Annotated in this window: 52 protein-coding genes (1 of these 52 running past the window's edge); 4 read left to right on the forward strand and 48 right to left on the reverse strand. The window is 67.2% G+C overall.

Annotated elements, in window-relative coordinates; translation table 11 throughout:
- The 48 genes from C1933_RS09320 to C1933_RS09555 all read right to left on the reverse strand — a co-directional run.
- Positions 1-106 carry the 5' portion of an RNA polymerase sigma factor FliA gene (locus C1933_RS09320; protein WP_108749547.1) on the reverse strand. Its footprint begins 638 nt before the window's first position, so only the first 106 of its 744 coding nucleotides appear in the window; its start codon is at positions 104-106; its stop codon lies beyond the left edge, outside the window.
- Positions 103-990 (reverse strand): P-loop NTPase, encoded by an 888-nt coding sequence (locus C1933_RS09325; RefSeq protein ID WP_108753023.1) that lies wholly within the window; start codon positions 988-990, stop codon positions 103-105. The genes C1933_RS09320 and C1933_RS09325 overlap by 4 nt, the downstream gene beginning before the upstream one ends.
- Positions 977-2,629: a flagellar biosynthesis protein FlhF gene (flhF, locus tag C1933_RS09330; protein WP_108753024.1), complete on the reverse strand. Its 1,653-nt coding sequence runs from the start codon at positions 2,627-2,629 to the stop codon at positions 977-979. Before flhF ends, C1933_RS09325 begins: the two co-directional genes overlap by 14 nt.
- Before the next feature lie 145 nt (positions 2,630-2,774).
- Positions 2,775-4,880, reverse strand: a complete 2,106-nt coding sequence (gene flhA / locus C1933_RS09335; protein WP_108753025.1) for a flagellar biosynthesis protein FlhA — start codon at positions 4,878-4,880, stop codon at positions 2,775-2,777.
- Positions 4,877-6,007 (reverse strand): flagellar biosynthesis protein FlhB, encoded by a 1,131-nt coding sequence (gene flhB / locus C1933_RS09340; RefSeq protein WP_108753026.1) that lies wholly within the window; start codon positions 6,005-6,007, stop codon positions 4,877-4,879. The genes flhA and flhB overlap by 4 nt, the downstream gene beginning before the upstream one ends.
- 337 nt (positions 6,008-6,344) lie before the next feature.
- On the reverse strand, positions 6,345-7,694 hold the full coding sequence (locus C1933_RS09345; RefSeq protein WP_108753027.1) for a hypothetical protein: 1,350 nt from the start codon (positions 7,692-7,694) through the stop codon (positions 6,345-6,347).
- Complete coding sequence (locus C1933_RS09350; RefSeq protein ID WP_108753028.1) at positions 7,691-14,014, reverse strand: AAA domain-containing protein; 6,324 nt, start codon at positions 14,012-14,014, stop codon at positions 7,691-7,693. The genes C1933_RS09345 and C1933_RS09350 overlap by 4 nt, the downstream gene beginning before the upstream one ends.
- A 4-nt stretch (positions 14,015-14,018) precedes the next feature.
- On the reverse strand, positions 14,019-14,672 hold the full coding sequence (locus C1933_RS09355; RefSeq protein ID WP_108753029.1) for a 4Fe-4S cluster-binding domain-containing protein: 654 nt from the start codon (positions 14,670-14,672) through the stop codon (positions 14,019-14,021).
- A 2-nt stretch (positions 14,673-14,674) separates the two neighbouring features.
- Positions 14,675-16,507, reverse strand: a complete 1,833-nt coding sequence (locus tag C1933_RS09360) for an AAA family ATPase (RefSeq protein WP_108753030.1) — start codon at positions 16,505-16,507, stop codon at positions 14,675-14,677.
- A 305-nt stretch (positions 16,508-16,812) separates the two neighbouring features.
- Positions 16,813-18,930: a bifunctional diguanylate cyclase/phosphodiesterase gene (locus C1933_RS09365; protein ID WP_108753031.1), complete on the reverse strand. Its 2,118-nt coding sequence runs from the start codon at positions 18,928-18,930 to the stop codon at positions 16,813-16,815.
- Positions 18,931-19,098: 168 nt separating this feature from the next.
- The gene (fliR, locus tag C1933_RS09370; RefSeq protein WP_108753032.1) at positions 19,099-19,890 is read right to left on the reverse strand and encodes a flagellar biosynthetic protein FliR; all 792 of its coding nucleotides are present in this window, start codon (positions 19,888-19,890) and stop codon (positions 19,099-19,101) included.
- A 13-nt stretch (positions 19,891-19,903) separates the two neighbouring features.
- Positions 19,904-20,173 carry a flagellar biosynthetic protein FliQ gene (locus C1933_RS09375; protein ID WP_005413254.1) on the reverse strand — a complete coding sequence of 90 codons (270 nt, stop codon included), beginning with the start codon at positions 20,171-20,173 and terminating at the stop codon, positions 19,904-19,906.
- Between the two features lie 69 nt (positions 20,174-20,242).
- Positions 20,243-21,019 carry a flagellar type III secretion system pore protein FliP gene (gene fliP / locus C1933_RS09380; protein ID WP_108753033.1) on the reverse strand — a complete coding sequence of 259 codons (777 nt, stop codon included), beginning with the start codon at positions 21,017-21,019 and terminating at the stop codon, positions 20,243-20,245.
- A gap of 1 nt (position 21,020) precedes the next feature.
- Positions 21,021-21,428, reverse strand: coding sequence for a flagellar biosynthetic protein FliO (fliO, locus tag C1933_RS09385; protein WP_108753034.1), 408 nt, complete (start codon positions 21,426-21,428; stop codon positions 21,021-21,023).
- Entirely contained in the window at positions 21,425-21,760 is a 336-nt protein-coding gene (fliN, locus tag C1933_RS09390) for a flagellar motor switch protein FliN (RefSeq protein ID WP_108753035.1), read from the reverse strand. The genes fliO and fliN overlap by 4 nt, the downstream gene beginning before the upstream one ends.
- On the reverse strand, positions 21,757-22,761 hold the full coding sequence (gene fliM, locus C1933_RS09395; RefSeq protein WP_108749556.1) for a flagellar motor switch protein FliM: 1,005 nt from the start codon (positions 22,759-22,761) through the stop codon (positions 21,757-21,759). Before fliM ends, fliN begins: the two co-directional genes overlap by 4 nt.
- Positions 22,762-22,771: 10 nt before the next feature.
- Entirely contained in the window at positions 22,772-23,287 is a 516-nt protein-coding gene (locus C1933_RS09400) for a flagellar basal body-associated FliL family protein (RefSeq protein WP_108749557.1), read from the reverse strand.
- Positions 23,288-23,437: 150 nt separating this feature from the next.
- Entirely contained in the window at positions 23,438-24,619 is a 1,182-nt protein-coding gene (locus C1933_RS09405) for a flagellar hook-length control protein FliK (RefSeq protein ID WP_108753036.1), read from the reverse strand.
- Positions 24,619-25,086 (reverse strand): flagellar export protein FliJ, encoded by a 468-nt coding sequence (gene fliJ, locus C1933_RS09410; RefSeq protein WP_108749559.1) that lies wholly within the window; start codon positions 25,084-25,086, stop codon positions 24,619-24,621. The genes C1933_RS09405 and fliJ overlap by 1 nt, the downstream gene beginning before the upstream one ends.
- A 3-nt stretch (positions 25,087-25,089) precedes the next feature.
- The gene (locus C1933_RS09415) at positions 25,090-26,472 is read right to left on the reverse strand and encodes a FliI/YscN family ATPase (RefSeq protein ID WP_108749560.1); all 1,383 of its coding nucleotides are present in this window, start codon (positions 26,470-26,472) and stop codon (positions 25,090-25,092) included.
- Entirely contained in the window at positions 26,469-27,110 is a 642-nt protein-coding gene (locus C1933_RS09420) for a FliH/SctL family protein (RefSeq protein WP_108753037.1), read from the reverse strand. The genes C1933_RS09415 and C1933_RS09420 overlap by 4 nt, the downstream gene beginning before the upstream one ends.
- Entirely contained in the window at positions 27,107-28,093 is a 987-nt protein-coding gene (gene fliG, locus C1933_RS09425) for a flagellar motor switch protein FliG (protein WP_108751550.1), read from the reverse strand. The genes C1933_RS09420 and fliG overlap by 4 nt, the downstream gene beginning before the upstream one ends.
- Before the next feature lie 7 nt (positions 28,094-28,100).
- Positions 28,101-29,747, reverse strand: coding sequence for a flagellar basal-body MS-ring/collar protein FliF (gene fliF, locus C1933_RS09430; RefSeq protein ID WP_108753038.1), 1,647 nt, complete (start codon positions 29,745-29,747; stop codon positions 28,101-28,103).
- A gap of 12 nt (positions 29,748-29,759) precedes the next feature.
- Positions 29,760-30,125 carry a flagellar hook-basal body complex protein FliE gene (gene fliE, locus C1933_RS09435; protein WP_108749563.1) on the reverse strand — a complete coding sequence of 122 codons (366 nt, stop codon included), beginning with the start codon at positions 30,123-30,125 and terminating at the stop codon, positions 29,760-29,762.
- A 419-nt stretch (positions 30,126-30,544) separates the two neighbouring features.
- Positions 30,545-30,961: a hypothetical protein gene (locus tag C1933_RS09440; protein ID WP_108753039.1), complete on the reverse strand. Its 417-nt coding sequence runs from the start codon at positions 30,959-30,961 to the stop codon at positions 30,545-30,547.
- Positions 30,962-31,139: 178 nt separating this feature from the next.
- Entirely contained in the window at positions 31,140-32,648 is a 1,509-nt protein-coding gene (locus tag C1933_RS09445) for a sigma-54 dependent transcriptional regulator (RefSeq protein ID WP_108753040.1), read from the reverse strand.
- Positions 32,645-33,022 carry a response regulator transcription factor gene (locus tag C1933_RS09450; protein WP_049460600.1) on the reverse strand — a complete coding sequence of 126 codons (378 nt, stop codon included), beginning with the start codon at positions 33,020-33,022 and terminating at the stop codon, positions 32,645-32,647. Before C1933_RS09450 ends, C1933_RS09445 begins: the two co-directional genes overlap by 4 nt.
- A 14-nt stretch (positions 33,023-33,036) precedes the next feature.
- A complete protein-coding gene (gene rpoN, locus C1933_RS09455) occupies positions 33,037-34,446 on the reverse strand; it encodes an RNA polymerase factor sigma-54 (RefSeq protein WP_108753041.1) in 1,410 nt (469 codons plus the stop codon).
- Positions 34,447-34,802: 356 nt separating this feature from the next.
- Positions 34,803-35,435, reverse strand: a complete 633-nt coding sequence (locus C1933_RS09460) for a response regulator transcription factor (RefSeq protein ID WP_049460605.1) — start codon at positions 35,433-35,435, stop codon at positions 34,803-34,805.
- 91 nt (positions 35,436-35,526) lie between these two features.
- Positions 35,527-36,105: a PilZ domain-containing protein gene (locus C1933_RS09465; RefSeq protein WP_108749566.1), complete on the reverse strand. Its 579-nt coding sequence runs from the start codon at positions 36,103-36,105 to the stop codon at positions 35,527-35,529.
- Positions 36,102-36,395 carry a hypothetical protein gene (locus tag C1933_RS09470; RefSeq protein WP_108753042.1) on the reverse strand — a complete coding sequence of 98 codons (294 nt, stop codon included), beginning with the start codon at positions 36,393-36,395 and terminating at the stop codon, positions 36,102-36,104. Before C1933_RS09470 ends, C1933_RS09465 begins: the two co-directional genes overlap by 4 nt.
- Positions 36,392-36,808 (reverse strand): flagellar export chaperone FliS, encoded by a 417-nt coding sequence (gene fliS / locus C1933_RS09475; RefSeq protein WP_108753043.1) that lies wholly within the window; start codon positions 36,806-36,808, stop codon positions 36,392-36,394. The genes C1933_RS09470 and fliS overlap by 4 nt, the downstream gene beginning before the upstream one ends.
- A gap of 129 nt (positions 36,809-36,937) precedes the next feature.
- Entirely contained in the window at positions 36,938-38,353 is a 1,416-nt protein-coding gene (fliD, locus tag C1933_RS09480; protein WP_108753044.1) for a flagellar filament capping protein FliD, read from the reverse strand.
- Between the two features lie 440 nt (positions 38,354-38,793).
- Entirely contained in the window at positions 38,794-39,966 is a 1,173-nt protein-coding gene (locus C1933_RS09485) for a flagellin (protein WP_108749570.1), read from the reverse strand.
- A gap of 93 nt (positions 39,967-40,059) precedes the next feature.
- Positions 40,060-41,256 (reverse strand): flagellin, encoded by a 1,197-nt coding sequence (locus tag C1933_RS09490; RefSeq protein WP_108753045.1) that lies wholly within the window; start codon positions 41,254-41,256, stop codon positions 40,060-40,062.
- Between the two features lie 72 nt (positions 41,257-41,328).
- Positions 41,329-42,549, reverse strand: a complete 1,221-nt coding sequence (locus C1933_RS09495) for a flagellin (RefSeq protein WP_108753046.1) — start codon at positions 42,547-42,549, stop codon at positions 41,329-41,331.
- 405 nt (positions 42,550-42,954) lie between these two features.
- Positions 42,955-44,157: a flagellar hook-associated protein FlgL gene (gene flgL / locus C1933_RS09500; protein WP_108753047.1), complete on the reverse strand. Its 1,203-nt coding sequence runs from the start codon at positions 44,155-44,157 to the stop codon at positions 42,955-42,957.
- On the reverse strand, positions 44,157-46,034 hold the full coding sequence (gene flgK / locus C1933_RS09505; protein WP_108753048.1) for a flagellar hook-associated protein FlgK: 1,878 nt from the start codon (positions 46,032-46,034) through the stop codon (positions 44,157-44,159). The genes flgL and flgK overlap by 1 nt, the downstream gene beginning before the upstream one ends.
- A gap of 8 nt (positions 46,035-46,042) precedes the next feature.
- Positions 46,043-47,239, reverse strand: a complete 1,197-nt coding sequence (gene flgJ, locus C1933_RS09510) for a flagellar assembly peptidoglycan hydrolase FlgJ (protein WP_108753049.1) — start codon at positions 47,237-47,239, stop codon at positions 46,043-46,045.
- Between the two features lies 1 nt (position 47,240).
- Positions 47,241-48,341: a flagellar basal body P-ring protein FlgI gene (locus C1933_RS09515; RefSeq protein ID WP_199911427.1), complete on the reverse strand. Its 1,101-nt coding sequence runs from the start codon at positions 48,339-48,341 to the stop codon at positions 47,241-47,243.
- 44 nt (positions 48,342-48,385) lie between these two features.
- Complete coding sequence (flgH, locus tag C1933_RS09520; RefSeq protein ID WP_108753051.1) at positions 48,386-49,078, reverse strand: flagellar basal body L-ring protein FlgH; 693 nt, start codon at positions 49,076-49,078, stop codon at positions 48,386-48,388.
- Positions 49,079-49,100: 22 nt separating this feature from the next.
- Positions 49,101-49,886, reverse strand: a complete 786-nt coding sequence (gene flgG / locus C1933_RS09525) for a flagellar basal-body rod protein FlgG (RefSeq protein ID WP_049461063.1) — start codon at positions 49,884-49,886, stop codon at positions 49,101-49,103.
- A gap of 103 nt (positions 49,887-49,989) precedes the next feature.
- Positions 49,990-50,739 carry a flagellar basal body rod protein FlgF gene (locus C1933_RS09530; RefSeq protein WP_108749578.1) on the reverse strand — a complete coding sequence of 250 codons (750 nt, stop codon included), beginning with the start codon at positions 50,737-50,739 and terminating at the stop codon, positions 49,990-49,992.
- Positions 50,740-50,771: 32 nt separating this feature from the next.
- Entirely contained in the window at positions 50,772-51,995 is a 1,224-nt protein-coding gene (flgE, locus tag C1933_RS09535; RefSeq protein ID WP_108753052.1) for a flagellar hook protein FlgE, read from the reverse strand.
- A gap of 32 nt (positions 51,996-52,027) precedes the next feature.
- Positions 52,028-52,711, reverse strand: coding sequence for a flagellar hook capping FlgD N-terminal domain-containing protein (locus C1933_RS09540; protein WP_108753053.1), 684 nt, complete (start codon positions 52,709-52,711; stop codon positions 52,028-52,030).
- A gap of 23 nt (positions 52,712-52,734) precedes the next feature.
- Positions 52,735-53,142, reverse strand: a complete 408-nt coding sequence (gene flgC / locus C1933_RS09545; protein WP_108749581.1) for a flagellar basal body rod protein FlgC — start codon at positions 53,140-53,142, stop codon at positions 52,735-52,737.
- A 3-nt stretch (positions 53,143-53,145) separates the two neighbouring features.
- Complete coding sequence (gene flgB, locus C1933_RS09550) at positions 53,146-53,541, reverse strand: flagellar basal body rod protein FlgB (protein WP_108753054.1); 396 nt, start codon at positions 53,539-53,541, stop codon at positions 53,146-53,148.
- A gap of 205 nt (positions 53,542-53,746) precedes the next feature.
- A complete protein-coding gene (locus C1933_RS09555; RefSeq protein WP_025879111.1) occupies positions 53,747-54,691 on the reverse strand; it encodes a chemotaxis protein in 945 nt (314 codons plus the stop codon).
- A gap of 236 nt (positions 54,692-54,927) precedes the next feature.
- Between C1933_RS09555 and flgA the strand changes: the two genes are divergently transcribed.
- The 4 genes from flgA to C1933_RS09575 all read left to right on the forward strand — a co-directional run bounded on the left by flgA (position 54,928) and on the right by C1933_RS09575 (position 57,601).
- On the forward strand, positions 54,928-55,575 hold the full coding sequence (gene flgA / locus C1933_RS09560) for a flagellar basal body P-ring formation chaperone FlgA (RefSeq protein ID WP_199911428.1): 648 nt from the start codon (positions 54,928-54,930) through the stop codon (positions 55,573-55,575).
- A gap of 75 nt (positions 55,576-55,650) precedes the next feature.
- Positions 55,651-55,956 (forward strand): flagellar biosynthesis anti-sigma factor FlgM, encoded by a 306-nt coding sequence (flgM, locus tag C1933_RS09565; RefSeq protein WP_108749584.1) that lies wholly within the window; start codon positions 55,651-55,653, stop codon positions 55,954-55,956.
- Positions 55,953-56,291, forward strand: coding sequence for a flagellar protein FlgN (locus tag C1933_RS09570; protein ID WP_108749585.1), 339 nt, complete (start codon positions 55,953-55,955; stop codon positions 56,289-56,291). Before flgM ends, C1933_RS09570 begins: the two co-directional genes overlap by 4 nt.
- A gap of 92 nt (positions 56,292-56,383) precedes the next feature.
- Positions 56,384-57,601, forward strand: coding sequence for an ATP-binding protein (locus tag C1933_RS09575; protein WP_108749586.1), 1,218 nt, complete (start codon positions 56,384-56,386; stop codon positions 57,599-57,601).
- Positions 57,602-57,671: the final 70 nt, after the last annotated feature.

Here is a 57,671-nt window from a genome sequence, read left to right on the forward strand (position 1 = left end):
GCGCGGCCAGGTGGTGGGCGATGCGCCGCACCAGGTCCGAGTGCTGCACGATCACGTCGGTGGCCGAGGCGCGCTGCACCTCTTTGTACTGGGCTGCGCCTTTCATGCGGTCACCCCGCGCTGCTTCAGGATGCGTTCCAGGAAGAATTCAACGCCACCGCGCGGCTCGGTCGGGGCCTGCCAGCGGGCGGTGCGGCGGGCGATCTCGGTGATCGCCAGCGCGGCCGGGCTGGACGGGTAGGCCTTCACCACCGGCTGCTGGCGCTGCACCGAAAGGCGCAGCCAGTCATCCTGCGGCACGCAGCCCAGGTAGTTCAGCGAGACATCGGCCAGGAACTTCTCGCAGACGCGGGTCAGCTTTTCATACAGCACGCGGCCCTCGTTGGGGTCGCGCACCATGTTGGCCACCACCTGGATGCGGTCCACGCCACGTTCGCGCGACAGCACCTTGATCAGGGCGTAGGCGTCGGTGATCGAGGCCGGCTCATCGCAGACCACCACCACGGTGTCCTGCGCGGCCTGGCAGAAGGTCAGCACGCCGTCGTTGATGCCGGCGGCGGTGTCCACCACCATGATGTCCAGGTCGCGTTCCAGTTCGGAGAACACGTTGACCAGGCCCACGTGCTCGGCCGGGGCCAGTTCGGCCATGTGCCGGCGGCCCGACGCGGCCGGGACCACCAGCACGCCGTTGGGGCCTTCGATGATGACATCGTCCAGCGAGCAGCGGCCGGCCACCAGATCGGCCAGGGTGAAGGTCGGGTTCAGGCCCAGGATCACGTCGATGTTGGCCAGGCCCAGGTCGGCGTCCAGCAACAGGGTGCGCTTGCCCATGCCCGCCAGCGCCACGGCCAGGTTGGCCGACACGTTGGTCTTGCCCACGCCGCCCTTGCCGCCGGTCACCGCAATGGTGCGCACAGGGCCCAGCGGCTCGCTGCGGGTGGCCGTCAGCGGGAAGGTGGTGGTCAGCTTGGCGTACTCACGCGACGGCATGGTTCAACTCCGGGTTGCAGGGCATATCGGCCGCTCGGCGCAAATCTTCAAGGCGAAGTACAAGATTGGCTGCAGATGCACGGTGCAGGTCGTCCGGCACGTCCTGGCCATCGGTCACCCAGGTGATCGGCAGCTGGTGGTCCACGGCCACCGACAGGGCGTTGCCGAAGCGGCCTGTCTCGTCCAGCTTGCTCAGCACCAGGCCCTGCAGGTTGGCCGCGCCGAAGCGGCGGACCACCTCGTCCATGTCGCCGAAGCTGGTGTTGGCCGGCAGCACCAGCAGGGTGCGCACCTGGCGGGCGGCGCGCAGCCACTGCAGCTGGGCGGCCAGCGCGCGGTCGCGCGGGCCCAGGCCGGCGGTGTCGATCAGCACCAGCTTGTAGTCCTTCAGGCGTTCCAGCAGCTGGTCCAGGTCGGTGCCGCTGTTGGCTTCGTGCACCGCGATGCCGAGCTGGCGGCCGTAGCCGTACAGCTGTTCACGGGCGCCCACGCGGAGGGTGTCGGTGGTGACCAGGGCCACATCGCGGGCGGCGTGGCTTTCGGCGAAGCGCGAGGCCAGCTTGGCGATGGTGGTGGTCTTGCCGGCGCCGGTGGGGCCGACCAGGGCGATCACACCGCCTTCTTCCAGCGGATCGACCGGGGCGATCGGCAGCTTGCGCGAGATCAGCCCCAGCATCAGGCCGCGGCCACGGTGGGCCTCGGTCTCGGCCGGAATCTGCATGGCCACGTCGCGGGCCAGGCCGGCATCGAAGCCGTACTCGTCCATCAGGTCCAGCGCCGCACCGCGCACCGCGTTGCCACGCAGGCGTTCGTCGGTGAAGCGGTTCATCTCTCGCTCGATCACCTGGCGCATGCCGGCCACTTCCTGGCGCAGCTGGCGGATCTCGGCGTCATCCTGGGCCACCACGGTCACCACCGGCGCCGGCATCAGCTGCGGGGCCGGTTCGGGCTGCGGCGCGGCTGCGGCCAGTGCCGGGGACGGTTGCTCGGCGGCCATCGGCGGCTCGGCGGCGATCACGGCTGCGGTGGTTGCTTCGGCTGCTACCGGCAGCGGCGGCGGCAGGGCGGCAGTGTCCTGCGGTTCGTCGTGCGGCGGATCGATCAGGAAGCGGGCGCGGTTGATCGGGGCCGGTGCAGCGGCCTCAGCGGCCGGTGCCGGCGGGGCGACGATGGCCTGGGCGAACGGGGCGAAGATCTGTTCCGGCAGTGCCGGTTCGTTGACGCTGGCGCGGGCCAGGGTGTCGGCGAAGCCGGTGCTGCCGCGGGTCGGCACGATCTCGTCGGCGCTGTCCAGGGTGCGGCCGGTGGCACCGACGGCGGCGCGGGCCAGGGCCGCCACGGCCGAGGTGGTGGCCGCGATCGGCTCCGGCGCCGGGGTGGCGCTGCGGCGGCGGGTGACCGCGGCGATGACGGCATCGGCGGCGGTGCGCGGCTTCGGTGCCGGCGGCGGCGCGACATCGCGGCGCGAGGCATCCAGTGCGCGCTGCACCACGCCTTCGTCGTAATGGGCGGCGGCCACGATTTCGATGCCTTCTTCGATCCGGCGGTTGGACAGGATCACGGCATCGGGCCCGTGTTCCTTGCGCACCAGGTTCATGGCCGAGCGCATGTCGGCGGCGACGAAGCGTTTGATTTTCATGCTGTGATCACGGGTCGAAGACGGCGGATTGGCGGTCGGAGAACGCGGGTGGTCGGTGGTCTGCACGGTTCGGGTTCCCCTTGGAATCTGTCGGTTGCTGCAAGTGAAGAGTGGTGTCTGTTTTCTGGCGCTGCGGAGGGCGGCGTCAGCTGATCGTTCCGACCAGCTTCAGGCGCTTGTCCTCCGGCACCTCGCTGTAGGCCAGGACCGACAGCGAGGGAACGCTGTGGCGGACCAGGCGGGCCAGCGCGGCGCGCACCGGGCCCGGTACCAGCACAACCGCGGGCTCGTTGCGGGCTTCCTGCTTGCTGACACATTCGGCCAGGCTCTGGTGCAGTCGCTCAGCGAGTCCGGGTTCCAGCGCGGCGCCGTTGCCCTGCGTGGACTCCTGCAAGACACGTTCCAATTGCGGGTTGAGGGTGAACACCGGCAGCTCCGCCGACATTCCGGCGATCTCCTGCACGATGAAGCGGCCCAGCGCGTTGCGCACGGCAGCGGTAAGGGTGGCCGGGTCCTGGCTGGACGGGGCGTGCTCGACCAGCGCTTCGGCGATCTTGCGCAGCTGGCGGATCGGAATGCGTTCGATCAGCAGGTTCTGCAGCACGCGCACCACCGCCGACAGCGGCAGCGCCTTGGGCGTCAGATCTTCGACGAGCTTGGGCGCGCTCTTGCCCAGGTTGGCCAGCAGGTGCTGCACTTCTTCGTGGCCCAGCAGTTCCGGCGCATGCTCGCGGATCAGGTGCGACAGGTGGGTGGCGACCACGGTGGCCGGGTCGACCACGGTGTAGCCCAGGGTTTCGGCCTGTGCACGCTGGTGCGGCTGGATCCAGGTGGCATCCAGGCCGAAGGCGGGGTCCTTGCCGGCAATGCCATCCAGCGGGCCCAGCGCACTGCCCGGGTCCAGCGCCAGTTCGCGGTCGGGGTGGATTTCGGCGGTGGCCACCGGCACGCCGTGCACCAGTACGCGGTAGGCGTTGGCGGCCAGTTCCAGGTTGTCGCGGATATGCACCGAGGGAATCAGGAAGCCGACATCCTGGGTCAGCTTGCGGCGCACGCCCTTGATGCGCGCCATCAATTCGCCGCCCTGGTTGCTGTCCACCAGCGGAATCAGGCGATAGCCCACTTCCAGACCCAGCGGATCGACCGGGCGCAGTTCGTCCCAGCTCAGTTCGGCGGTCGCTGCCGGCGCGGCAGGGCGGCCCAGCGCGTTCACCGCGCCGTTCTCTGCAGCGTTGGCGGCGGCGTCGGCCGCCGGCAGCTGGGTCTTGCGGTACAGCTTCCAGGCAATGAAGCCCAGAATGGCGGCCAGCGTCAGGAAAGCGACGTTGGGCATGCCCGGCACCAGGCCGACCAGGCCGATGATGCCGGCGGTGATGGCCAGCGCGCGGTACTGGCCAAACACCTGGCCGGTCATGGCCTGGGCCATGTCCTGTGAACGCGAGGCGCGGGTGACCAGCATGGCCACGGCGCTGGATACCAGCAGGGCCGGCAGCTGCGCTACCAGGCCGTCGCCGATGGACAGCAGGGTGTAGGTGGCCGCCGCTTCACCGAACGGCATGCCATGTTGCAGCACGCCCACGGCCAGGCCGCCCAGCATGTTGATGAACAGAATCAGGATGCCGGCGATCGCATCGCCGCGGATGAACTTGCTGGCGCCGTCCATCGCACCGTAGAAGTCGGCTTCTTCGCGAACTTCCTCGCGGCGGGCCTTGGCCTCTTCACGCGTCAGCAAACCGGCGTTCAGATCGGCGTCGATGGCCATCTGCTTGCCGGGCATGGCGTCCAGGATGAAGCGGGCGGTCACTTCCGAAACGCGGCCGGCACCCTTGGTGATGACCACGAAATTGATGATGGTCAGGATTGCGAAGACCACGATGCCGACCGCGTAGTTGCCACCGATCACGAACTCGCCGAAGGCGGCGATCACCTTGCCGGCCGCTTCGTGGCCGTTCTGGCCGTTGAGCAGGATCACGCGGGTGGAGGCCACGTTCAGCGCCAGGCGCAGCATGGTGGTGACCAGCAGCACGATGGGGAAGATGGTGAAATCCAGCGGGCGCTTCACGTAGACCACCGCCAGCAGCACCATCAGCGAGATGGCGATGTTGAAGGTGAACAGCGCATCGAGCACCGGGGCGGCCAGCGGTACCACCACCATGGCCAGCAGGGCCAGCACGATCAGCGGCGCGCCAAGACCCTGGCGGATCATGTCGAGCACGCGGCGGCTGTTGAAACCAGAGGTCTGGGCGTTCATGGGCGGCCTCCAGTGCCGAATTCATCCACGTCGATGTGGGGAGTGGACGGCATCGGGCCGGTCCGCCAGCTGCGCAGCTGGTAGACGTAGGACAGCACCTGGGCGACGGCTGAATACAGTCTCACGGGAATTTCCTTGCCGAGTTGACCCTCCCGATACAAGGCGCGTGCCAAAGGCGGGGCCGAGACGATGGCCACCTTGTTGCCGTCGGCCACTTCACGGATGCGCAGGGCGGTTTCGTCCACGCCCAGGGCGACCACGGTGGGGGCACTCATACGGCTGCCTTCGTACTTCAGGGCCACGGCGTAGTGGGTGGGGTTGACCACCACCACGTCGGCGGTGGGCACCGCTTCCATCATGCGGCGGTTGGCCATCTGCTGCTGCAGCTGGCGGATGCGCCCCTTCACTTCGGGGCTGCCCTCGCTTTCCTTCATTTCCCGGCGCAGCTCTTCACGGGTCATCTTCAGCTTGCGCATCCAGTTCCAGCGCTGGTAAGGCGCATCGATGGCGCCCAGCAGCAGCATGGCGCCGGCGGTGGCCAGCAGCAGCTTCAGGGTGAAGGCCAGGCCGTGGCCGATGGCCGATTCCAGCGGCTGGTGCAGCAGCCCGCGCAGGGCATCGAAGCTGCTGGCAAAGACCAGGGCGGCCGCGGCGCCGACAAAGCCCACGCGCAGCAGCGACTTGGTGAACTCGGCCACGGCCTCGGCACCCCACATGCGCTTCAGGCCGGCGATCGGGCTGAGCCGTTTGGGGTCGGGCATCAGCGATTTGTTCGACCAGCGCAGCCCGCCCATCACCAGCGGGGACAGGAAGCTGGCCAGGAAGCAGACCACCAGCAGCGGCCAGCAGGCCAGGATCAGGCGCAGGAACAGCCAGCCGAAGTGGCCGAACAGGGCTTGCGGGTTCTGCCACAGGGCCGGTTCGGGGCTGAGCGCGGCGCGCATCCAGGCATGGCCGCCGGCGGCAATGGAGCTGCTGGTGGCCATGATGGCGATGACTGCCGCGCCGAACACCGCCACGGTGGCCAGCTCGCGCGAACGCGGGATGTTGCCCTGTTCACGGGCGTCGCGCAGGCGTTTTTCTGTTGGTTGTTCGGTTTTTTCGCCTGCGTCTTCGTTTTCGGACATCGCGGTGCACTACGGCGGGGAGTGCCGGGGTGCGTGCAAGAACTGTTCCGTGACGGCAGAGCGGTGCCAACCAAGGTTGGCACCCACCAGGTTGGGGGCGGTTGGCACCTGCCAGAGCAGGGGTGGTAGCGCCGGGCCATGCCCGGCGGATGGCACCCACCGGAAGATGGCGGTAGCGCCGGGCCGTGCCCGGCGGGGTGAGAAGTGCCAACCAAGGTTGGCACCTACCAGAGCAGGGGCGGTAGCGCCGGGCCATGCGCGGCGGAGGTGAGAGGGTGCCAACCAAGGTTGGCACCTACCAGAGCAGGGGGGGGAGCGCCGGGCCATGCCCGGCGGATCAGGCCTGGCGGGGGCGGCTTGCGGAATCGGACAGCACGCGGGCGGGCTCGGGGCTGGCCTCCACTTCCTTCAGCGGTACCTCGCCCACGCCCAGCGCGCGCTCGATCTGCAGGTCGCTGCCCTGCGCATGCAGCTGTGCCTTGAGGCGCGAGAAATCGCCGCACCAGATGGCTTCCACGTCGCGGTCGCGGCTTCGGTCGCGCTCGGTGTGCATCGCCACGGCGCGGATCTGCAGCCGACCGCTGCCGGCATTGCCGCCCAGTTCCACGCCGTAGCCGGGGCTGGCCGGTCGACGCAGCACCACACGCCCCTGGTCGGACCAGGCCGTTGCCATGCCTTCGCGGACCTCGTAGCCCAGTTCGGCCAGGCCGGCCAGCAGCACGGCACGACGCGACGCAGCGGCCCGCACCTGGTGGTAGTGATCGATGGCGTGCTGGCATGACGCGGCCAAGGCCTGCAGGTGGGCAGCCGGCGCGCTGGCATCGGCGCCTGCAATCTGGCGCAGCAGTTCGCGGTGGTTGTCCCCGTCCAGCGTATCCAGCAGGTGCGCCAGGTCGTGCAGATGGGTGAGGTGGCTGCGCTGCTGGCGGCAGGTCGCAGCGGCGTTGGCCAGATCCAGCACCAGACTGTCCAGCAGCAGATTGCGCCGTTGCGTGTTGGGCTCGGCCTCCGCCGCACGCAGGGCGTCCTCGAATGAAGCGGCCGGTGCCGCTTCCTGCAGCAGCTGCAGCTCGGCAATGTGCCGGTCAATGCGCTGCAGTCGTGGGTCACGCTCGGCTGCCGGCGCCTGCCAGGTCGCGTTGCGTTCCTGGCCCTCCTCACGCAGCGCCTGGGCAAGGTTGCGCTGTGATGGGCTGAGTGCCTCGCGCGGCACGTCTGCGGCAAGCGCCAGCGTGGCGCGGGCCAACAGGCCTTCTGCATCGGCTTCGGTGCGGCCTTCCGCCAACCGGGTCAGGGCCTGCAACAGCGCTGCATCCACTGCCAGACCGCCGCTGCGCAGTGCGTTGAGCACCGTCGCCGCATTCTCCTGCTGGCGTCGGCTGCGTTGGCGCTGGGCGATGCGCTGTTCGATCGCATGCGCCTCGCGCTCGTCCAGGTCGGCGCGCAGCCAGGCTCGCTCGGCCTCCACCTGGCGGGCATAGCCTGCGTTGTCACTGATGGTCAGTGCCACACGCAGGCGCTCACGGCGCGCCAACACGGCGGTGCGCTGCGTCTGTTCCAGGGGCTGCAGCGTGTGGGCGCGTTCCAGCCAGCGCTCCACGTCGCGTTCAAGCAGGCGTAGCATGTCCTCGCGCAGGGCGCGCAGCTCGGCTTCGGACTGGATGCGGACCACCTTCGGACCACTCATGCCGACGCCTCCTGGTTGGACGCATGCAGGGGTTTGCTGGAGGGGTCGGCATGCCCCATGGCCTGTTCCACTGCCTGGCGCAAGCGTGCACGCTCGCCATCACCGTCGTGGTACCAGCCCTGCGATGACACACGGTGCAGCCTGGGAATGGCGCGCCCCAGTACTGCCGGGCGCCAGATTTCCCGGGCGCGGGCGCGCTGCAGCAGGGCGTGACTGGGCGCATCGCATTCGATGCCGATGGCGTACAGGCCGGTACTCGGGTCTTCAATGGCGAAATCCAGACCGAACGCATCGCCCTCGTTGGCTGGATTGGCCGCCCAGCCCAGCGATCGCAGATAGTCGCCCACGATGGCGACGAACCCGTCCTGCGCGCCGCGCGCGGCGGTGGGAACATGGCTGCGGTCGGTCTGCAGGCGGCCGAGCAGGCGCGTGCCGGCCTCGAATTCCCCTGCACACAGGGCGCGGGCATAGGCCAGGTAGCCCTGCAGGTAGTCGCGCGGGCTGGCGGGGGCGCGCTGGGTCGCGAACAGGTCCGACACATCGTTGATCGGCATCGAGGTGATCATCACCACCTTCTGCCGGGCACGGGTGACGGCCACGTTCAGCCGCCGCTCGCCGCCGGTCTGGCCGAGCACGCCGAAGTTGCGCCGGAACGTACCCTGGCCATTGCGGCCGAAAGTGGTGGAAAACACGATCACGTCGCGCTCGTCACCCTGCACGTTCTCCACGTTCTTGATGAACACCGACATGTCCTCGCCCTGCACGATGCGCTCGCGCTCCTGCTGCAGGGCCAGGCGGAAGGGCTCGTCCTCGCTGGCCCGCTGTTCCATCTGGTCCTCGATCAGCTCGGCCTGCTTGCGGTTGAAGGTCACCACGCCCACCGAAGGGCGCTGTGCCGGGGGCGCCTGCCACAGGTCCTGCAGGTAGGCCACCACGCGTTCGGCTTCCAGTGCATTGGTCTGGTTCTGGTACAGACCATCGACCTGGATCAGCTGCAACGGCTTGATCTGCTGGATGCGCGCCAGCGGGTGGCGTACCGGCACGTTGAGGCGGTTACCGTAGAAGGACGCGTTGGAGAAGCTGATCAGCTCGCGATACGCCGAGCGGTAGTGGATCTGCAGGGTCGTGCTTGGCAGGACGGTACGCGCCAACTGCAGCAGGTCTGGGCAGTCCTTGATCTCGCGGCGGTTCCAATCGTCCTCGAAGGCCTCGCGTTGGGCGTCGTCGGCCTCGGCGTCCGGTTCATCTCCATCGAACATCTCGGCCTCATCGCTTTCCACGCGGCTGGAGAAGAAGGCCGTGGGCGGCATCTGTTTTTCGTCACCGCTGACAATGGTGACCTTGCCCCGGAACAAGGTGGGAAGCGCGTACTCGACCGGCATCTGAGAGGCTTCGTCGTAGATCACGGTATCGAACAGGCCGGCCTGCAGCGGCAGCACACGACTGGCCACATCCGGATTCATCAGCCAGACCGGGCGCAGGTGCATCAGGCCCAGCGCGCTGCCCAGTTCGATGAACTCGCGCAGGCGCCGCGACCGGCGGCCGGTCAGCCGGGTAACATCTTCCCACTGCTTGCGGGTGCCCAGCGCGGCCATGTCCAAGTGGCTGCCCAGCAGTTCCCGGTTAAGGCGGCGCATCTGCCGGTCGGCCTCGGCCAGGGCCGTGATCTTCGCGCGGGCTTCGTCCTGGCTGAACTGCAGTTCGGGCAGGGCATGCTCGATACGATGCTTCCAACCAAGCCGGGCTTCGCGGTTCAGCAGCCGGCGCACGGCGCCTTCCAGCTGGTCGATGGGCAAGGCATCCAACTGCGCCTCACGCTGGCGCAGCAGCGCCAGCAACTGGCAGGCCGCTTCATCAAGCAGGCCGGCGCGGCCGCGGAACTGCTGATAGGCCGCCAGGCTGGGCAGCGCGCCGTGCAGACGGTCCAGCGCGAGCTGGTTGTCCAGGTTGCGCAGGACGTTGTGCCGCAACTGTTGGGCCAGCCGCTCGTCGAGCCAGTCGTCGAGCACCGCCAGGGGGCGCAGGCTGGCCTGGCGTGCGGCGTGCCTGAGCAGGGAGGCGTCCAGATCATCCAGCAGCACCTGCAACTGGGCTTTGTCGGCGGTCAGCATGGCGGTGTCGGTCTGCTGGGCGCGGGGCGACTGTGCCACGGCGCGGGCCAGTGTCTGCACCTCCAGCAGCCCGGTGATGTCCTGCTGCAGGTGTGGCAGCAGGTCGGCATCGCCATCGTCGCCCATCGCCGGCAGTCCCAGCGCCAGACGGGCGCTGTTGTACTGGTGGCGCAACGGGTTCATGTGCAGCGCCAGGCGCACGGCGCCCAGCAGGGCCGGCAGACCCACGCCAGACGTGGCGCTGCCATGGTCGCGCAGCAGGCGGTTGAGGCGGCCGCGCTGCACGATGTGGCGTGGATTCAACCGGGCCCACCAGCGGCTACGGCCCATCACCTCGGTAATGTCCTGTTCGTGCTGGCGCAGGGCGGCTTCATCCCGTCTGGCCAGCGCGGGCGACAGGCCGGGCAGGGCACTGCCGTGGGGCGCGCCGCGGAGATGTTGCTCGACCCGCCGCAACTGCACGATAAGTTGGTCGCCCGCCACCGGCTCGCCCGCGGTGGCGCTGCGGAACAGCGGCAGCCAACGCGCCAGACGCTGGCGTTGTTCGTCGCGCAGGGCCAACAACGTGGTCACATGCGCATCGATCCAGGTCCGGTACGGCGCCGCGTCCTCGATCTCGAAACTGGCAGGGTGTTCAGCCAATGTCTGCTTGCGTTGTTGTTCGGCCTGCATGAACGACTGCAGGCTTTCGGCGAATGCGTCCAGCGTGGCGGTGTCGGCGGCAAACGGGCGAAGGTCCGCCAGCGGGCTGTCTTCGTAGCGCGCTGGAAGCCACCAGCGCACCAGCGGGGCGCACTGCTCTTCCAGCGCGGTGAGCTGGGCCATGTCCAGTGCGCCCAGGCGTTGTCGCAGCGCGGGGAATTCCAGGGGCGGCGTGCCGCTTTCCAGTTCGATCAGTTCGCCCAGCAGTTGGCGATAACTGAGGTGGCTGAGCGGATCGATGCGGTGCAGGCTGTGCTGGAAGCGATCCAGGTCGCCCTCAAGCGCCTCGATACGGGCGGCGGTGCGCTCGCGCGCTGCGCGCCCGTCCGGGTCGCCACTGCCCCCGGCGAACAAGCGCTCCAACTGCTCACGGATGGAACGGATCACCGGTTCACGGTCGCGGTTCACGTCGTTGAGCATCACCACGCGCTGGTCCAGGCCTTCGGCAACCAGGCGCTTGTGCACGACTTCCAGGGCGGCGTGCTTCTGGCAGACGATCAACAGGCTGCGTCCACGACCGATGGCATCGGCCACCATGTTGACGATCGTCTGGCTCTTGCCGGTGCCCGGTGGCCCTTCGATCAACAGGCCTGGACCTTGCCGGGCCTGCAGGACCGCCGCTTCCTGGGATGGGTCGCTGGCCACGGTGAAGAAGCGTTGCAGCTCGGCCGGAGCGGAGGCCGCTGCCGCATCGCCAGCAGGCGGCGCCAGGCGCAGGGCCGTTTCCAGGCCCGTGCCGTTGGGGGGCAGCACCTTCAACTGGCGAAGGTCCTCGCCAATCGCCTGGCCCATGAAGGTGACATGGAACAGGACGGCGGCACATTCCAGCTCATCGCCCACCGGATCGACCACCACGTCGGGGCCCGGCAGTGCCGTCAGGCTGCGTGAGCGGACACGAGCCAGCATGCCGAAGGCATCCATCACGTCAGAGGCACGCAGCGACGAGCGGCCCAGCAGCTCATCGGCCGATGTCTGCCAGCGACGGAACGCGTCCGGACCCACGATGCTTTCCAGCGCTGGATTGATCCGCACTTCCTCGCGCTCGCCGTCGAAGGCGAGGTTGGCCAACCCGTGCTGGGCCAGTTCCATTTCCAGTCGCACCGGCCACAGCAGCAGGGGAATGATGCGTGCGCGTGCAGTGCTGCGTGGATCGCGGCTGAGCAGGAAGGGGAAGCCCAGGTACAGGCCGTCGATGCCGGTATCGCGCTTGTACAGGGTGCTCTGCCGCAACAGCGAACGCAGCCGCTGTTCCACCACTGGGCTGCGCTCGAAGGCTTCCGGATCGGCTGCTACGGCGCGCGCGTTGCGCTGCATCAGGTGGTCGAGCAGGGCGGCGGCAGGGCGCCGCGTGCTGTCCAGCTCGTGCATGTCCACCCGCGCAGTGGTCTTGCCGATGCTCATCCGCACCAGCGGTCCGCGCATGACCGCGGTGACCACCTTCTTCTCGAAGAAATCCAGGATCTGGGCAACGTACTGCTGCCGTTGCGGCTGCTGCCAGCGGCTGCCGGGAACGGCCAGCACCACCAGGGCGCGCGCCAGCGGCATGCGTCGTTCCAGACGGAACTGCTCGGCCCAGCTGTCGATGACCGGCATGCCACATCGGGCGAAGCCCAGGATGCGTTCGTCCATCGCTCGGTACAGCTCGCTGCGCGGGTGCTGCAGCAGCAGGGTGGCCGCGGCGGCATCCCATTCGTGAACGCCCGCCTTGGCCGCCAGTGCGGTGGCATCGGCGACGATGGCCTCGACCGAGCGGAACTGCCCGATGGCCGCACTGAGCAGCACGATCAGGTCTTCCTCGGTCACCAGCCGGCGTTCGGCCAGGCTCGCCAGTCCCGGGTGGTCCGTATCCGGCAGCAACCGCTGGCGCTCCTGCCATTGACTGGCAAGGCGTGCCCGCGAGGTGGACAGCAGGTACACACGCAGGACCTCTTCAATGAGGTCGATCTGCTGGTGCAGCGCGCGCTGTCGCACGTTCTGTGCGCGCAGCTTCAGCCGCGACAGCCAGGCATCGGTCTGCAGCTGTTCGAGCAGGTCCGGTACCGAGCCGCTGATCAGGCGGTAGCCTTCCAGCGGGTTCTCCAGCAGCCAGCCCGGGGTGACGATGCTGCCGCGATGGATGAGCGGCATTTCCGGATTGAGGATCTTCAGTGCCAGCATCAGCCGGAAATCCTCCTCCACGCCTTCGTGCTGGACCACCTGGCGCAGTGCCGACACCGTGGAGGGAGGAAGCCCGGCCTGGTCGGCCCAGGTGACGATGACGCCGCGCAACAGGCTGTCACGTGCCTCGTTCCAGTGCTCGGCCTGTGCGGCCTGCAGGGCGAAGAGCGCAGGCCGCTGGAAGCGTCGTTCGCCCAGGCGCAGGCTGGCGCCGTCTCCCTCGTCACGCTCCTGCGTGGCCGAGGGTGGCGCGGCGACGGCAAGGCCGGCCAACCAGGCCGAAACCTCCGGCCACTGCCAGCGCTGGTGGCGGTCACGCACCAGCAGGCCGCGCAGCAGTAGCTGCAGGTCAGGATCGATGTCCGCCGGAATCGGTACACCATTGGCCAGCACGTGGATCAGGTAGGCGTTGGCGTGGGTGCCTTCAAAGCAGCGGCCTTGGGTCAGCTGCTCCAGCAGGATCATGCCCAGGCTCCACCAGTCCGACGCGGCGGCGACGCCCCCGGCGATGGCTTCGGGTGCCATGTAGCGGCTTGTTTCAAGCGGCGAAACGATGTCCAGATCGTATTCGGACAAGCGCGCCGAGCCGAAGCCGCTGATGACCATGTCCAGCGGCGCGCGCGCGCGCACCAACAGGCTGGCCGGGCGCAGGTCACGGTGGCGCAGGCCTGCTTCGTTGAACGCATGCAGGGCCTGGCCCAGCTCGCGCACCACGTGGCGCACGGCATCGCCATCGGCGATGACGCTGCCGAGGTCGGCCAGGCTGCCGCCGGTCAGCATTTCCACCACCTCGTAGGCACGGTCGTCCCAACGGCCGGTCGCGATGATGTCCGGCACGTGGTCGCGCGGCAACCGTCGAATGACATCATAGACGGCAGGGTCAGGCTCTGCGCCCGCGCGGTACAGGGTGAGCACCGCCACCTGTCCGCTCTGCGCATGCTCGGCGTGGTAACGCTCGCGGATGCCATCGGTGCTGCTGATCTGGCGCAGCAGCCGCCACTGGTCGATCACCGTTTCGCCGGTGCCTGTATCGGCTTCGCCGCCGCTGGCATCTTCGACCACGGACGGTGCGCCGCCTGCGTCTGCGGGGGCGGGCTCGGCACCACACTGCAGGCACAGCAGGTCGCCGGGTTCCAGTGCGTGGCCGTTGCTGCAGTGGGCCTCCACCCGCGTGTCGTGCGGCGCTTCGGCGACCTCATCCTGGGTGCGCACGGTGCGCGGGCGCCAACCATCAGCATGGATGGGCTCGCCTGCCAGGTCCCAGCCGCAGGGCTGCGCGCCGATTGCACCGTCGCAGAACAGTTCATGCAGGCCGCGTTCGGTGTGGCAGTTGGGGCAGAATCGGATCATGCGGTTACTCCACGTCTTCGCCGCTGGGGGCGTGCGCGCTGGTCTGCAGGTGATGACCCTGCGCGCGCAGCATTCCGCGCAGGCGCAGCAGGTCGTTGTGTCGGGGGATGCCGGCCATCCACAGGCTGCCGTCCTCGTCGAACATGATGTCCAGCACCTTGTCGGAGGGCAGGATCGGGCGCTCAAGCTCGGACAGCCGATCACGGCCAAGGTCGGTCAGCAGGCTCAACCGCTGGTTGTCGCTTCCACGCAACGCGCGGGTCTGCCCGGCATCCGCCAGGTAGGGGTCACTCATCAGGCCGTCGATCAGGCCTGCTGCACGGTGCAGTGGCGCCTGCAACGCTTCCAGCGCATGGCCGCTGTAGACCAGGATGTCGCCCGGGCCGCGCGAGCGCAGGCCGCGCAACAGGGCCAGGAGTGCATCGAACTGGTCGAACGGCTCGCCGCCGGAAATGGTCACCCCGTCGGCCTGCTGCCACCACGGTGCAAGCTGCTCAAGCAGCACGTCCACCTCGATGCGGCGATGCCCCGGCCCCCAGGTATCGGCCGATATGCAGCCGGGGCAGCGGATGCTGCAGCCCTGGAACCAGATGCCCAGCCTGTGGCCCGGCCCCAGTGTGGTGATGGGGAAATGCACGCGCGACAGGCTGACCTGCATGCTCAGGCCCGTTCCACGGCCAGCCCGCCAGGCTGCACGGCGGTGATGACGAAGTGCTCGCCGGCTTGCGCGTCCTGGTCGAACAGGCTGCGTGCCAGCGGGTTCAGCAGACGCGCCTCCAGTTGGTTGCGGATACCGCGGCCGCCGTTGGACAGGTCCTGCAGGCACTGCGCCTGCAGCGTGGCGCGCGCTTCTGCGGCCAGGGTCACCGTCAACTGCTGGGCATGCAGGTCGTGCAGGGTGGCATCCACCATCTGCTCGAAGATCTGCACGGCGACCTCAACGCGGATGAAATCGAAAACAATGATGTTCTCGCCGATGCGGTTCAGGATCTCCGGCCGGTTCAGCACCAGCTTGAAGTGGCGGTCGATCTCGGCGTGGACCTTTTCCTGCACCTGTTCGAACGCTTCGCCGGGCAGCACATTGGCCACCCGTTCACCATGTTCGCCCTGGCGATAGATGCCAAGATTGGAGGTGAAGACGATCAGCGCCTCGGAAAAATAAACGCGGTCGCCGCGACCGGAGGTGAGCACACCATCGTCGAGTATCTGCAGGAATTTGTCGAGAATGCGCGGATGGGCCTTTTCGATCTCGTCGAACAGGACCACGCTGAAGGGCTTCTCGCGGATGGCATTGGTCAGCTCGCCGCCAACGTCGTAGCCCACGTAGCCGGGCGGGGCACCAATCAGCCGCTGGTCGGCGTGCTCGGCACTGAACTCGGACATGTCGAAACGGATGTACGCGCCCTCGTCGCCAAACAGCAGGCTGGTGACGGTCTTGGCCAGTTCGGTCTTGCCGACACCGGTGGGCCCGGCCAGGAAGGCCACGCCGCGTGGCCGGTTGCCCTTGCGGCGCGCGCCGACGCCGGTCATCGCGCGCTTGACGATGTCCAGCATGTGGGTCACGGCGTGGTCCTGGCCCTTCACCCGCTGCTGCACATAGTCCTGCGCTGCACGGATGCGCGGGCGGTCGATGCGAAGCCAAGGGTCTTCGGTGACGCCGATCTTGTAGCGGCGTACCGCGTCACTGATCTGTTCCATGCCCACGTTCTCGACCCGGGCCAGTTGCGTGATGGCGGTAAGGTCCAGCAGCAGCAGGCCCTCGGTTTCGGTGACAAAGGCATCGACCGCTTTTGCCATGGCATCGGGCGTGGCCGTAGCCGCACCGGCCAAACCCTTCAGCAGGGCGGGCGCCAGTGCGCGGCGTACCTGCTGGTCGGGCTTTGCGACGGAAACTGCGCGGATGCGGGGGTTGGCCACCACCAGCCAATCGGGCAGATCGCCTTCCTTCTCCACGATCCACAGAATGCTGTTGAAGAACGGTCTGCGCGCCGCTGTGGCCGGACGGCTGCGGGCCTGGTGGGCCAGCACCAAGGCCTGGGTGAACAACTGGTGTTCGGCGGCACTGAGATTGTCGCTGCGTACGGTCAAGCGCGAGGCAAAATCGACAATCAGCGCAATGGGATCGCCGCTTCGGCTGACCAAGCGTGGCAGGGTGGCGGAAAGCAGGTCGATGCCGGCCGGCGCGGCGCCGTTGGCTGGGGTCAGCCCCAGCTCGCGCAGCAAGGCATCGCCGTCGGTGGGCTCTGCGCCTGCGCGGCTCAGAACGCGGAAGCCGGCCAGCGGGTCCCAGCCGAGGACGTGGCTGAAGCCTTCGTCGAGCAGGGTGGTGCACAGGTGCTGGTTGAAGCCCTGCGCGGTGACCAGGCCGGGCTGTAGTTCGCCGGCCTGCAGATCTCGCACATTGCCGGACAGCACGAACTGGCTCTTCAGCGGCAGGAAGCGAAGCAGGTCACGGTGCCAGCGCGGACTTTCGAATGAACTCTTCCCTGACATACGCATACTCCATTCACCGATGTTCCGGGAAAGCGTATTGCGCATGCCGGGCAATTGCCAGCCGCGCTGGCCGCGGCTGGCTTCCCAGCGCGGGAAGGGCGCGAATGTGCCAACCAAGGTTGGCACCTACCAGAGCAGGGCGGTTGGCACCTACCAGAGCGGGGTGGCAGCGCCGGGCCATGCCCGGCGGAGGTGGGAAGTGTCAACCAAGGTTGGCACCTACCAGAGCGGGGCGGTAGCGCCGGGCCATGCCCGGCGGAGGTGGGAAGTGTCAACCAAGGTTGGCACCTACCAGAGCGGACGCGTCAGCGCGGCGGTGGGTTGGCCAGCTCTACCCGCGGCCGCGGCAGGTCGTGCAGCTGCATGAAGCGGGCCGGGTCCACCGGGCGCCCCAGCAGGTAGCCCTGCAGGTAATCACAGCCCAGCCGTTCCAGATAGGCGCGCTGGGGGGCGGTTTCCACGCCCTCGGCCACGATGTCCATGTCCAGCGCGTGGCCCAGGGCCACGATGGCCGAGACGATCACCACGTCTTCCGGGCTGTGTTCCAGATCGCGCACGAAGGCGTGGTCGATCTTGATCTCGGTGGCCGGCAGGCGCTTGAGGTACAGCAGGCTGGAATAGCCGGTGCCGAAATCATCGATGGAAATGCCCACGCCAAGCGCCGACAGGCTCTGCAGCAGGCGCAGGCTGGTATCGGTATCGCGCATCACCGTGCTTTCGGTGATTTCCAGCACCAGGTGGCGCGGGGTGATGGCGTAGCGTTCGATCACGTCTTCCACATCGCGCAGCAGGTGCGGCGAACTGAACTGCACCGGCGACAGGTTCACCGACATCGACCAGCCGTCATGGCCGGCATCGTGCCAGCGGCGCAGCTGCTGGCAGGCCTGTTCCAGCGCCCAGCGACCGATATCGTGGATGGCACCGCTGCGCTCGGCCAGGCGGATGAAGCGGTCCGGCGGGATCAGGCCCTGTTCGGGATGGCGCCAGCGGATCAGCGCCTCGGCGCCGGCCACGGCCTGCGAGGCCACGCGGATCTTCGGCTGGTAGTGCAGGAACAACTGGTCGGTACCGATCGCCCGGCGCAGGTCGGCCAGCAGCCGGAACTGCTGTTCGGCACTGTCGTTCATCCAGTCAGAGAACAGCACGAAGGCGTTGCGGCCCGATTCCTTGGCCTGGTACATCGCCGCATCGGCAAAGGCCATCAACTGGCGTTCGCTGGCGGCGTGGTCGGGACAAATGGCAACGCCAATGCTGGCGGTCACCTGCAGTTCGTTGTCGGGCAGCAGCGGGCCGCCGCCCACCGCTTCCAGGATGCGCCGGGCCAGGGTCGGCAGGTCTTCATCGTGTTCGATGCGAACCACCAGCACGAACTCGTCACCGCCCAGCCGCGCCAGCATGTCGTTGGGCCGCAGCAGCTGGCGGGTGCGTTCGGCCACGGCCACCAGCAGGGCGTCGCCGGCCTGGTGGCCATAGGCATCGTTCACCTGCTTGAAGCCGTCCAGATCCATGAACATCACCGCGAAGCGGCTGCCGCGCTGTTCGGCCTCGGCCAGCGCCTGCACGATCCGGCGCTGCAGCAGCAGGCGGTTGGGCAGGCGGGTAAGGGGGTCGTGCAGGGCGGCCTGGGTCAGTTCCTGCTGGGCGTCGGTGAGCGAGGTGCTGAGCAGCGAATTACGCAGCCGCAGCAGCTGCGCCTCCACCCGCTGTTCCAGCCAGGACACCACCAGCACCACCGCCAGGATGGCCACGGTCAGCACCACCACCATCACCGCCAGCCAGGTGCTGCGCAGGCCGTCGCCAACGGCGGCCCCACACACGCTGCCTTCCGGGAAGCGGGCGGCGGCCATGCCGGTGTAATGCATGCCCACGATGGCCAGGCCCAGCAGGCCGGCGGCGGTCAACCGATCAACGTTGCGGGTGTTCTGTGCGCGCAGCCGGAAGGCCACGTACAGCGCGGTCCACGATGCGGCCACGGCCACCAGCAGCGACAGCGCCAGCCACACTGGCTGGTAGTCGATGCCCGGCTGCATGCGCAGCGCGGCCATGCCCACGTAGTGCATGCTGGCAATGCCGGTGCCCATCAGCACCGCGCCGCCGGCCAGGCGGCCATGCGGCAGGGTCTGCAGTGACACCAGCCACAGCGCGAACACCGACGAGGCGATGGCCAGCGCCAGCGACACCAGGGTGATGGGCAGGTCGTAGCCCAGCGGAATGGGCAGGTCGAAGGCCAGCATGCCGATGAAGTGCATGGACCAGATGCCCAGCCCCATGGCAAACCCGCCGCCCAGCCGCCACCACCAGGTGGCACCGCGGCCAGGTGCAGTCACCGTGCGCCCGGCCATGGCCAGGGCGGTATACGAAGCCATGACGGCAACCAGCAGCGAGGTGGCCACCAGCCATGGGTTGTACGTGCCTACCAGCATTCGTCAGTCTCCCGGACCTGCCTGTCAACGGAAAAACTACGGTGGGGCAAGGCTACGGCAAGCGGCCGTACACAATGCGGGCCGCGCGCGGCGTCCCCCTGGTCGCCGCCCATTCACTGTAACGCGTTACAGGGGGGGCAGGGCAATCAACAAGATGTGATGAAGTTCTCACTGAGTGACGGCGCCAGCGGCCTCGAACGCAGCGTCGAACATGCGCTGCACCGGTGGGCCCATTTCACCGGCCAGCAGGGCCAGCAGGAACAGGCCCAGCAGCAGCGATACCGGCAGGCCCAGCTGGATCGGGTTCAGTGCGGGCGCGGCGCGGGCCAGCACACCGAAGGCCAGGTTGACCGCCAGCATGGCCACCACCAGCGGTATGGCCAGGGTGAGGCCGCCGCGCAGCACGGTCAGCAGGAAGGTGGGGGCGATGCTGAAGAACGCATGCGGGTCGGGCAGCGGCGCGCCGATGGGCAGCGCGCGGTAGCTGTCCACCACCAGCGAGATCAGCGCCAGGTGCCCGTTGGCGGTGAAGAACAGCAGGCCGAACAGCAGGTAGAACCACTGCCCGATCACGCCCGAGGTGCCGCCACGCAGCGGATCGCTCATCTGCGCGAAGGCCAGGCCGGTGCCCTGCGCGACCAGTTCGCCCGCCAGCGCGCCGGCTTCGAAGATCAGCCGCAGCAGGAAGCCGATGGACACACCGATGGCCAGTTCGCGGGCAATGGTGAGTACGGTGGCGGCGTCGAAGCCGGCCCAGTCCGGTACCGGCGGCAGCAGCGGGGCCAGCGCGATGGACAGCGTGGCCGCCAGCATTACCCGCACGCGGGCCGGCACCGCGCGGGTACCGACCATGGGCATGGCCATGGCCACCGCGCCGAAACGCAGCAGTGTCCACAGCACGGTGCCGATCATGCCGAAGGCCTGCAGGCCGTCGGCGGCCATCTGGGTGGCGGCGTCCATGGCGGCGCGGTTCCTAGCCGATCAGGTGTGGAATGCGCTGGAACAGCAGCGTGGTGAATTCGACCAGGTGGCCGATCAGCAGGCTGCCGAGCGCAAACAATACGGCGGTCAGCGCCGCGGCCTTGGCCACGAAGGCAATGGTGGGCTCGTTCAACTGGGTCGCGGCCTGCACCACGCCCACCACCACGCCAACCACCAGCACGGTCAGCAGCAGCGGGCCGGCCACCCACAGCACGGTAATCAGGCCGCCACGCAGTTCAGTCAGGGCAAGTTCGGGAGACATCGTTGTTCCATTTGCTTTGGGTAGAGTCGAGCCATGCTCGACTGCTGTGCTCGACTGCTGTTGCTGCAATCAAGCCGGATTGAAGCTGGCCGCCAACGTACCCACGGTCAGCACCCAGCCATCGACCAGCACGAACAGCAGGATCTTGAACGGCGCCGACACCAGCATCGGCGACAGCATCATCATGCCCATCGACATCAGCACGCTGGCCACCACCAGATCGATGATCACGAACGGAATGAAGATCAGGAAGCCGATCTCGAAGGCAGTCTTCAGCTCGCTGGTGACGAACGAGGCCACCAGCACCGGGAACGGAATCGCATCGGGGCTGGCATAGGTGCCGTGGCCGGCAATGCCTGCGAAGGTCATCAGGTCGGTTTCGCGGATCTGTGCCAGCATGAAGGCGCGCAGCGGCTGGGTGGTCAGCGTCCAGGCGGTCTGGAAGTCGATATCACCGTTCAGGTACGGCGCCATGCCGGCGCTCCACGCCTTGTCCCAGGTGGGCAGCATGATCATCGCGGTCAGGAACAGGGCCAGGCCCAGCAGTACCTGGTTGGACGGCGTCTGCCCGGTGCCCAGCGCCTGGCGCAGCAGGCCCAGCACGATGATGATGCGGGTGAACGAAGTCAGCACCAGCAGCATCGACGGGATCAGGGTGATCGCCGTCATCAGCAGCAGGGTCTGCAGCGGCAGGCTGACCGGCGCGCCGCCGATCTTGCCCACGTTTACATCGGGCAGCGACGGCGGTGCGCCCGGCGCGGCAAACGCCAGCGCGGGCAGCAGGCACAGGGCGATCAGGATCAGCCACGGCATCAGGGTGGCGAAGCGGGAACGGGTCACGCGCATGTCAGGGGTCCTTGCGCAGCCGCTGTTGCAGCAGCTGGGCGAAATTCGGCAGGTTCTTCAGGTCCGGCACGCGCACCGGCGCCGGCGGCGGCAGGGGCTCGGACAGGGTGTGGAGGGTGTTGATGCTGCCGGCGGTGACGCCCAGCAGCAGCTGCTGGCCGTTCACTTCCACTACCACCACGCGCTCCTTGGCGCCCACGGTCAGGCTGGCCACCAGCTTCATGCCTTCGGCCGGGCGGAAGCCGCTGCCGGGCAGGCGCTTGAGAAGCCAGCCCAGGCCGATCACCAGGGCCAGCACGGCCAGCAGGGCCAGCACCGCACCGAACAGGCTCGGTGCGGTGGCGGCATGCTGGCCGATCTGCGGCGTTGTCTTCGCAGCGGCCTGCGCGGTGGCGAGCAGCAGGCTCAACGCAGTCTCCGGATCCGCTCGCTCGGGCTGACCACGTCGGTCAGGCGCACGCCGAAGCGGTCGTTGATCACCACCACTTCGCCGTGGGCGATCAGGGTGCCGTTGACGAACACGTCCAGCGATTCGCCGGCGCCGCGTTCCAGTTCCACCACCGAGCCCTGGTTGAGCTGCAGCAGGTTGCGGATCGGCAGGCGGGCGCGGCCGACTTCCAGCGACAGCGTCACCGGCACGTCCAGGATCACGTCCAGGTTCAGGTCCGGACCCTGGGTTTCATCGGCCTGCAGGCTGCCAAACTGGGCCGGGGTCGGTTCGAGGGCGTCGATATCGTTCATTGCGGGTCTTCCTGGATGACGGGTACGCGCGGGCGGGTCCCCGGCGGATGGGTAGCGGTGACTTTCACGGCGTTCATGCCGTTGGCGATGCCGAATTCGCCGGTGAACACGGGAATGTTTTCAACGCACAGCGGCACCTGGGTGTTCAGCTCGATCGGCAGGATGTCGCCCACCTTCAGCTGGGTCAGGTCACGCAGGGTCATGCGCTTGCTGGCCAGCACGCTGGACAGCGTCACTTCGGCGATGTTGAGCTGTTCGCGCAGCATCACGCCCCAGCTGGCATCGCGATCGTTGCGATCGCTCTGGATGCCGGCGTCCAGCAGTTCGCGGATCGGTTCCAGCATCGAGTACGGCAGGGTGACGTGGATATCGCCGCCACCGCCGTCCAGTTCCACGTGCAGGCGGCACACCACCACGTATTCGCGCGGGGTGACGATGTTGGCGAAGTGCGGATTGATTTCCGAATTGATGTATTCGAAATCCACTTCCATCACCGGCGCCCAGGCTTCGCGCAGATCGGCGAAGGTCTGCTTCAGCAGCAGGTGGATCACCCGCATTTCGGTGGCGGTGAATTCGCGGCCTTCGATGCGGGTGGGGTAGCGCCCGTCGCCGCCGAAGAAGTTGTCGACGATGGCGAACACCAGGGTCGGCTCGAATACGATCAGGCCGGTGCCACGCAGCGGCTTGAAGCGGATCAGGTTCAGGTTGGTCGGCACATACAGCGAATGCATGTAGTCGTTGAACTTGATCAGCTCGATGCCGCGCACGGACAGTTCGGCCGAGCGGCGGATCAGGTTGAACAGACCGATGCGCCACAGGCGGGCGAAACGCTCGTGCACCATTTCCAGCGTGGGCATGCGACCGCGGATGATGCGGTCCTGGCTGGCGAAGTCGTAGGAACGTGCTTCGCCGGACGGCGGCTCCGGATCGGTTTCGACCGCGCCGCTGTCCACGCCATGCAGCAGGGCATCGATCTCATCCTGGGACAGCAGGTCATTCATCGGTAGGCCCTTACTGGGTCACGAAGCTGGTGAACAGCAGATCGTCGGCGCCGTTGCTGCCGGTCTCGGCCTTCAGCACTTTCTGCACGGCGGCCAGCGCTTCGCCCTGCAGCTTCTGCTTGCCGGCCACGTCGGCAATCTGCTCGGGGCTGACCTGCGAGAACAGCATCAGCAGGTTGGCGCGCAGTGCCGGCGCATGGGTCTTGATCGCCTCCAGCGCGGCGGCGTCGCGGGTCATCAGCTGCACTTCCACCTGCAGGTAGCGCGGGCCATCAATGGGGCCGTTCAGATTGACCACGAAGGCCGGTTCCAGCGCGAAGTACTGGGCCGGGGCCGGGGTGGCGCCCTTCTTCGGGGCTTCGGCGGTGGCCGGTTCGTGCTTGCTCTGGGTGAAGAACCAGACGCCGGCGCCGGCGGCACCTGCGGCCAGGACGGCCACCAGGGCGGTGATGAGCAGAGGACTGCGCGGCTTGGCGCTCTTGTCCTTGTCGGCGGTCTTCTTGGTTTTGTCAGCGGCTGCGGCCACGGGGTGAAGCTCCTCAGGGGTTGCTTCACAGGGCTATGCAAGGGGTGTGCCGCACTGGCGGGGAAGAGCGGCGACGGAATTCCGTCGGTAGCGCCGGGCCGTGCCCGGCGGACTATCGGGGTGCCGCCGGGCATGGCCCGGCGCTACCGGTTACGCGTAGGCGTCCAGCAATCCGCGCTGGCGGATCAGCTGCGCTGCCGACACCGTGGTGTCGCCCAGCGACGGTTCTCCGTCACCGATCCGGCCGTTGCCGCTGCCGGTGCTCTGGCCCGACGTTCCGCCGTCGCCGCTGTTGTGGTGGCCCACATCGGCGTGGGCCAGCTGGAAGCCCTGTTCGCCCAGCAGTTCGCGCAGCCGCGGCAGGCTGCTTTCCAGCGCCTGGCGCACATCCACGTGCGGGCTGCTGAAGCTGGCATGCACCTTGTCACCGTTCATCTGCAGGCGCACGTCCACCGGGCCCAGGTCTTCCGGGTTCAGGGTGATGTGGGCGTGGCCGATCTTCTGGTCCGCCAGCCAACTGACGCGTGCACCGATGGCCTGGTCGAAACCATCATCGCCCAGCACCGGGGTGGGAGTGGGTTCGCCGTTGAACACCGGCGTGCTGGCCAACGCGGCCTTCAGGTCCTGCAGGGCGGCGGGCAGGGCCACCTGCAATGGTGCGGTCACGCTGCGATCGCTGCCGAACAGGCTGTCCGCATCGTCTGCGCCATCCAGCGCGGTCTGTGCCAGCACCGTGCCGGGCAGCGGCAGTTCGATGGCTTCGCCATCGGCATCCGCTGCGGTAGTGGTGGTGGCTACGCCCGTGGCCGCAGGCGCGGTGGCCGGCGTAGCGGTGGTGGCCGCGGCGGGCAGCGTGGCAAGCGCCGCAGGCGCGGCGCTGGGCAGCGCGTCGGCATCGGTGCCCGTGGCGGTGGGCAATGCAGGCGCGCTGGGATCGGCGACCGGCGCCACCATCAGCGCCAGCCCGGCCAGGCCCAGTGGTGGCCAGGGCGCGTCGTCGCTGTCGGTCGCGGCGTCCTTATCGGTGGCCGGCGCGGGGGTGTCAGTGGTGCTGGCGGCCACCTCGGTCGTTGCCGCATCGGGGTCGGTGGCATCGGTTGAACTGGCTGGCGGGGTACGCGCATCTGCGTTGCCCGCGTCGGCGTTGCTCGCCTTGCTCGCCGGCTTCGACGGGGTGCTGGCGGTCTTGGCCGCAGGCGTATTGCCGCCGCCCTGCAGCATCTGGTCGAAACCGCTGCCGCTGCTGCCGTCGCTGCGGCTGCTGCGCGAGCTGCTGCCGGTGGAACCGGTGGTGCCGGCGGCGGTGCTGTTGCCGGTCAACAGGGAGGGCATCACGCGCGGCCTCCCTGCGGATCGCTGTCCGGGTCTGCGGCCTGCGCCAGGCGCGCGCGGCGTGCGCCGATGTCATCCATCTCGCGCTGGTCGCGGCGGTCGGTCACCACCTTTTCCTGTGCACGGTAGCTGGCGGCCAGCTGTTCCAGCACGGCCTTGTCCCGGCTGGCCAGGATCAGGCGCGCGCGCTCGGCTTCCACTTTCTCGCGGTTGCCGTTCACGGTCTGCTGCTGCTGTTCCACCGCGCTGTCCAGGCGGTCCAGGAAGGCACGGCGGTTGAGCAGCTGTGCCGGGCTGGTGGCGGCCATCTGTGCGTTTGCGTACTCCTCGGCATAGCGGCGCAGTTCATCCAGCCGCGACAGATGGGTATCCAGCACGCGCTGGCGCTCGGCCAGGTCGCGGGCCACCGCGTCTTCGTGTTCCTGCGCCCGCTTAAGCAGCGGGTCGATGCGCTTGGACTGTGTCATGGCTTAGTTCTCTTGTTCCACCAGGCGCTGCAGCGCGGCCTGGCTGTGCGGAAGATCGGCGGCCTTGGCCACGTCCTGGCCGAGGAATTCCATGATTTCCGGCCAGCGTTCCAGTGCTTCGTCGGTCGCAGCATCGTTGCCGCGCTGGTAGGCGCCAATGGCGATCAGATCGCGGTTGGCCGAGTAGGCCGACACCAGGCGCTTCAACTTGCGGATGCGCAGGCGCCACGGCTCGTCGGCGATTTCCGTGACCACGCGGCTGACCGACGATTCCACGTCGATGGCCGGGTACAGGCCACTGTCGGCCACCCGGCGCGAGAGCAGGATGTGGCCGTCCAGGATCGCGCGTGCCGCGTCGGCAATCGGGTCCTGCGGGTCATCGCCTTCGGTCAGCACGGTGTAGAACGCAGTGATCGAGCCGCGCCCCTTGGCGCCGTTGCCGGCACGTTCCACCAGCGCCGGCAGCTTGGCGAACACCGACGGCGGGTAGCCGCGGGTGGTGGGCGGTTCACCCACCGACAGGCCGATCTCGCGCTGGGCCTGGGCGAAGCGGGTGAGCGAATCCATCAGCAGCAGCACGTTCAGGCCCTGGTCGCGGAACCATTCGGCAATGGCGGTGGCGCGGTAGGCGCCGTGCAGGCGCGCCAGCGGTGGGCGGTCGGCCGGGCTGGCCACCACCACCGCGCGGCGCAGGCCTTCTTCGCCCAGGGTGGTTTCAACGAAATCGCGTACTTCGCGGCCACGTTCACCGATCAGCCCGACCACGATCACGTCGGCGGCGGTGTAGCGGGTCATCATGCCCAGCAGCGTCGACTTACCGACACCGGAACCGGCGAACAGGCCCACGCGCTGGCCACGGCCGATCGGCAGCAGCGCATTGATCGCGCGCACGCCCACGTCAAGCGGCTGAGTGATAGGTTCGCGCGCCAGCGGGTTGATCGACACGCCGGCCATGCCGACATGGCCTTCGGCACGGATCGGGCCCTTGCCATCGAGCGGCACGCCGTCGCTGTCGATTACCCGGCCCAGCAGGCCTTCGCCCACTTCCACGCCGCCACGGCGGGCCGAGGGCACCACCCGTGCGTTGGGCAGCAGGCCGTGCAGCTCGGCGCTGGGCATCAGGTAGGTGCGTTCGCCGGCGAAGCCGACCACTTCGGCATCCACCCAGCCACCATCGACCACTTCCACTTTGCAGCTGGCGCCCAGCGGGGCCTCGCAGCCCACCGCTTCCAGGGTCAGGCCCACCGCGCGGCGCAGCACGCCCTCACGGATCAGGCCGCGGCCGTGTGCGGTGTCCACGCGCAGGCTGTCCAGACGGCCGGCCAGGCGCAGGTTGCGGGCCACGGTCCAGTCCGCCGGCGGCGGCAGGTGCGGTTCGGTGTTCATGCATTGGCTCCGGTCTGGCGGATCACCGCATCCAGGGCGCCGCGCAGGCGTGCTTCCAGGGTGCCATCCACGCGCACCGCTTCGGCGTGCACGCGCAGGTCGCCGCGGCTCAGGCTGGTGTCGGGCACCAGCCGCTGCTGCGGTGACAGGGTCAGCAACGGCGACAGCGCGGCGATGTCATCGGGGTGCAGGCGCACTTCCACCTCGCGGGTGGCGCCGCCCACCGCGTCCACGGCTTCACCCACCAGCTGCGCCAGCAGGGCGGGGTCGGCTTCGTAGGCGCGGCCGACCAGCGCGCCGGCAATGCGCACGGCCAGCTCGCCCAGCGCGCCGACTACTTCATTTTCCAGACGCACCAGCGGGCGGCTGAAGTTGTCCAGGATGCCTTCGATCTGCGCGACCAGGCGGCGCACCTCGGCCTGGCCCTGGCCATAGCCATCGCTGTGGCCCTGGGCAAAGCCTTCCTTTTCCGCGCTGTCCTGGATCGCCTGGATCTCTTCCAGCGTGGGCAGCTGCAGCACCGGCTCCGGCTCGTGATCCGGGTCGGGTTCGGTCAGTTCGAACACATCCTCCTGCTCCAGCTCGGGTTCGGGCTGGGCCAGCAAGTCCGGGGCGAGCCAGCGCACGACATTGCTCACAGCATGGCCTCCGCGCTGCCGCCGATGGTGACCGTGCCTTCATCAGCCATGCGCTTGACGATGGCCAGGATCTCGCGCTGCGCGCCTTCCACGTCGGACAGGCGCACCGGGCCACGCGCTTCCATGTCTTCCAGCAGGATTTCGGCAGCGCGCTGGGACATGTTGCGAGTGATCTTGTCGCGCACTTTGATGTCGGCACCGCGCAGGGCCAGGCCCAGGCGCTCGCCGCTGACTTCGCGCAGCACCAGCTGCATTTCGCGATCGTCCAGATCCACCAGATCGTCGAATACGAACATCAGGTCCTGGATGCGGCCGCTGAGCGGCGCGTCGATGCGCGCGATCTCGCCCAGGATCGCCTGGTCCTGGCCGCTGTCCATGAAGTTGAGGATGTTGGCCGCGCACTGCACGCCGCCGATGTTGGACGACTTCAGGTTCTGGTTGCCGGCGAACTGGCGTTCCATGATCTCGTTCAGTTCGTTCAACGCATTGGGCGGAATGCCGTCCAGGGTGGCGATGCGCAGCAGCACGTCCACCCGGGTACGTTCGGGCAGCAGCTTCAGTGCATCGGCTGCCTGGTCGGTTTCCAGGTGGGCCATCACGATGGCGATGATCTGCGGGTGCTCGTTGCGCACCAGGTCGGCCACCGCGCGCGGGTCCATCCACTTCAGCGCGTCCAGGCCGGTGGTGTTGCGGCCCAGCAGGATGCGGTCGATCAGGTTGCCGGCCTTCTCGCTGCCCAGCGCCTGCACCAGCATGTTGCGGATGTAGTCGTCCGAACCCACGCCCAGCGAGGTCTTCGAGCCCAGCTCCTGGCTGAACTGGTCCATCACCCGTTCCACCTGTTCGCGGGTGATGTCGGTCATGGTGGCCATGGCGATGCCGATCTTCTGCACCTCCTTGGGTTCCATATGACGCAGCACCTCGGCCGCATCCAGTTCACCCAGGGACAACAGCAGCACGGCAGCGCGCTGCACGCCGGTCAGTTGTGCCTCAGTCATTGGCCACCCAACCCTTGACCACCTGGGCCACGCGCTTGGAGTCGGTCTTTACGGCTTCACGGGCCATCCGCAGTCGTTCCTCATATGAATCCACCGGCAGGGCCAGTGCTTCGGCCCCGCCCAGGCTGACCCGGTCGGCGCCCAGCGCCGGCAACGGGGTGCCATCGTCATCCACCAGTTGCACGTCCGCGCTGTGCGGTTCCAGTGCAGCGTCGTCGTCCTTCTTGGTCTGCCCGGTGATGGCGCGCAGGGCAGGGCGCAGCACGCCGAACAGCAGCGCCAGCACCACGATGGCACCCAGCAGCATGCGGCCGGCATCATGCACCCACGGCAGTTCCCACCAGGCCGGGCCTTCCACCGGGGTGGTGTCGCGCACGAACGGCGCGTTCATCACCGACACGGTATCGCCGCGTTCTGCGTTGAAGCCCACGGCCTGCTTCACCAGCGCTTCCACGCGGGTCAGCTCGGCGGCCGACAGCGGCTGCGGGGTCACTTTGCCATTGGCCCCGGCACGCGGCACGTTGTCCACCAGCACCGCCACCGACACCCGCTTGATGCGGCCGGCCGGCTGGCGGGTGTGCTGCAGCGTGCGGTCCAGCTCGTAATTGCGGGTGGCGTTCTTGCTGCTTTCGGTCGGGGTCTGCGCGGTGGGCGGTGCGGCCGGCTGGCCCGGCGGGCTGTTGCTGGTCGCGCCCGGCACGCCCTGCGGGCCCGGCGTGGTGCTGGTGTTCTCGCTCATCTGCTCGCTGCGCAGCTTCTGCGGCTCACCGTTGTAGAGTTCGCGCGCCTCCTCGGTCACCGAGAAGTCCATGTCCACGCTCACTTCCGGATTCACCCGGCCAGGGCCGGTCATCGGTTCCAGCAGTTCGCGGATGCGCTGGTTGAACGAGGTTTCCTGGCGTCGCACCTGTTCGAACTGGGCGGCATTGACCGCCGCTTCGCTGTTGGGGTCGCTCACGCTCAGCATGCGACCGCTCTGGTCGACCACGGTCACCCGTTCCGGGGCCAGGTCGGGAATGCTGGCGGCCACCATGTGCACGATGGCATCGACCTGGCTGCGTTCCAGCTGCTGGCCGCCACGCAGTTCCAGGGTGACCGAGGCGCTGGCGACGTCACGCTGGCGGGTGAAGGCGCTGGGCTTGGGAATGGCCAGGTGCACGCGCGAATCGCGCACCGGGCGCAGGGTGTTGATGGTGCGCGACAGCTCGGTTTCCATCGCGTGCTGGTAGCGCGCGCTTTCCACGAATTGGCTGACGCCGAAGCCAGGATCGCGCTCCATCAGTTCAAAACCCAGCTTGCCACTGTCGGTCAGGCCGGAACCGGCCAGCTTCAGGCGCGCATCGTGCAGGTTCTTTTCCGGCACGGTGATGCCGCCGGTGGCCGGATCCAGCTCGAACGGAATCTGTGCGGCGCGCAGCAGGTCGGTGGCTTCGGCGGTGGCCTTCTGGTCCAGGCCGGTATACAGCGGCACCATGCCCGGCTTCTGTGCCCAGAAGAACACGGCAAGGCCTGCCGCCACCGCCACGGCGATCATCGCCATCAGACCCAGGCGGCGGGTGATCTGCAGACTTTGCAGCCGATCGAACCACTGCCCGGCCTTCTCGGCGTTCAGGGATTCCTTGGAGAGCGTCAGTGCCATGCGGTTGGATCCTTACAGCGGCATGTTCATCACGTCCTGGTAGGCCTGGACGAGACGGTTGCGGACTTCCACGGTGGCGCGGAAGGCGATCTGGGACTGCTGCGAGGCGACCATGACCTTGGCCAGGTCGGCGCTGGGGTCACCCATTTCGAAGGCCTTGGCCAGGGCGCCGGAGGTCTGCTGGGCGTCGTTCACGCTGGACAGGGCGCCGCGCAGGGTTTCGGTGAAGCTGGGCGGCTGCACCTGCGGGGCATCCAGCACCGCGTTGGGCAGGGCATTGCTGCGCGGCGCTTCGGCCAGCGGGTTGAGCGCGGGCTGTCCCATCTGGGTCTGATAGGAGCGGATCTGGGAAAGGATCGAAGTGACGGAGTGGGACATCTGCAACGGTTCCAGAAACAGGGATGGGGGCGTTCGTCTGGAAGCAGTGCAAGCGGCGTGCCGAAACCGGTTTTTGATTCAGAGTGGTGAGGGTGGGGGTGTGTTCTTGGCGGGGCTTGCAGCCCTGCACCCGCTGTAGAGTCGAGCCATGCTCGACTGAAGCAACGTCAAAAGCTGGTTTCCTGGGGATGGCGGGGTGGGTCCGGATGCGGGGGACGCCGTAAACCCGTCCATGGGGGCTTAGCCGCGCCATCCATGGCGCGGATACCCCCGCAACCGGACCCACCCCGCCTTCGACAGTTCTCTGCGGCCTGTCGGAACGGCATCGTGCTCTGGTAGGTGTCGACCTTGGTCGACACAGTAGATCCACGCCATGCGTGGATGGTGTGGTGTCATTTAACCGGCGTCGGTTTTCTGGCCTAGGGCTGCAGGGTCCAGCGGCCGGAATTCTGGCGCTGCCGGGGCACGATGGGGCCGTCGTGCTGGGTGTAGATGAAGCGGCCCTGGTTCGGGGTCAGGCAGGTCAGCAGCAGGGTGTAGCGGGCTGGGCCGTCGGGGTGGGCTTCGACCATCTGGATTTCCGCGGCGTGCGGGGCCAGGCGCTGGTAGCGGTAGCTGCCGCCGATGCGGATATCGGTGCCCAGTACATCGAGCGTGTAAGCGCTCGTGCCGAAGCTGACCTGCACCATACGCCCGGCGTTCGGGTTGTCGGGCGCATACAGTGGATCGCTGAGGTTGGTGAACTGGCGCTGGTCCAGCGTAGCGGGCAGGGTGCAGTTGGCGGCGGTGGCCAGGGTCGGGCAGAGCAGGGCGATGAGTATTGCTGAACGATGCATGGCGGAACCTCCGTAGGGTGTCCCTGCCATGGTCCGCAGTGCGATGCCGATGTCTTTAGGAAAACGTGCAAATGCAAAAGGGTCGGATCCCTTTCCAGCGGAAAGGGCTCCGACCCCTCTGGGATCGCGCGGGGTCAGAGCCCTCCCTTCGGGAGGGATCTGACCCCGGTGCCGGCGGTCAGCTGGCCAGTTCGGCCGGTTCGCGTTCGATGCCGTACTTGCGCAGCTTTTCCACCAGGGTGGTGCGGCGCAGGCCCAGCAGTTGGGCGGCGTGGGCAACCACGCCCTGGGTGCGTTCCAGGGCTTCGTTGATCAGGCCCAGTTCGATGTTGGCCATGTGGTTGCGCAGGTCCAGGCCGTCGTCGGGCAGGGCTGCCGGGGCGTTGGCGCGGTTCACTGCGATGCCGTGTTCCAGTGCCGGCTGGCTGCCGCTGCCGGGGGTGTGGAAGGAGAAGCTGCGCAGGTCCAGGCGGTCCTCGCTTGTGGCCACCGCCGCCGGGGCGGGGGCAGGCGCCACCGGGGCCAGCGCGGCGTCGCCACGGTAGCGGGCCGGCAGGTCCTGCACGCGCACCGAGCCGCCCGGGTGCAGCACGGCCAGGCGCTCGACCAGATTGGTCAGTTCGCGCACATTGCCCGGCCATTCGTAGCCGGCCAGCGCCTGCAGGGCTTCAGGGGTGAAGCGCACTTCGCCACGGCCGGTGCGGGCCAGCTGCGCGGCGATGGTTTCCACCAGCGCAGGCAGGTCTTCGCGGCGTTCGCGCAGGGCCGGTACGTCGATCGGGAACACGTTCAGGCGGTAGAACAGATCCTCGCGGAACTTGCCTTCGGCAATGCGGGTTTCCAGATCGCGATGGGTCGCGGCGACCACGCGCACGTTGCAGCGGATGGTCTGGTTGCCGCCCACGCGTTCGAAGCTGCGTTCCTGCAGCACGCGCAGCAGCTTCACCTGCATCGGCAGGCTCATGTCGCCGATTTCGTCCAGCAGCAGGGTGCCGCCCTCGGCCATTTCGAAACGGCCCTTGCGCGCGGTCAGTGCGCCGGTGAAGGCGCCCTTTTCGTGGCCGAACAGTTCGCTTTCCAGCAGGTCGGCCGGAATGGCGCCGCAGTTGATCGCAACGAACGGGCCGTCACGGCGCGGCGAGCGCTGGTGGATCGCGCGTGAGACGACTTCCTTGCCGGTGCCCGATTCGCCCAGCACCAGTACGGTGGTGTCGAAGGCGGCCACCTGTTCGATCATGGTGCGCAGGGTGGTCACCGCCGGGCCGGTGCCGGTCGGGCCCTGGTCCTGCACGGCGCCGGCCTGGTGCTCGGCATCCAGCCGCTTCAGGCTGGCACGGCGCAGCAGGGCTTCCATCTGCGCGTGGCGCAGCGGCGCTTCCAGCGGCCAGATGTTGGCTTCGTGCAGGCCATGCTGGTGGGCGAACGTGGCGGCATCGCCATCGGCCAGCAGCACCGGCGGCGGCAGGCTGCTGCCGCCCAGCCACGCGTACAGCGCGGTGCTGGCGGGGCTTTCGTCCAGGCTGCCGACGATCACCGCCATCCAGTCGTTCTGGCGCTGGCGGCCCAGGTCGAAATCGGCCGCGTCGGAGACCCAGCGCGGGTTGAAATCCATGAATTCCAGCAGGGCAACGGTGCGCTCGGCGCGCACGGCATCGTTGTCCAGTACCAGGATGCGCGATTCGCTCACGATCTATCCTCCCTGAGGCCTTCCAGGATCGGCATGACTTCCTGGATATAGGACAGCTTGCTGACGAAGTTGTCGGCGCCGGCGCGCAGCGCGTGTTCGCGGTGCTCGACGTCGTCGAAGTGGCTGGCAATCACGATGTACGGGGCATCATCCTGCGATTTGATCAGGCGGGTGGCCTGCAGGCCGCCCATTTCCGGCATGGCCAGATCCATCAGCACCACCTGCGGGCGCAGGCTTTCCGAGCGCTCGATCGCTTCCAGGCCGTTACCGGCGCTGCCAACGATCTGCAGCCAGTCGATCTTGCGGAAATGACGCATGGCGGCGTTGATGAAACCTTCATGGTCATCGACCAGCAGCACTGTGAGCTTGTTCATGTCCAACATCCTTTTCAGCCCACCCGGGCCAGCTGGGGTTGCCTGGCGCTGATCCGGCGCCGTTCGCGGGCCGGAGCGATATCCAGTTGTTCGCGGTATTTTGCGACGGTTCGGCGGGCAATGTTCACCCCCTGTCGCGACAGCAGGCCGGCGATGGCCTCGTCGGCCAGCGGGCGACCGGCCGGTTCGGCGTCGATCAGGCGGCGCACCATGGCTTTCACGGCCTGCCCGGACACGCTGGCGCCTTCCAGGCGCACGGCGAAGAAGTGCTTCAGTTCGAAGGTGCCGCGCGGGGTCTGCAGGTACTTGCCGGTGGTGATGCGCGAAACGGTGGATTCGTGCATGCCGATCTCTTCGGCCACCTCCTTCAGGGTCAGCGGTGCCATGGCTTCGTCGCCACGTACCAGGAAGGCAGCCTGGCGTTCGACGATGACCCGCGCGGTGCGCAGCAGGGTGTCGTAGCGCATGGACAGGCCGCGGCTGAACCAGCGGGCTTCCTGCAGCATTTCGCGCAGGGCAGGGGCAGCATCGGCGGTGTCGGCCAGGGCCTGTTCGTACTGGCTGTTGATCGACACGCGGCGGCTGGTAGCCGGGTTCAACGCCACCTTCCACTGCTCGTCGGCATGCCAGGCCACCACGTCCGGTACCACGGCCACGTTGCTGTCGGTCTGCAGGCTGTCGCCCGGGCGCGGCTGCAGCGACAGGATCAGGCGCACCGCTTCGCGCACGTCGTCCACTTCGGCATCGTGCTGGCGGGCCAGGGCCAGGTAGTCGTGGGCGGCCAGGGCGTCGAGCGCACCTTCCAGAATGCGCCCGGCCAGGTGACGGCCCGGAACCAGGCCCTGCAGGCTGTACAGCTGGGCCAGCAGGCATTCGCGCAGGTCCTGCGCGGCCATGCCGGCCGGTTCGCCGTGCAGCAGCTGCTGGCGGATGGCTTCCACGCCTGCGGCGTCGACATCGAACTGGGCGCTGGCCAGCAGGTGCAGCTGGGCCAGCGGGGCCTGCAGGTAGCCGGCGTCATCGCAGTGTTCCAGCCAGAACGCGGCGATGGCCAGGCCACGGTCGTCCAGGTCCAGTGCCAGGCGCTGCAGCACGCGCAGCTGCGGATCGCTGGATTCACCGGCGGCAATGCGCGCCATGCGGTCATCATCGCCGTCCTGCCAGCTGGTGCCGGCCACGTCCCACATGGACGATTCGGGCAGCTCGTCGAAGGCCGCCGTTTCCAGGGTGGTGGCGGCGGCGTCGCTGGCGTCGGCAACGGGCGCTTCGGCCTCTTCGATTTCCAGCAGCGGATTGGAATCAAGCAGGCGTTGGATTTCCTGTTCCAGGTGCAGGCCATCGAGCTGCAGCAGGCGGATCGACTGCAGCAGCTGCGGCGTCAGGTGTAGTTGTTGGCCCAGCTGGGTCGAGAGTGCAGCCTTCATCGTGGTTCCCCGGCACCGCTCCCCGGCGCCTTGTGGAACACATCTTGCTTTTGATCCGGCAGGTCCGGAATCGGGGGGTTCCTGAGGCGCTTGGTTGAGTTCCCGACACGCTGTAGGGGAATTCCCTACGAAAGCGCGGGAAGTTGACGATGGCCGCGGCTAAATCGTTGATTGCTGGTGGCGCTGGACGGTCGTCCGGGCCGTTGGTGTGTGGAAACCCGTCATTGCGTGTCAGGGTGACGGCATTCCGGCGCCCGGGGCGGTGGGTAGAGTCGACTGTAAGTCGACTATCGCGCCAAGAGCAGTCGACCAACGGTCGACTCTACCGGACCAGTGCAGTCGACCAACGGTCGACGTTACTCCAGCTCGTGCTGGTGGCGGGCGGCCAGCAGCAACAGATCGTTGGCGCGGCGGCAGCCCAGCGATTCCATCATGCGCGCGCGATGGGTCTCCACCGTCTTCACGCTGATGCCCAGGTCGGCGGCGATTTCCTTGTTGCTTTCGCCCTTGCCGATCTGGCGCAGGATCTCGCGCTGGCGGGGCGACAGCGCGGCAATGCCGGTGGGCTTTTCGCGGCCCAGCATGGGCGCCAGCATCTTGGCCGAGATCTGCGGGCTCAAGAACACCTGGCCGGCATGAGCGGCGCGCAGGGCCAGTTCCAGTTCCTGCGGCGCGGCATCCTTCACCACGAAACCCACGGCACCGCGGTCCAATGCATCGCGCACATGGGCGGCATCGTCATGCATGGTCATCATCACCACCCGGGTGCCGGGTGCGCGCAGGCGGATGTCGCTCAGCGCTTCCAGGCCGGTGCGGCCGGGGAGAGAAAGGTCCATCAGCACCACGTCCGGTGCATGCTGCAGGGCCAGCTGCAGCGCCTGTTCGGCGTTGCTGGCTTCGGCCACCAGCTGCACGTCGGCAAACCCCTGCAACAGCCGCGCCAGGCCAGCGCGAACCAGGGTGTGATCGTCGACGATGAGAACTCGCACAGGCACGCAGCAGGTCCGTAAGGGGAGTCCACCTTAACTTAGCTGAACGGGCCCGCCAAGGCCCGTCGGCCACGCACTACGGTGACGGCGTTCAGCGCGCCCGGCGCGCTTCGGCAACCTGTCGACGGTGTAGACGGAAAAGGTGGCGTTCCATGGCCATTTCCAGGCCATCGCCCAGATGACTGAAGCGCAGCCACAGGAAGTGGCCGCCGCTGCCGTCGGCGGCCTCGGCCACCACCTCCACCGGCAGGTCGATATGGTCGGGCAGCCAATCGCTGGGCTGCAGGCGCACGACGCCGGCCTGGCCCGGGCTGGCGCCGCTGCGCGGGCCCAGTTGCAGGCGGATGCCACGGCGCGACCAGCGGACCGGGCGCAGGGGCAGGTCGTGCCCTTGCTGGCGTACCAGCCGGCCCAGCAGCACCATGGTCAGGTCCAGCTTGGCTTCCAGGCGCTGCAGCTGCAGGGTGGCCTCGCTGCGTTCCTCGTGCTCGTCAACCCTGCTGTCTTCCACCAGGGCCAGGCTGCGCAGCAGGGCTTCGGCATTGCCGGTGCGGCCCAGCGCGCTGCCGGCCTGGAACTCGGCGGGCAGGGCCAGTTCGCAGCTGAGCGTTTCGTCGAACAGCTCGCTTTCGGCCGGGTGGTGCAGCGAGGTGGTCGGCAGCAGGGTCATGCCAGCGATTCTGCCTGCAGGTATGCATGGGCTGCGCGAAGGGAACGCTGGCCATCCTGCAGCTGCACGGCTACTGCGTCGCGGCGCTGGCGCAGCAGGCCCAGCAGGCTCTGCTGGCGTTCCAGCAGTGCCGACAGCGGGGCGTGGTTGGCACCGGTCAGCGGTTGGCTGAGCAGGGCGTGCAGGGTGCCATCGTGGCCGTCCAGCAGGCTGTCGGCCTGCTCGAAGGCATTTTCGTTCAATGCCTTTTCAAAGGCGTCCAGCTGCGCGTGCAGATCGCTCAGGCTCACGGCGCCACCGCCGCCGGACGGCGCTGTTCCTGCGGAATCGCGTTCCACGCCCCGTCGATCTCGCTCAACAGCTGCAGCGATTCATCAAGGGCGACGCGATCGTTGTGCAGGTTCGCTTCGGTCAGCCGCTGCAGCACGTAGTCGTACAGGGACGACAGGTTGCCGGCGATCTCGCCGCCGGCTTCATGGTCGAGCGAACCATTCAGGTGGCCGACGATCGCACAGGCCTCGCCGATCGCCTTGCCCTTGCCAGCCTGGTCGCCCCGTTCAAGGCTGGCCATTGCACGACGCACGCGTTCCAGCGCACCGGCCAGCAGCAGTGCCACCAGCTTGTGCGGATCGGCATCGGCGACCGCACTGGTCACACCCACCTGGCGATACTGTTCGGCGTATTGACGGCTGGAACCGTACATTCGTGATTCTCCCTTGCGCTGTGTACCGCCGACGGATCGTCAGGATCCGTGCCGGCGGCACTGCGGTGATTGCTGATGCTTCTGTTATCGGTGCGTACGGGGCCAAACTTGAGCCGCGTTCGCCTGCAATCAGCCGCTCAGCTGGGCCAACTGCTGCGACAGGGCGCTGCTGCTCTGCTGCAGCTTGCCCATCAGGGTGTCCAGCGCCAGGAACTGCTTTTTGTAGCGCTCGGCGACGCCTTCCATGCGGGTGTCCAGGTCGGCGCGGCGCTTGTCGATGTCGGTCAGCGTCTTGTTCAGGCTGTTGGTGCGCGAAACGAAGGCGCCTTCCTTGCCCACGGTGGTGCTGACATAACCGTCGACCATCGTATAGAGCTTGCCGGCGCCGCCGGTGTCGCCGGTAATGGCCTGGCGGATCTTCTCCGGCTGGTTGGCCAGTGCCGCGGCAAACTTGGTGGTGTCCAGCACCAGGCTGCCGTCGGCATTGGGGTAGCCGCGCGTCTGCAGGCCCAGCGTCTTCGGGTCCAGGCCTTCGGCTGACAGATCCTTCAGGATGCTGCTCATCTGCGCGCGCAGCTGGCTCATGGCGCCACGCATCTGCGCGTCGCCGGTCAGCGAGGCGGCTTCCTTGGTCTTGGCGTCGTAGGCGGTTTCGGTGTTGATGGCCGCCAGCGCCGCGTTGTAGGCAGTCACGAACTCCTGCATCACCTTGGTGGCGGCAGTCGTATCGGTGCTGATGGTGACCGTGCTTTCACCCTTCATCTTCAGGTTCAGGGTCAGGCCGGGCACCGCGTCAGCCACGGTGTTGCTGGCACTGACCACTTCCACGCCGTCGATGGTCAGCTTGGCGTCCTTGGCAGCGGTGTTCTCTTTCAGGCTGCCGACCAGCGAGGTCAGGCCCGGATCACTTCCCGCATACTCCAGCTTGATGGCGTTGGCAGCGCCGGTTTTTTCCTGGGCAATGGACAGGTACTGGTTGTCGCCCGAGCTGATCAGCGTGGCCTGCACGCCTTCCTTGCGGCCGGCGGCATCGATCTTGTTGCGGACCGTGGTAAGCGTGTCGCCTTCCTCGACCTCGACGTTCATGGTCTTGGCCTTGTCACCCACGCCAACGGTCAGCGTCAAGGTTCCGGCGGCAAAGATCTGGGTCTTCGGTACCGAGGTATCGGCAATCAGCTTGTGCGCGGTAGCCAGTTCCAGCACGTTCACCTTGTGCGTGCCATTGGACGCGGCAGCTTTGGTCGTGCCCACGTCATACAGCGCCACCGTTGCCGTCAGGATCTCGTCGGTGCTGTTGGTGCCGCCCTTGCTGGCGGTCACGGTGCGGGTATCGAAGGCAGTGGACGCCTTCAATGCGGTCAGTGCGGTCTTCAGCTTGTCGAAGGCCGAGGTGATGGTGCCCACAGACGAGAGCTGTAGTTTTGCCTTGGACTGCTGAAGGTTCAGTGCGTTGTCGGCCGGCTTGCGGTCGGCTGCCACCAACTGGCTGACCATGCCGGAAATATCCAGGCCCGAGCCAATGCCACCGTATCCAAAGTCTGCCACGTCGTTTCTCCTGGTAGCCGGGACCACGCGCTTTGCGGTGGGCCGTTGTCAACGAAAATAGCGGCCTGTGCCGCCGGGTCTTGAGGACTTCGTTGATGCATGTCCTGTGCCACTGCCCGCAAGGCGTTTCTGGCACGCCGGTTGCAGGAGGGTAGGGGCAGGGTGCGGGTATGTTCACCGCGGGCTGCCGGGAGTCTGCAAAAAGCCCTCCCCCAAGGTAGGGGAGGGATCAGGCTACTGACAATCGGGGGGAGACGAAGCCACCCGGTACGTACAGTCAAGAGTACAGCGCTGAAAGAGAGGTCCGCAGGGGCGGGCGATGCCAAGCCGGTTCGGGGTGTACCCGGGCCGGGCATGGCCGGCATCTGCGATGGCCTTGTCCTTCTGGTTGCCGCTACCGTCGGTGTGATCCGACGGTAGCGGCGCCTTCTTGCCGTGGATCAGCGCAGCAGGCTGAGCACGCCCTGCGGTACCTGGTTTGCCTGGGCCAGCATGGCCGTACCGGCCTGCTGCAGGATCTGGGTACGGGTCAGTTCGGCGGTTTCCTTGGCGAAGTCGGTGTCCTTGATGCGGCTACGCGAAGCCGACAGGTTTTCCGACGAGGTCTGCAGGTTGGCCACGACCGAGGTGAAGCGGTTCTGGATCGCGCCGAGGTCGGCACGGGTGCTGTTGATCGCACTCAGGGCCTTGTCAACGATTTCCATCGACTGCTGCGCACCCTTCACGGTGGACACGTCGATCTTGTCGGCGAACTGCTTGGTCGCAGCGGCACCGGCGGTGAAGCCCGCAACGGTCGAAGAGAAGGCGGTTGCCACACCTGCGTCATTGACGCTGTCCTTGACCGAGGTCAGGGTCACTTCACCGGCCGCGTCGGTTTCGGCGTAGACGCCGGTTTCACCGATCTTGGCGTTGATGTGCGCGGCCAGTGCCTTGCCGGCGGCGGCTTCGTTGGCCGCAGCCAGGCCGACGCTCTTCACGTCCAGCTTGTCGAAGTTGACGACGGTGCCCTTGCTGTCGGTGATGGTGAAGGCAGCAATGGCGACGTCGGTGTTGTCAGCGCCGGTCACGGCATCGATGGTGGCGGTGGCGAACTGCGCGCCGCCCAGGGCGTTGGCCTTGGCATCGATGGTCTTGTCGATGGCGATGGCCTGGCCTGCATTTGCACCGACCTGGAACAGCTGGCTGGAGAACGAACCGTCCAGCAGCTTGGTGCCGTTGAAGTCCGACTGCTTGGCGACGCGGTCGATTTCCGAAACCAGCTGGGTCACTTCGGCCTGCAGCGCCTTGCGGTCGCTGGCGGAGTTGGTGGCGTTGGCGGCCTGCACCGACAGCTCGCGGACGCGCTGCAGGTTGTTGCCGATTTCGGTCAGCGAACCTTCGGCGACCTGGGCCAGCGAGATGCCGTCGTTGGCGTTGCGGATGGCCACGTCGGTACCGCGGATCTGGGTGCCGAAACGCTCGGAGATGGCCAGACCGGCGGCGTCGTCCTTGGCGCTGTTGATACGCGAACCCGAGGACAGGCGCTGGATCGTGGTGGCCAGGGAGGCGCCGCTGGTGCTCAGGTTGCGCTGAGCATTCAGGGACATGGTGTTGGTGTTGATGACTTGTGCCATGGTGCTTTTTCCTTTGGCGGAGGTGGAGCGTGATTCAGTTTCAGAATCCGGGCGCCGGCTCAGCCAGCGCCCGGAGATGGATCAAGGTGCGTATCAGCGCAGCAGGCTGAGCACGCCCTGCGGCACCTGGTTGGCCTGGGCCAGCATGGCCGTACCGGCCTGCTGCAGGATCTGGGTGCGGGTCAGCTCGGCGGTTTCCTTGGCGAAGTCGGTGTCCTTGATGCGGCTACGCGACGCCGACAGGTTTTCCGACGAGGTCTGCAGGTTGGCCACGACCGAGGTGAAGCGGTTCTGGATGGCACCGAGGTCAGCGCGGGTGCTGTTGATCGCACCCAGGGCCTTGTCGACCACTTCCATCGCCTGCTGTGCACCCTTCACGGTGGACACGTCGATCTTGTCGGCAAACTGCTTGGCGGCCACGGCCGGGGCAGTCTGGCCAGCGGTGAAGGTGCCACCGGTGACGGCCACGGCGAAGCCCTTGAAGGCGCCGTCCTTGTCCACACTGTCCTTGACCGAGGTCAGGTCCACGCCGGTGCCGGCGGTGTTGACTTCGGCATAGACGCCGGTTTCGCCGATCTTGGCGTTGATCGCCGCTGACAGGGCGGTAGCTGCAGCCTTCTGGGTGCCAGCGGCGGTGCCGGTGGCTTCGACCTTCAGGTCGGCGAAGGTGACAGCGTTGCCCTTGCTGTCGGTGATCGACAGGCCGGTGATGTTGGCAGCGGTGGTGCCGTCAGCCGGGATGGTGACAGCCAGGGCGCCGGTGGCGAACTGCGCGCCGCCCAGGGCATTGGCCTTGGCATCGATGGTCTTGTCGATGGCGATGGCCTGGCCCGCATTGGCGCCGACCTGGAACAGCTGGCTGGAGAACGAACCGTCCAGCAGCTTGGTGCCGTTGAAGTCCGACTGCTTGGCGACGCGGTCGATTTCCGAAACCAGCTGGGTCACTTCGGCCTGCAGCGCCTTGCGGTCGCTGGAGGAGTTGGTGGCGTTGGCGGCCTGCACCGACAGCTCGCGGACACGCTGCAGGTTGTTGCCGATTTCGGTCAGCGAACCTTCGGCGACCTGGGCCAGCGAAATGCCGTCGTTGGCGTTGCGGATGGCCACGTCGGTGCCGCGGATCTGAGTGCCAAAGCGCTCGGAGATCGCCAGACCGGCGGCGTCATCCTTGGCGCTGTTGATGCGCGAACCGGAGGACAGGCGCTGGATGGTGGTGGCCAGCGAGGCGCCGCTGGTGCTCAGGTTACGCTGAGCATTCAACGACATCGTGTTGGTGTTGATGACTTGTGCCATGAGGAGAGGTCCTTGAGCGGTTGCACGTGAGTTGGGTTAGACGCCCCCGACGTGCTTCGGGGGCGGCTCATGTCAGCGCTGCAACAGGCTGAGCACGTTCTGGGGTACCTGGTTGGCCTGGGCCAGCATCGCCGTGCCGGCCTGCTGCAGGATCTGCGTGCGGGTCAGTTCAGCGGTTTCCTTGGCGAAGTCGGTATCGCGGATGCGGCTGCGCGAAGCGGACAGGTTCTCCGAGGAGGTCTGCAGATTGGCCACCACCGAGGTGAAGCGGTTCTGGATGGCGCCGAGGTCGGCGCGTACGCTGTTCACCGACTCCAGTGCCTTGTCGACGATGGACAGGGCTTTCTGCGCGCCCTCGGCGCTGCTGACGTCCAGGTCCTTGACGAAGGTGCTGGTGACGCCGGTCAGGGTGCCGCCGTTGGTGCTGGACTGGGTCAGGCCGACGTTGGCCAGATCGGTCGGGACGGCACCGGTGACCGTGGAAGCGGGGCCCGCGGTACCCAGGGTGAAGGTCTGGCCATCCTTGACCGAGCTGAGGCTGATCACCCCGGCGTCGACCTTGGCCAGCACGCCGGTTTCGCCGATCTTGTTGTTGATCGCGGCGGCGGTGGCGGCGCTGATCGATTCACCGGCCTTGACCGAGATATCGCCGATGTTGACCGTGGTGGCGCTGCCGCCCGGCGGGGTCACGATGACCTGCAGCTGCGAGTAGGTGGTGTCCGCAGCAGCCTTGTCGGTGCCCAGCGCGGTGCCAACGAAGGCGTTTGCGAAGTTGACCGCGCCCAGCGCATCGGCCTTGGCGTTGACCACGCTGTTGATCGCGATGGCCTGGCCGGCATTGGCGCCCACCTGGAACAGCTGGCTGGTGAAGCTGCCGTCCAGCAGCTTGGTGCCGTTGAAGTCGCTCTGCTTGGCAACGCGGTCCACTTCCGAAACCAGCTGGGTCACTTCGGCCTGCAGCGCCTTGCGGTCGCTGGCCGAGTTGGTGGCGTTGGAGGCCTGCACGGCCAGTTCGCGGATGCGCTGCAGGTTGTTGCCGACTTCGCTCAGCGAACCTTCGGCGACCTGGGCCAGCGAGATGCCGTCGTTGGCGTTGCGGATGGCCACGTCCAGGCCGCGGATCTGGGTGCCGAAGCGCTCCGAGATCGCCAGGCCGGCGGCGTCGTCCTTCGCGCTGTTGATGCGCGAACCAGACGACAGGCGCTGGATGGTGGTGGCCAGCGAGTTGCCGCTGGTGCTCAGGTTGCGCTGAGCGTTGAGCGACATCGTATTGGTGTTGATTACCTGTGCCATGGGGTCGTCTCCTCTTATATGGAACCCGTTGGTGAATGAAACGAAGCGCCGCCTGTTTTTTTTGTTTGGCTGTGTGCTTCGCCGTTGCCAAATGAATAACGGCGCTTTGTCAACAACCTTTAGGCGGGAATTTCGTCGGGGCCGTAATTCGTCGCGTGGGGCTGCTTTTTCCGGGGTTTGGCCTGCCCTGGTCCAGGGCGGGGCGGGCCCCGGAAAGGGCGGTCGGGGTGGTTCCGAACGGCGCCAGTGGAGGTATCGGCGCTGGTGCGCGAAGCTGAAGGGCGATGTGTTTCGCCGGGCGTGGCCCGGCGCTACCGCGCACCGGTAACACAAACGAAAAAGGCCGCGATGCTGGGCATCGCGGCCTTGAGGGGTTCAGCGGTGAAGGGGCCAGGCCCCGTCGGCTCAGCCGAGCTTGTTGAACAGCGACATCTGCTGCATCTGTGCGAACAGGGTCTGCGCGGCCTGCAGCGCAGTATTCTCGAGCTGGTACTGGCTCAGCGCGTCGGCGTAGTCCAGGTCGCGCATCTGCGACAGGGTGGTCTTCAGGGTCACGCCATTGGATTCACGCATGTCCGCGGCGTTGTCAAGCGCCTTCAGCTGTGCGCCGCCGGAGGCGCGGGCGTCGATCATCCGCTCGGCGGCCCGGGCGACATCCCGCAGGCTGCTCTGCAGCGCGTTCTGCTGTACGGCCAGGGTCTGCGGCGTTCCCGTGTCGGCTTCCAGCGCGCCGATCAGCGAATCCAGCGTGCCGAAGATGTCGCGACTGCTGGACGGGGTGACCGAGAAGCTGTCACCGGCGGCAGGTTTGCCATCGATGTGCAGGCGCACACCGTTGACCACCAGATCATCGCCGGACTTCATCGTGCCATTGCCCACCACCGTACCGCCCGCATCCAACACCTCGTAGGTGTCGGCAGCGGTGAAGCGCACGCTGAAGGCCTGCCCGTTCCAGTTGTCAGTGCCGTCACGGGTGATGTTGGTCAGCACGCCCGTACCGGTGTTGCCAGCGGCCGGGCCACCATCGACAAAGCCGTCGCCGGTGGGGATGCGCAGGAAGACCTCGCTGCCGGGCAGGGCATCACGCACGTAGGTGTCCGGTCCGACCTCCACCTGGCGCTGGGTCTGGTCGCCGCTGTAGACCACACTGCCACCCACCTGCGAGAACGGCGGGTTGCTGTCATTGGTACCACCGAACAGGTAGCGACCAGTGCCATCGCTCGAGTTGGCCAGTGACAGCAGGTTGTCCCGGATTGCCTTGATTTCGGTCACCATGGACTGCTTGTCGGCCGGGGCCAGCGCCGGATTATTGGCGTAGATGGTCAGCTCGTTGATACGGCCCATCATGTCGCCCACCTGGGCCAGGGTGTTTTCCTGCACGCCCAGCCGGTTCTGTACGTTGCCCGCGTTGAGTTTCATGCGTTCCAGCGCCGCCAGAGTGCGATCCAGCCCCACGGCGGCGCCGGCGTTCACCGGGTCGTCCTTGGCGGTGACGATCTTGCTGCCCGTGGCGATCTGCTGTTCCAGGTGGCTCAGTTTTGCCTGCTTGGACATCATCAGCGAGACGGACTGGCTGAACATCATGCTGGTGGAAATGCGGTTGTTCATCAGCGCACCGCCTGCAGGATGGTCTGGAACATGTTGTCGGCGGTGGAGATCAGCTGTGAAGCCGCCTGGTAGGCCTGCTGCAGGCGAAGCATGTCAGCGGCTTCTTCGTCCAGGTTGACCCCGGAAATGGAATCGCGTGCCGACTGCGCCTGGTCGGTGATGACCTGCTGGGCACTGAGCGAGTACTCGGCCGAGCGCGCGGCGGCACCCACCTGGGTGGTCAGCCCGCCCAATGCACCGTTGAGGGTGACCGTACCACCGTTGAATGCCTTTGCATCCTCCACCTTGGACAGGGCGATGGCGTTGCTGTTGTCCGATGAGCCGGCAGGAGTGGGCGTGATGTTGAAGGTGTCGCCGGTCTTGGGCGCACCATCCAGCACGAAGCTCCATCCATTGGCGCTGATCGTCTGGCCAGGGGTGTAGGTCTGCGGTGCGCCACCATCAATGGTGTAGGTGGTGGCCGAGGTGAACACGATGGCCGCCGGATTGCGCAGATTGGCATTGCTGGCGTCGGTGACGGTCACGCCGCTGAGCTTTCCGGTGCCCGTGTTGGCCAGCGCAGCCGCGCCCTTGATCGCGGCCGCCGCGGCAATGCGCGAGGCATCGGTGATTGCCACGCTGAGGCTGCCGGCGACGCCTGCGGTGGGCTGCAGCAGGAAGCGATCGTTGGTGGCCGGGTTTCCGCCTACCACCAGCTCCACGCCGCTGATGACCAGCGGGTCGGCAGCGGTGCCGGTGCCGGTCATGGGAATCGTGGCGCCGGTATCGGCGCGGCTGGCCTGCCATTGGGTACCGTCGTACTTCAGCACGATGTTCTGGGCGTCCAGCTTGGACAGGTCACCGTAGCTGGCGCTGATGCTCGCGGTGCCGGTGTTGGCGGTGTTGCCGGTGACGCGGGGGGCGCCCAGATTGAAGAAGTCACCGCCCATCTGGCCATACAGATCCACGCCGTTGCGGTGGCCGCTGTTGAAGGTCTCGGCCAGGCCGACAGCCATCTTGCCCAGTTCGGCCTGGGCCGGGGTCAGTACGGTGTCGCGGAACTCCATCAGGCCGCCGATCTGGCCACCTACGGCCTTCGGGTCCAGGGTGATCGTGCCACTCTGGGTCTGCAGGGCAAGCTGCAGCCGCTCGGGTTGGTAGGGATCAGCGACGGTGGTCACCTTCGATGCCGTCGTGCCCACCACCAGGGCGTTGCCGCCGGCGGTATAGACGTTCATGAAGCCACCGTCCTGGATGACGGCAGTGCCACCGGTGTAGCCCACCAGCTGCGCGACCAGCTGGTCGCGGCGGTCCAGCAGGTCCGGCGAGGCGCCGGCGATGTTGGTGCCGATGGCGCCGTTGATCTGCGCGATCTCCGATGCCAGGCGGTTGACCTCGGTGGCGCCACCGATCAGGCCATTGTTGACCTCGCCATTGAGATTGTTGAGATGGGTGTTGAGCTGCTGGAAGCGATTGGCCAGCGCGTTGGCGCTGTCGAGCATGTTCTGCCGGTCGGCGGTGCCGGCGGCGTTGGACGACAGGCCGCTGACGGTGTCGAAGAAGTTCGACCACATGCCCGACACGTTGGTGGCGGTGTCCGAGAACAGCGCATCAACGCGGTCGGCCATGGTGGAAAGCTGCTGCAGCCGCGCCAGCTCGCCGCTGCTGTCGAGCAGGCGCGAGATCGCCAGCTGGTCGGCGGCGCGTCGGATATCGACGATGCGGGTACCGTTGCCAACCTCGCCATACCCGAAGTTCTGCGGGGTGGCGGTGGCAAAGTCGACCTTCTGCCGGCTGTAGCCGGGCGTGTTGATGTTGGCGACGTTGTGGCTGGTCGTCGCCAGGGCACGCTGGAAGGCGAGCAGGGCGTTGGTACCGGTGGAAAGGACGCTGGACATGGGGTTCCTCAACGGCGGGTGATACCCAGCGCCGCGGTTGCGGTGCTGGCGAAGGTCTGGCCAAGGCGGGCGCCGGCATCGGTCACCGCGGCAACCGCGCGTTCGATGGTCGGGCCACCGGCAATGGCGGCGATCTTGGCGGCGTAGCTCGGGTCCGTTGCATAGCCGGCACGCTGCAGGCCACGGGCGAAGCCCTGTACATCGGTGCCGGCCTGCAGGGCCTGCTGGTAGCGCGGGCTGGTCTTCAGCAGGCGCACGTAATCGGCGAAGCTTTCGGCCGGCGAGCTGTAGGCGCGGAAGCTGGCGGTTTCGTTACGGCGCACGCCATCCACGTATTCGTGGGTGCCTGCCACCGCGCTCTGGCCTTTCCAGCCCGTGGCCTTGATGCCGAACAGGTTGTGCGAGGTGCTGCCGTCGGCATGCTTGATCTGGCGCTTGCCCCAGCCGGTTTCCAGCGCGGCCTGGGCGACCAGGGCGCGGGCATCCACGCCCAGTTCCTTGGCCGCGTTCTGCGCGTGCGGCCAGATGCTGGCCACGAAGCCTTCCGGCGTGTGCGCGCCCAGCTGGGCCACGGCGGTGCGGCTGGCCAGCGCGTCGGCGGCGGTGCCGGTGCTGCCACGGTTGCTGGCCGTGGGCGCCCACTGGTCGCTGGCGGCGGCCCAATCGGCGCCGCCGATATTGCTGGCGTACGGATCCTCGGTGCCCAGCGCACGGTGCGCGCTGCTGCTTTCGCGGCCGGCAATCAGGTCCAGCGCCTGTTCCATCGGTGCCACCGACGATTGCGCGCCGTCCTGCACGCCGGCGGACATCTGCTGCAGGATGCGCAGTGCGTTGCTGGCGTCCTCCAGCGGCAGCGACGGCGCCTGCGCCGGTGCGTTCAACTGGTAAGCACGGCTGGCCTTGGCCGGGTCCACGCGGGTGTCCAGCGCCGGGGCATCGCCCTGGTTGCCAGACAACTGGCGCGCGATGGATTCGTGCAGGCCCAGGCCCTTGCCGCGGGTCAGGGTCTCGGCAATCTTCTGGTCGTACATGTCCCGGAAGACCTTGTTTTCACCCGGGAACAGCGAATCGCCGAAGCTGGCATCGCGCATGCTCTTCACCAGCATCTGCGCGAACTGGCCTTCCAGCTGGCGTGCGACCTTGTCGATCTTGGCCGGATCGTTCTGCTGCGTCGGGTGCAGCTCAAGGGCGGGGGTGATGCGCATGTCAGATCACCTCAAGCTCGGCGCTCAGCGCACCGGCCTGCTTCAGGGCTTCCAGGATCGCGATCAGGTCGCCCGGCGCGGCACCCACCGCGTTCACCGCGTGCACGATCTCGTCCAAGCTGGTGCCGCCGCTGAACTTGAACATGCGGCTGCCATCGTTGGTGGCGGTAATGGTCGATTGCGGGGTTACCACGGTCTGGCCACCGGCCAGCGCGTTGGGCTGGCTGACGTTGGCGTTTTCCTGGATGGTGACGGTGAGCGAGCCGTGCGAGATCGCCGCCGGGCCCACGCGCACCTGCTGGCCGATCACCACGGTGCCGGTGCGCGAATTGACCACCACCTTGGCCGGGGCGCTGCCCGGGGTCAGTTCCAGGTTTTCAATGCGGGCCAGCAGACCAATGCGTGCACCGGGATCCGTCGGCGCGCGCACGGCCACGGTCACGCCGTCCACCGCACGTGCGGCACCTTCACCGAAGGCATTGTTCAGCGCGCCAACCATGCGCGAGACGGTGGTGAAGTCGTTGTTGTGCAGGTTCAGGGTGATCTCGCCGTTGGCGCCGAACACATCGGGCAGCGCACGTTCAACGGTGGCACCGCCGGGAATGCGGCCCACGCTTGGCACGTTCACCGACACGCGCGAACCATCCTTGCCCTGCGCACCGAAGCCGCCCACGATCAGGTTGCCCTGAGCAATGGCATAGATCTGGCCGTCCGCACCGCGCAGCGGCGCCATCAGCAACGAGCCGCCGCGCAGCGATACGGCGTTGCCGATGGAAGACACGGTGATGTCGATCGGCTGGCCCGGTTTGGCGAACGGCGGCAGTTCGGCGTGGATCGCCACGGCGGCGACGTTCTTCAACTGCGGGTTGACGTTGGCCGGCACGTTCACGCCCAGCTCGCCCAGCAGGTTCTTCAGGCTCTGCACGGTGAACGGCGCCTGGCTGGTGCGGTCGCCGCTGCCATCCAGACCCACCACCAGGCCGTAGCCAACCAGCGCGTTGCCGCGCACGCCGCCCACCTGGGCCAGGTCCTTGATGCGCTCGGCACTGGCGGGGGCCGCCACGGCCAGCAGCAGGAAGAATGCTCCGTAGAGCGACGCCATGCGTCGCTGCCACGTGGAAGAGAAGAGAGAGTTCATGACAGTACTCAGAACGGCGCCAGCGCCGAATTGAAGAAGCGGCTCAGCCAGCCCATGGCGTTGGACTGCGCCACGGCACCACGGCCGCCATAGACGATGCGGGCCTCGGCCACGCGGCTGGACGGCACGGTGTTGTCCTGGTTGATGTCGCCGGGGCGCACGATGCCCTGCACCTGCACCAGTTCGTCGCCCTGGTTCAGGCGCAGGTTCTTCTGCCCCTGCACCACCAGGTTGCCGTTGGGCAGGCGCTGCACCACCGTGACCGTCACGCTGCCCTGCAGGCGGTTGCTCTGCGCGCTGTTGCCCTTGCCGGTGAACTCGCGTTCGCCATTGGCGCTGGCGCTCAGGATGTCCTTGCCGCCCAGGGTGACCGGTGCGCCGAACAGCGAGGGTGAGCCGATGGTCAGGCCCGATTCCTTGCTGGTGGCGGTGTTCGCACTGGTCTGCGCGGTGGTGTTTTCCAGCAGGGTGATGGTCAGCAGATCACCGACATCGCGGGCGCGGCGGTCGGCATACAGGTTCAGCGTCGGGCCGGCGGCATAGATGGCGCCGGCGGTGGGCGCGGCCTGCATCGGCACGATCGGCTGCACCGGGGCCATGGCCGGGTAGGGGCGCACGTCGCCGGCAATCACGCAGCCGCCCAGCAGGGCAGTAACGGCGCAGCACAGCGCGGTGCGGGCGAGGGTAGTGATGGACGACATGGCGGTATCCCGATGGTCTCGATCAGACGTTCTGGTTCAGATAGCCCAGCATGGCGTCGGTGGTGGAAATGGCCTTGGCGTTCATTTCGTAGGCGCGCTGGGTTTCGATCATCGACACCAGCTCTTCCACCACGTTCACGTTGCTGCCTTCCAGCGCACCCTGCACCACGGTGCCCAGACCGTTCAGGCCGGGGTTGCCGTTCTGCGCCGGGCCCGAGGCGGTGGTTTCCAGGAACAGGTTTTCACCACGGGCCTGCAGGCCGGCCGGGTTCACGAAATCGGTCAGGGTCAGTGCGCCCACTTCCACCGAAGCGGCGTCGTCGGCCATCTTTACGCTGATGGTGCCGTCGCTGCCGATGGTGACCGACTGCGCGCCTTCGGGAATCTGGATGCCCGGCTGCACCGGATAGCCGGTGTTGGTTACCAGCTCGCTGTCCTGGTTGATCTTGAACGAGCCATCGCGGGTGTAGGCCGAACTGCCATCGGGCAGCTGCACTTCGAAGAAGCCACGGCCGTTGACCATCACGTCCAGCGCGCGGCCGGTCTGCTGCTGGCTGCCCTGTTCGAAGTTCTTCGAGGTGGCCACCACGCGCACGCCGGTACCCAGCTGCAGGCCGGTCGGCAGCTGCGTCTGTGCCGAACTGGCGCCGCCGGGCTGGCGCACCTGTTGGTACAGCAGGTCTTCGAAGCTGGCGCGGTCCTGCTTGAAACCGGTGGTGTTGGTATTGGCGAGGTTGTTGGAAACCACCGACATGCGCGTCTGCTGCGCATCCAGTCCGGTTTTTGCGATCCACAATGCCTGGTTCATCTTCGGAATCCTGTCTGGCTGAAGCGGGCCGCGCGGTGCGGCCGTTGGTGAAGGCTGTGCAAGCGGTGTGCCAACGCCGGCCAACGCCGGCGCCGGAATTCCGTCAGCCGCCCAGGCGCAGCAGGCTGTTGGCGCTGCGCGCGTTGTCGTCGCCGTGCTTGATCACCTGCACCTGCATCTCGTACTGCCGCTGCAGCTGGATCATCTGCACCAGCGCGCCGGCGGCATCCACGTTGCTGCCTTCCAGTTGGCCGCTGTGCACGGTGGCGCCCTGCGCCTGGGCGAAGGGCTGCTGCGGGTCGGTGTTGCGGAACAGGCCGTCCAGGCCGCGCTCCAGCCGTTCGTCCGGCGCCTGCACGATCTTGATGCGGCCGATCATCGCCATGGTCTGCGGGCCTTCGCCCTGCGGAATGATCGAGATCGTGCCGTCGTTGCCCACTTCCATTGCCTGGTAGGGCGGAATGGCGATGGGGTTGTTGTTGTCATCCAGCACCGCACGGCCGCTGGAGGTCACCAGCTGGCCGTTGGGGGTGACCGACAGCGCGGCCCCCCGGGTGTAGGCTTCGCTGCCATCGGTGGCCTGCACGGCCAGCCAGGTGCCGGTCTGCAACGACAGGTCCAGCGGCTTGCCGGTGATGTGCTGCGCGCCGGCGCTGCGGTTGAAACCGGCGTCGACGTGCAGCGCATCCACCCGCGAGGCGTAGCCCTGCCCACGGATCGGGAAGGCTTCGGTGTTGGCCAGCGCTTCCTTGAAGCCGGGGGTGTCCGAGTTGGCGAGGTTGTGGCTGAGCGTACCCTGCGCCTGCAGGGAGGCGCGGGCACCGGTCATCGCCACGTAAAGGGCTTTATCCATGCGGGAAGTTCCGTGACAGGGTCAGCAGCTCATCAACGGATGTTGATGACGGTCTGGGTGATCTGGTCCTGCGTGGTGATCATCTGCGCGTTGGCCTGGAAGTTGCGCTGCGCCACGATCATGTTCACCAGCTGCTCGGTCAGGTCCACGGTGGACGATTCCAGCGCGCCGGCCTGGATCTTGCCCATGTTCGAGGTGTCCGGAGGGCTGGTGCGCGGGGTGCCCGAATCAAAGGTCTCCACCCACAGGTTGTTGCCCTTCTGCTCCAGGCCCTGGGTATTGTTGAAGGTGGTCAGTGCCACCTGGCCCAGTGCCTTGTCATCGCCATTGGAATAGCGGGCGAACACCACGCCGGTTTCCGACACGGTGACCTCGTTGAGCTTGCCGGCCGCGTAGCCATCCTGCTGGGTGTTGCGCAGGGCGAACTTCTCGCCGTACTGGGTCGAACCGGACACGTCCAGCGTCATGTTCAGCGCGCCAGCGCCGGTCGGCGGGGTGAAGGTGCCCAGGCTGATCTGGCCATTGGCGGGCACCGTCAGCTTGCCGGCATTGTCGAAGGTCAGGTCGGTCGGCGTCCCTGCGGCTACGCCATCGACGTAGTTGTGCACGCGCCACTGGTTCACACCGGCCAGCTTTTCGAAGTAGGACACCTGGGTGTGGCTGACGCCCAGCGAGTCATACACGGTAATGCCGCCGCTGGAGTGGTTGTAGCTGTTGGAGTCGGTGGGGTCGAACGGGTTCACCGTCGGCACTTTGGCGTTGGCCGGCAGGGTGAAGCCCACCTTTACTTCGCTGGTCTGCTTGGGCGGGCTGTCGGTGGTCAGCAACTGCAGATCCACCAGGCGGCCGGCATCGAAGTTGGTGCCATCGGCGTTCGGCGCGAACACCTGCAGGCGGGCGCCCTGCGGGTTCACCACGTAGCCGGCCGGATCGGTCTGGAAATTGCCGGCGCGCGAATAGACCCGCGCACCGTTCATGTTCATGGTGAAGAAGCCTTCGCCGGAAATCGCCATGTCCAGGCCACGGCCGGTCTGTTCATTGTTGCCCTGGATAAACTGCTGGGCGACGTTGGAGACGCGCACGCCCGAACCCACCTGGTTCTTGGCCAGGCCATAGCTGGTGGCCGAGAACAGATCGGCGAACTCGGCGCGCGATTCCTTGAAGCCGGTGGTGTTGGCGTTGGCGACGTTGTTGGCGGTGACGCTCAGGTCGGAGTTGGCGGCATTGATGCCGGACAGCGAGATGTTGAAGCCCATGGGATGCTCCTGGTAGATGCGGGATGTGCGGCTCAGCTGACGCGGAGCACGTAGTCGATCGGGGCCGTGCCCAGGCCCTTCAGGTTCAGATACAGGCCGTCAGAGCCGACGGTCACGCTTTCAACCGGCGCCTGCACATAGGTGGACAGCTTGGTGCTGGTGCCGGCGGTGTCGACGTGGTTGGCGACGATGGAATACTTGCCCGGCGCCATGCGGTTGCCGTTGGCATCCTTGCCGTCCCACTGGAATGCGACTTCACCGGCGGCCTTGGCTTCCACGCTGATCGAGGTCACCTTGGCGCCGTTGGCATCGGTCACGTCGACGGTCACGATGCCAGCGGCAGGTGCAGCGACGGTGCCGCTCACATCACCTTCCTCTTCCAGCACCAGCTTCTCGGAAGGCACCAGCACTTCGTGGCCAACCAGGGCGGCGCCTCGCAGCACCTGGTCGCTGGCCATGGACGCCTGGAAGCCCTGCACCGTGGTGTTCAGATCGGTGATGCCCTGCACAGTTGACATCTGCGCCATCTGCGCGACCATCTGCGTGTTGTCCATCGGCTTCAGCGGGTCCTGGTGCTGCAGCTGTTCGGTCATCAGGCGCAGGAAATCGGCCTGGTCCAGGGTGTTCTTTTTCTTGGTGTTGGTGCTGTTGGGGGCGTTCAGGCCAAGGGCGGCGTAGACGTCCTGGTTGGTCTGATTGTTGACGGCGGTGCTCATGGCGGTATCCGGTACAGCGGGCCTCAGCGGCCCATGGTCAGGGTGGCCAGGGCCAGTTCCTTGGCGGTGGTCAGCATTTCCACGCCGGCCTGGTAATTGCGCGAGGTCGAGATCAGGTTGACCATCTGCGCCACCGGGTCCACGTCGGGCTGGTAGATGTAGCCTTCGGCGTCGGCCAGCGGGTGGCCCGGCTCGTAGCGCTTGATCGGCGCTGCTTCGCTCTGGCTGATTTCCTTCACCTTCACCGAAGTGACATTCGGATCGGTCTTGCTGGTGACGGCCTGGAAGATCGGCTCCAGCGGCTTGTACACCGCGTCGGCCGAGCCGGCGATGCTGTCAGCGTTGGACAGGTTGGAGGCGATGGTGCTCATGCGCACCGACTGCGCCTGCAGCGCGGAACCGGCGATATCGAAGATCGGCAGATTGCTCATGGCTTATTGCCCCGTGATCGCGGTCAGCATGGAACGCACCTTGCTTTCTACGAAGCTGAGCGAGGCGCGGTATTCCAGGGCGGCACGGCCATAGGCGGCGCGCTCTGCAACGGGGTCGACGGTGTTGCCGTCCAGGCTGGGCTGCACCCCTTCGCGGGCCACCTGGAACGGGTTCAGTCCACTACTGATTTCGTAGTGCTGCTCGTTGGTGGTGGTCATCAGGCCGTTGGCATCCAGCCCCTGGGCGTGGCGCAGGGCGGCATCGAAGTCCAGGTCCTGGGCCTTGTAGCCGGGGGTGTCGGCGTTGCCGAGGTTGCTGGCGATCAGCTTCATGCGCTGTTCGCGCAACGGCATGGCCTGGGCGTGGACACCCAGGTAATCGGTAATCAGGTTGCGCACGATGCACTCCCACAGGAACGTTGCCCGGGAAGCTGCAAGCGGTGTGCCAAAAGCGAGAAGGGGTCGGAGCCCCTGCGGGAATCCGACCCCAACAGGGCAGGGGAAGCGCGACGGGGTCAGATCCCCGCAGGGGCTCTGACCCCATCGGGGCTGGCGGAGGGCGCGGGGTCAGAGCCCCTGCGGGGATCCGACCCTGTGGGCGGCCTTACGCCGCCATGGCCACCTTGCGCAGGCGGTCCAGCACGAAGTCCGCCAGTTCGTGCGGCGAATACTTGGCCACGAAGGCATTGGCGCCCACGCGTTCGACCATCGCATTGTTGAATACGCCCGACAGGGAGGTGTGCAGCAGCACATACAGCCCGGACAGGCCGGCGTGGCGCCGGATTTCTGTCGTCAGCGTATAGCCGTCCATGGCCGGCATTTCGATATCGGAAATGACCATGGCGTAGCGTTCGGCCGGGTTTTCGCCCGAGGCGTGGATCTGCAGCAGGTGGTCCAGCGCCTGCTTGCCGTCGGACAGCAGGGTAGCGCCCACGCCCAGCTGGTCCAGCACGCTGCGGATCTGCTGGCGGGCCACCCGCGAGTCGTCCACCACCAGCACCTGCAGCTGCGGCGCGTCGGCAGGCATGGCCATGGCCGGGTCCAGCACGGCTTCGCCGCGCACCTGGGCAATGTCGGCCAGCACGCTTTCCACGTCGATCACCTGGATCAGCTCGCCCTGGAAGCGGGTGACGGCGGTCAGGTAGCTCGATTCGGCGCCCAGCTCCGGCGGCGGGTGGATGTCCTCCACCGCGATGTTCACGATGCGTTCCACCCCGCTGACCAGGAAGCCCTGGATCGAGCGGTTGAACTCGGTCACCACCAGGTAGCCCGGTGCGGTGTCCGCATCCGGTTCACGCTCGGGGTGGCCGATGGCCAGGCCCAGGTCCAGTACCGGCACCGAGCGGCCGCGCACGTCGGCCACGCCGGCGAACTGGCCGGGCAGGCCGGGCACCTGGAACAGCTCGGGCCGGCGCAGCACTTCCTGCACCTTGAAGACATTGACGCCAAAAAGCTGACGTCCGCCGAGACGGAACAGCAGCAGCGCCAGGCGATTGTGGCCGGCCAGTCGGGTCCGCTGGTCGATCCGGTTGAGCAGGTCATGGGACATGGCTGCTGTATCGGCGTGGTGCCCGCCGAACTTGAGACCTTTTGTAGAGTCGAGCCATGCTCGACTTCCGGCTCTTGTAGAGTCGAGCCATGCTCGACTGATGTGCCGTGCAGTCGAGCATGGCTCGACTCTACAGAAGGACGTCGAGCACGCTCGACGCTGCAGGGGCGGGCTGGCACGGCGCTTGCATTCTTCCGGGCCAGGTCCCAGCGAACCCAGGAGGCGCCATGCGCCGGATGACATTACTAGTAGCCGCCGCGCTCGCGATGGCCGCGCCGTGGGCGCAGGCCGCGCAGTGGCAGCCCGTTTCCAGCATTCGTGCCGCAGCGCTGTCCACCCTGGCGGCCGGCAGCGAAGGCGAGGCCATCGTGGCCGATGCGCTGCGCCTGCCGCAGTGTGGCAAGCCGCTGGCAGTGCAGCCCACCGCCAATACCACCGTCGAGGTGAGTTGCCCCGATGCGGGCGGCTGGCGCCTGTTCGTGCCGGTGAAGGTGCGGCACAACCAGACCGTGCTGGTGCTGACCCGTGGCATCGCCACTGGAGAAACCCTCAGTGCGGCCGATATCAGCACTGCCACGCGTGACGCGGCCCGTATTGCCGGCGCCGTGCTGGCCGACCCGGCCGCGGCGGTGGGGCGCATTGCGCGCCGTCCGCTGGCGGCAGGCAGCCTGCTGTCGGCCAATGACCTGCTGGCACAGCGTCTCATCAAGCGTGGAGACAATGTAGCCCTGGTCGCCCGCACCGGCGCCGTGGAAGTACGTATTGCCGGCCGCGCCCTGGGCGATGCCGGGCACAACGACCGCGTTTCGGTCGAAAACCTGTCCACCCGCCGCATCGTGCAGGGCGTGGTGGATGCGGCCGGTGACGTAATCGTGGCGCGTTGAAAAAGTTTGGAAAATCCCTAAAGATCACGGCCCAGCGGCCGTTATCCCTTGTGTACGGCAACTCCAGGACACCCCATGAGCCAGAAAATCGACGGCAATCTGCAGATCCCGCAGGCCCTGCGCGGCGTGACGACCCCGGCCAGCAAGCCCGGCGTCAGCAGCGATTCGGCTGCCCGCCCGGTGGAAGCAGCTGACAGCCTGCGCCTGACCGGCGAAGCCACCAACCTGCAGGCCATCGAACGCGACCTGAGCACCGCCCCGGCGATCGACGCCCAGCGCGTGGCCGCAGTGCGCGAATCGCTGCAGAACGGCACCTACAAGATCAATCCGGACGCGATTGCTTCGCGCATGCTCGAGCTGGACCAGCAGCTGCAGGGATGAGCGCGGCCATGAGCGAGCCGCTGCAGCGCCTTGCCGAGGCCCTGGACGTTGAACGCCAGGCCTTGGTCGAGCACGACGTGCATGCGTTGATCCGCGCCACCGGGGCCAAGCTGGAAGCGCTGCGTGCGCTGGAAGGCACGCCGCCGGTCGGGCAGGGCGAACAGCTGCAGGAACTGGCCGAGCGCAACCGCGCCAACGGCGTGCTGCTGTCGCGCCGCCGCCGCGAGGTCAACTGGGCGCTGCGCCAGCTCGGCCGCACCGAAGACGCCTCGGCTTACGACGCCAAGGGCCAGTCGCACACCGTTACCGCGCGCCGGCCGCTGGCCGTCGCCTGATTCCCCGGCGGCCACTGGCCGCCACCGGGCGGGCTGTGACCCGCAGCCGGAGCGCGTATATTGGGCGCCTGTTCGCAAGCCCCCGAGTCGCCGTGTCCGCCGCCAACGCCCTGGTTACCGCCCCCCTTCCTTCCCAGCCCGTGCTGCAGGCCCTGTTGGAACGCCTGCGCGAAGGGCTGTTGCTGTTCACCGCAGACGGGCAGGTGGCGTTGGCCAACCCGGCCGCCCAGCACCTGCTGGGCAACGCCGACAGTGCGGCCGCACCGGCCCAGCGCCTGCGCGAACTGCTACCCCCCGACGCCCTTGAACAGGCCCGGCAGCAGGGCGCCTGGAGTGGCAGCCTGCCGCTTGGCGAGGGCGTGGTCATCGCCCATCTGTACCACCATGGCGAGGGCGGCCAGAGTCACTACCTGGCGCTGTTCCAGCGCATTGAAGGGCAGGAAGACTACGAACGCGAGCTGCAGCAGCGCCATGCCGAACTGCGCCAGGCGTACCTGCGTCTGAACGGCACCCAGGAAAAGCTGCTGCAGTCGGAAAAGATGGCTTCCATCGGCCAGCTGGCCGCTGGCGTGGCGCACGAGATCAACAATCCCATCGGTTACGTGCACTCCAACCTGGGCAGCCTGCAGGAATACCTGCGCAGTCTGTTCACGGTGATCGAAGCCTACGAACGCGCCCTGCGCGCGCCCGATCCGAAGGCGCTGATTCCGGAAATCGACGATATCCGTGACCGCCTGGACATCGATTTCATCAGCCGGGATCTGCCGCAGCTGATGGCCGAATCACGCGAAGGCATCGAGCGGGTGACCCGCATCGTGCGCGACCTGAAGGACTTCTCGTACTCCGGCCGCGACGAGTCGTGGAAGCTGGTGGACCTGCATGCCGGCCTTGAATCGACCATCAACATCATCTGGAACGAGCTCAAGTACAAGGTCACCCTGGAACGCCAGTTCGGCCAGTTGCCGCTGGTGGAATGCCTGCCTTCGGAACTGAACCAGGTGTACATGAACCTGCTGCTCAACGCAGGCCATGCCATTGCCGAGCGCGGCACCATCACCGTGCGCACCGGCGTGGATGGCGAGACCGTGTGGGTGGAGTTCGAAGACACCGGCGGTGGCATTTCGCCGGAACTGCGCCAGCGCATCTTCGATCCGTTCTTCACCACCAAGCCGGTGGGCAGTGGCACCGGGCTGGGCCTGTCGATTTCCTACAGCATCATCAACAAGCACCACGGCCGCATCGATCTGGACAGCACCCCGGGCGTGGGCTCGCGCTTCCGCGTGGTGCTGCCGATCAAGCAGCCGCGCTGACCTCGCTTCTGTAGTCGAGCCATGCTCGACTGCTTTTTGCCGCAGTCGAGCACGGCTCGACTCTACAGAT

The organism is Stenotrophomonas sp. ZAC14D2_NAIMI4_6 (assembly GCF_003086875.1).
Taxonomy (GTDB): Bacteria; Pseudomonadota; Gammaproteobacteria; order Xanthomonadales; family Xanthomonadaceae; genus Stenotrophomonas.

Excerpts from the sequence above, each read along its gene's own strand:
- C1933_RS09325 (WP_108753023.1), bottom strand. The coding sequence starts at position 990 with ATGCCGTCGCGTGAGTACGCCAAGCTGACCACCACCTTCCCGCTGACG.
- fliP (WP_108753033.1), bottom strand. The coding sequence starts at position 21,019 with ATGCGCGTGACCCGTTCCCGCTTCGCCACCCTGATGCCGTGGCTGATC.
- flgK (WP_108753048.1), bottom strand. The coding sequence starts at position 46,034 with ATGTCCAGCGTCCTTTCCACCGGTACCAACGCCCTGCTCGCCTTCCAG.
- C1933_RS09555 (WP_025879111.1), bottom strand. The coding sequence starts at position 54,691 with ATGTCCCATGACCTGCTCAACCGGATCGACCAGCGGACCCGACTGGCC.
- flgG (WP_049461063.1), bottom strand. The coding sequence starts at position 49,886 with ATGAACCAGGCATTGTGGATCGCAAAAACCGGACTGGATGCGCAGCAG.
- flgL (WP_108753047.1), bottom strand. The coding sequence starts at position 44,157 with ATGAACAACCGCATTTCCACCAGCATGATGTTCAGCCAGTCCGTCTCG.
- C1933_RS09465 (WP_108749566.1), bottom strand. The coding sequence starts at position 36,105 with ATGACCCTGCTGCCGACCACCTCGCTGCACCACCCGGCCGAAAGCGAG.
- C1933_RS09495 (WP_108753046.1), bottom strand. The coding sequence starts at position 42,549 with ATGGCACAGGTAATCAACACCAATACGATGTCGCTCAACGCTCAGCGC.
- C1933_RS09490 (WP_108753045.1), bottom strand. The coding sequence starts at position 41,256 with ATGGCACAAGTCATCAACACCAACACGATGTCGTTGAATGCTCAGCGT.
- C1933_RS09405 (WP_108753036.1), bottom strand. The coding sequence starts at position 24,619 with ATGCCCTCCCTGTTGACCGGCAACAGCACCGCCGCCGGCACCACCGGT.
- fliM (WP_108749556.1), bottom strand. The coding sequence starts at position 22,761 with ATGAATGACCTGCTGTCCCAGGATGAGATCGATGCCCTGCTGCATGGC.
- C1933_RS09450 (WP_049460600.1), bottom strand. The coding sequence starts at position 33,022 with ATGAACAAGCTCACAGTGCTGCTGGTCGATGACCATGAAGGTTTCATC.
- C1933_RS09360 (WP_108753030.1), bottom strand. The coding sequence starts at position 16,507 with ATGTCAGGGAAGAGTTCATTCGAAAGTCCGCGCTGGCACCGTGACCTG.
- flgJ (WP_108753049.1), bottom strand. The coding sequence starts at position 47,239 with ATGCGCATCACCCCCGCCCTTGAGCTGCACCCGACGCAGCAGAACGAT.
- fliE (WP_108749563.1), bottom strand. The coding sequence starts at position 30,125 with ATGTCCCACTCCGTCACTTCGATCCTTTCCCAGATCCGCTCCTATCAG.
- flgC (WP_108749581.1), bottom strand. The coding sequence starts at position 53,142 with ATGAGCAATCTGCCGATCTTCGATATCGCCGGTTCCGCGCTGCAGGCG.
- fliJ (WP_108749559.1), bottom strand. The coding sequence starts at position 25,086 with ATGACACAGTCCAAGCGCATCGACCCGCTGCTTAAGCGGGCGCAGGAA.
- flgA (WP_199911428.1), top strand. The coding sequence starts at position 54,928 with ATGACATTACTAGTAGCCGCCGCGCTCGCGATGGCCGCGCCGTGGGCG.
- C1933_RS09345 (WP_108753027.1), bottom strand. The coding sequence starts at position 7,694 with ATGAGTGGTCCGAAGGTGGTCCGCATCCAGTCCGAAGCCGAGCTGCGC.
- C1933_RS09530 (WP_108749578.1), bottom strand. The coding sequence starts at position 50,739 with ATGGATAAAGCCCTTTACGTGGCGATGACCGGTGCCCGCGCCTCCCTG.
- fliR (WP_108753032.1), bottom strand. The coding sequence starts at position 19,890 with ATGGACGCCGCCACCCAGATGGCCGCCGACGGCCTGCAGGCCTTCGGC.
- flgH (WP_108753051.1), bottom strand. The coding sequence starts at position 49,078 with ATGTCGTCCATCACTACCCTCGCCCGCACCGCGCTGTGCTGCGCCGTT.
- fliF (WP_108753038.1), bottom strand. The coding sequence starts at position 29,747 with ATGGCACTGACGCTCTCCAAGGAATCCCTGAACGCCGAGAAGGCCGGG.
- flhA (WP_108753025.1), bottom strand. The coding sequence starts at position 4,880 with ATGAACGCCCAGACCTCTGGTTTCAACAGCCGCCGCGTGCTCGACATG.
- fliN (WP_108753035.1), bottom strand. The coding sequence starts at position 21,760 with ATGAACGATATCGACGCCCTCGAACCGACCCCGGCCCAGTTTGGCAGC.
- C1933_RS09365 (WP_108753031.1), bottom strand. The coding sequence starts at position 18,930 with ATGCTGGTAGGCACGTACAACCCATGGCTGGTGGCCACCTCGCTGCTG.
- C1933_RS09485 (WP_108749570.1), bottom strand. The coding sequence starts at position 39,966 with ATGGCACAAGTCATCAACACCAACACCATGTCCCTGAATGCTCAGCGC.
- flgM (WP_108749584.1), top strand. The coding sequence starts at position 55,651 with ATGAGCCAGAAAATCGACGGCAATCTGCAGATCCCGCAGGCCCTGCGC.
- rpoN (WP_108753041.1), bottom strand. The coding sequence starts at position 34,446 with ATGAAGGCTGCACTCTCGACCCAGCTGGGCCAACAACTACACCTGACG.
- C1933_RS09355 (WP_108753029.1), bottom strand. The coding sequence starts at position 14,672 with ATGCAGGTCAGCCTGTCGCGCGTGCATTTCCCCATCACCACACTGGGG.
- C1933_RS09440 (WP_108753039.1), bottom strand. The coding sequence starts at position 30,961 with ATGCATCGTTCAGCAATACTCATCGCCCTGCTCTGCCCGACCCTGGCC.
- C1933_RS09415 (WP_108749560.1), bottom strand. The coding sequence starts at position 26,472 with ATGAACACCGAACCGCACCTGCCGCCGCCGGCGGACTGGACCGTGGCC.
- flhF (WP_108753024.1), bottom strand. The coding sequence starts at position 2,629 with ATGAAAATCAAACGCTTCGTCGCCGCCGACATGCGCTCGGCCATGAAC.
- C1933_RS09515 (WP_199911427.1), bottom strand. The coding sequence starts at position 48,341 with ATGGCGTCGCTCTACGGAGCATTCTTCCTGCTGCTGGCCGTGGCGGCC.
- flhB (WP_108753026.1), bottom strand. The coding sequence starts at position 6,007 with ATGTCCGAAAACGAAGACGCAGGCGAAAAAACCGAACAACCAACAGAA.
- C1933_RS09375 (WP_005413254.1), bottom strand. The coding sequence starts at position 20,173 with ATGTCTCCCGAACTTGCCCTGACTGAACTGCGTGGCGGCCTGATTACC.
- C1933_RS09540 (WP_108753053.1), bottom strand. The coding sequence starts at position 52,711 with ATGAGCACCGCCGTCAACAATCAGACCAACCAGGACGTCTACGCCGCC.
- fliS (WP_108753043.1), bottom strand. The coding sequence starts at position 36,808 with ATGTACGGTTCCAGCCGTCAATACGCCGAACAGTATCGCCAGGTGGGT.
- flgE (WP_108753052.1), bottom strand. The coding sequence starts at position 51,995 with ATGGGCTTCAACATCTCGCTGTCCGGCATCAATGCCGCCAACTCCGAC.
- C1933_RS09570 (WP_108749585.1), top strand. The coding sequence starts at position 55,953 with ATGAGCGCGGCCATGAGCGAGCCGCTGCAGCGCCTTGCCGAGGCCCTG.
- C1933_RS09350 (WP_108753028.1), bottom strand. The coding sequence starts at position 14,014 with ATGATCCGATTCTGCCCCAACTGCCACACCGAACGCGGCCTGCATGAA.